The sequence below is a fragment of the Stenotrophomonas sp. YJH_SMC_48-3 genome (genome assembly GCF_059369375.1).
This window is the reverse complement of record NZ_JCAFSQ010000014.1, coordinates 55,100-111,771: the sequence shown is the minus strand read 5'-3', so window position 1 is coordinate 111,771 and position 56,672 is coordinate 55,100. Positions and strand designations below refer to the sequence as shown.

The 56,672-nt window shown below is 65.5% G+C and carries 49 protein-coding genes and 1 pseudogene (1 of these 50 cut by a window edge); 27 read left to right on the top strand and 23 right to left on the bottom strand.

The window, feature by feature from the left end:
• The 6 genes from AC5P65_RS19010 to AC5P65_RS18985 all read left to right on the top strand — a co-directional run.
• The coding region (locus AC5P65_RS19010) for an RHS repeat domain-containing protein (RefSeq protein ID WP_495215794.1) at positions 1-856 on the top strand (856 nt) is incomplete at its 5' end.
• Complete coding sequence (locus AC5P65_RS19005; RefSeq protein ID WP_146256797.1) at positions 853-1,320, top strand: hypothetical protein; 468 nt, start codon at positions 853-855, stop codon at positions 1,318-1,320. The genes AC5P65_RS19010 and AC5P65_RS19005, both read left to right, overlap by 4 nt.
• Positions 1,321-1,805: 485 nt before the next feature.
• Positions 1,806-2,249 carry a hypothetical protein gene (locus tag AC5P65_RS19000; RefSeq protein WP_146256798.1) on the top strand — a complete coding sequence of 148 codons (444 nt, stop codon included), beginning with the start codon at positions 1,806-1,808 and terminating at the stop codon, positions 2,247-2,249.
• 70 nt (positions 2,250-2,319) lie between these two features.
• Positions 2,320-2,514 carry a hypothetical protein gene (locus tag AC5P65_RS18995; RefSeq protein ID WP_049413427.1) on the top strand — a complete coding sequence of 65 codons (195 nt, stop codon included), beginning with the start codon at positions 2,320-2,322 and terminating at the stop codon, positions 2,512-2,514.
• Between the two features lie 1,733 nt (positions 2,515-4,247).
• A complete protein-coding gene (locus AC5P65_RS18990; RefSeq protein ID WP_111098227.1) occupies positions 4,248-4,685 on the top strand; it encodes a hypothetical protein in 438 nt (145 codons plus the stop codon).
• 699 nt (positions 4,686-5,384) lie between these two features.
• Positions 5,385-5,687, top strand: a complete 303-nt coding sequence (locus AC5P65_RS18985) for a hypothetical protein (protein WP_021203140.1) — start codon at positions 5,385-5,387, stop codon at positions 5,685-5,687.
• Between the two features lie 176 nt (positions 5,688-5,863).
• Here the strand turns inward: AC5P65_RS18985 and AC5P65_RS18980 are convergent, their stop codons facing one another.
• The 5 genes from AC5P65_RS18980 to AC5P65_RS18960 all read right to left on the bottom strand — a co-directional run bounded on the left by AC5P65_RS18980 (position 5,864) and on the right by AC5P65_RS18960 (position 11,167).
• A complete protein-coding gene (locus tag AC5P65_RS18980) occupies positions 5,864-7,120 on the bottom strand; it encodes a cysteine desulfurase (RefSeq protein ID WP_010483557.1) in 1,257 nt (418 codons plus the stop codon).
• Positions 7,117-8,379, bottom strand: a complete 1,263-nt coding sequence (gene sufD / locus AC5P65_RS18975) for a Fe-S cluster assembly protein SufD (RefSeq protein WP_057502964.1) — start codon at positions 8,377-8,379, stop codon at positions 7,117-7,119. The genes AC5P65_RS18980 and sufD overlap by 4 nt, the downstream gene beginning before the upstream one ends.
• A complete protein-coding gene (gene sufC, locus AC5P65_RS18970; RefSeq protein WP_111098228.1) occupies positions 8,379-9,143 on the bottom strand; it encodes a Fe-S cluster assembly ATPase SufC in 765 nt (254 codons plus the stop codon). Before sufC ends, sufD begins: the two co-directional genes overlap by 1 nt.
• Positions 9,144-9,217: 74 nt before the next feature.
• The gene (gene sufB, locus AC5P65_RS18965; RefSeq protein WP_019659402.1) at positions 9,218-10,693 is read right to left on the bottom strand and encodes a Fe-S cluster assembly protein SufB; all 1,476 of its coding nucleotides are present in this window, start codon (positions 10,691-10,693) and stop codon (positions 9,218-9,220) included.
• 18 nt (positions 10,694-10,711) lie between these two features.
• On the bottom strand, positions 10,712-11,167 hold the full coding sequence (locus AC5P65_RS18960) for an SUF system Fe-S cluster assembly regulator (RefSeq protein ID WP_005408436.1): 456 nt from the start codon (positions 11,165-11,167) through the stop codon (positions 10,712-10,714).
• Between the two features lie 206 nt (positions 11,168-11,373).
• Between AC5P65_RS18960 and AC5P65_RS18955 the strand changes: the two genes are divergently transcribed.
• Positions 11,374-11,841: an SET domain-containing protein gene (locus AC5P65_RS18955; protein WP_026346957.1), complete on the top strand. Its 468-nt coding sequence runs from the start codon at positions 11,374-11,376 to the stop codon at positions 11,839-11,841.
• A 161-nt stretch (positions 11,842-12,002) separates the two neighbouring features.
• Positions 12,003-12,545, top strand: a complete 543-nt coding sequence (locus AC5P65_RS18950) for a type 1 glutamine amidotransferase domain-containing protein (RefSeq protein ID WP_019659400.1) — start codon at positions 12,003-12,005, stop codon at positions 12,543-12,545.
• Between the two features lie 72 nt (positions 12,546-12,617).
• Here AC5P65_RS18950 and AC5P65_RS18945 read toward each other — a convergent pair whose 3' ends face one another.
• The 4 genes from AC5P65_RS18945 to AC5P65_RS18930 all read right to left on the bottom strand — a co-directional run bounded on the left by AC5P65_RS18945 (position 12,618) and on the right by AC5P65_RS18930 (position 14,889).
• Complete coding sequence (locus AC5P65_RS18945) at positions 12,618-13,214, bottom strand: YceB family lipoprotein (protein WP_019659399.1); 597 nt, start codon at positions 13,212-13,214, stop codon at positions 12,618-12,620.
• Between the two features lie 82 nt (positions 13,215-13,296).
• On the bottom strand, positions 13,297-13,845 hold the full coding sequence (locus tag AC5P65_RS18940) for a hypothetical protein (RefSeq protein ID WP_019659398.1): 549 nt from the start codon (positions 13,843-13,845) through the stop codon (positions 13,297-13,299).
• Positions 13,846-13,900: 55 nt separating this feature from the next.
• Entirely contained in the window at positions 13,901-14,209 is a 309-nt protein-coding gene (locus AC5P65_RS18935; RefSeq protein ID WP_019659397.1) for a DUF3861 family protein, read from the bottom strand.
• A gap of 281 nt (positions 14,210-14,490) precedes the next feature.
• Positions 14,491-14,889, bottom strand: a complete 399-nt coding sequence (locus AC5P65_RS18930; RefSeq protein ID WP_005408442.1) for an HU family DNA-binding protein — start codon at positions 14,887-14,889, stop codon at positions 14,491-14,493.
• Positions 14,890-15,261: 372 nt separating this feature from the next.
• On the opposite strand from AC5P65_RS18930, the gene AC5P65_RS18925 reads away from it, so the two are divergent.
• Entirely contained in the window at positions 15,262-15,693 is a 432-nt protein-coding gene (locus tag AC5P65_RS18925) for an OsmC family protein (RefSeq protein ID WP_111098229.1), read from the top strand.
• A 99-nt stretch (positions 15,694-15,792) separates the two neighbouring features.
• On the opposite strand, the gene AC5P65_RS18920 is transcribed toward AC5P65_RS18925, so the two are convergent.
• Positions 15,793-16,671, bottom strand: coding sequence for a PhzF family phenazine biosynthesis protein (locus AC5P65_RS18920; RefSeq protein ID WP_019659395.1), 879 nt, complete (start codon positions 16,669-16,671; stop codon positions 15,793-15,795).
• A gap of 113 nt (positions 16,672-16,784) precedes the next feature.
• Positions 16,785-17,660, bottom strand: a complete 876-nt coding sequence (locus tag AC5P65_RS18915; protein ID WP_111098230.1) for a PhzF family phenazine biosynthesis protein — start codon at positions 17,658-17,660, stop codon at positions 16,785-16,787.
• Positions 17,661-17,735: 75 nt separating this feature from the next.
• Here AC5P65_RS18915 and AC5P65_RS18910 point away from each other — a divergent pair, with 75 nt between their 5' ends.
• From AC5P65_RS18910 to murD, 3 genes are all read left to right on the top strand, one after another.
• A complete protein-coding gene (locus tag AC5P65_RS18910; RefSeq protein WP_021203041.1) occupies positions 17,736-20,330 on the top strand; it encodes a bifunctional aspartate kinase/diaminopimelate decarboxylase in 2,595 nt (864 codons plus the stop codon).
• A 76-nt stretch (positions 20,331-20,406) separates the two neighbouring features.
• Positions 20,407-21,759, top strand: a complete 1,353-nt coding sequence (murL, locus tag AC5P65_RS18905; protein ID WP_111098231.1) for a UDP-N-acetyl-alpha-D-muramoyl-L-alanyl-L-glutamate epimerase — start codon at positions 20,407-20,409, stop codon at positions 21,757-21,759.
• Positions 21,740-23,149, top strand: a complete 1,410-nt coding sequence (gene murD, locus AC5P65_RS18900) for a UDP-N-acetylmuramoyl-L-alanine--D-glutamate ligase (protein ID WP_111098232.1) — start codon at positions 21,740-21,742, stop codon at positions 23,147-23,149. Before murL ends, murD begins: the two co-directional genes overlap by 20 nt.
• Positions 23,150-23,240: 91 nt before the next feature.
• Here murD and AC5P65_RS18895 read toward each other — a convergent pair.
• Positions 23,241-23,426, bottom strand: a pseudogene (locus tag AC5P65_RS18895) (SMI1/KNR4 family protein); the annotation flags it as partial.
• Positions 23,427-23,559: 133 nt separating this feature from the next.
• On the opposite strand from AC5P65_RS18895, the gene AC5P65_RS18890 reads away from it, so the two are divergent.
• A complete protein-coding gene (locus AC5P65_RS18890; RefSeq protein ID WP_111098233.1) occupies positions 23,560-24,351 on the top strand; it encodes a dienelactone hydrolase family protein in 792 nt (263 codons plus the stop codon).
• Between the two features lie 254 nt (positions 24,352-24,605).
• Here the strand turns inward: AC5P65_RS18890 and AC5P65_RS18885 are convergent, their stop codons facing one another.
• The gene (locus AC5P65_RS18885) at positions 24,606-25,604 is read right to left on the bottom strand and encodes a polyprenyl synthetase family protein (RefSeq protein WP_111098234.1); all 999 of its coding nucleotides are present in this window, start codon (positions 25,602-25,604) and stop codon (positions 24,606-24,608) included.
• A gap of 214 nt (positions 25,605-25,818) precedes the next feature.
• Here AC5P65_RS18885 and AC5P65_RS18880 point away from each other — a divergent pair, with 214 nt between their 5' ends.
• Positions 25,819-27,432: an alpha-glucosidase family protein gene (locus AC5P65_RS18880; protein ID WP_111098235.1), complete on the top strand. Its 1,614-nt coding sequence runs from the start codon at positions 25,819-25,821 to the stop codon at positions 27,430-27,432.
• A gap of 220 nt (positions 27,433-27,652) precedes the next feature.
• On the opposite strand, the gene AC5P65_RS18875 is transcribed toward AC5P65_RS18880, so the two are convergent.
• Both AC5P65_RS18875 and AC5P65_RS18870 read right to left on the bottom strand, forming a co-directional pair.
• Entirely contained in the window at positions 27,653-30,409 is a 2,757-nt protein-coding gene (locus AC5P65_RS18875) for a TonB-dependent receptor (protein WP_031270010.1), read from the bottom strand.
• A gap of 275 nt (positions 30,410-30,684) precedes the next feature.
• Entirely contained in the window at positions 30,685-32,739 is a 2,055-nt protein-coding gene (locus AC5P65_RS18870; protein ID WP_111098271.1) for a glycoside hydrolase family 97 protein, read from the bottom strand.
• A gap of 237 nt (positions 32,740-32,976) precedes the next feature.
• On the opposite strand from AC5P65_RS18870, the gene AC5P65_RS18865 reads away from it, so the two are divergent.
• From AC5P65_RS18865 to AC5P65_RS18840, 6 genes are all read left to right on the top strand, one after another.
• Positions 32,977-35,169 carry an MGH1-like glycoside hydrolase domain-containing protein gene (locus tag AC5P65_RS18865; RefSeq protein ID WP_111098236.1) on the top strand — a complete coding sequence of 731 codons (2,193 nt, stop codon included), beginning with the start codon at positions 32,977-32,979 and terminating at the stop codon, positions 35,167-35,169.
• Positions 35,166-36,653 carry an MFS transporter gene (locus tag AC5P65_RS18860; protein WP_021203052.1) on the top strand — a complete coding sequence of 496 codons (1,488 nt, stop codon included), beginning with the start codon at positions 35,166-35,168 and terminating at the stop codon, positions 36,651-36,653. The genes AC5P65_RS18865 and AC5P65_RS18860 overlap by 4 nt, the downstream gene beginning before the upstream one ends.
• A complete protein-coding gene (locus AC5P65_RS18855; RefSeq protein ID WP_111098237.1) occupies positions 36,653-38,368 on the top strand; it encodes an alpha-amylase family glycosyl hydrolase in 1,716 nt (571 codons plus the stop codon). Before AC5P65_RS18860 ends, AC5P65_RS18855 begins: the two co-directional genes overlap by 1 nt.
• 126 nt (positions 38,369-38,494) lie before the next feature.
• Positions 38,495-38,881 (top strand): SseB family protein, encoded by a 387-nt coding sequence (locus AC5P65_RS18850; protein ID WP_021203054.1) that lies wholly within the window; start codon positions 38,495-38,497, stop codon positions 38,879-38,881.
• Positions 38,882-39,021: 140 nt separating this feature from the next.
• Positions 39,022-39,486 (top strand): GNAT family N-acetyltransferase, encoded by a 465-nt coding sequence (locus AC5P65_RS18845; RefSeq protein WP_021203055.1) that lies wholly within the window; start codon positions 39,022-39,024, stop codon positions 39,484-39,486.
• Complete coding sequence (locus AC5P65_RS18840) at positions 39,483-39,776, top strand: hypothetical protein (protein ID WP_111098238.1); 294 nt, start codon at positions 39,483-39,485, stop codon at positions 39,774-39,776. Before AC5P65_RS18845 ends, AC5P65_RS18840 begins: the two co-directional genes overlap by 4 nt.
• Before the next feature lie 133 nt (positions 39,777-39,909).
• On the opposite strand, the gene AC5P65_RS18835 is transcribed toward AC5P65_RS18840, so the two are convergent.
• The 3 genes from AC5P65_RS18835 to AC5P65_RS18825 form a co-directional block, all read right to left on the bottom strand.
• A complete protein-coding gene (locus AC5P65_RS18835; RefSeq protein ID WP_478434489.1) occupies positions 39,910-43,494 on the bottom strand; it encodes an ABC transporter permease/M1 family aminopeptidase in 3,585 nt (1,194 codons plus the stop codon).
• Positions 43,495-43,506: 12 nt separating this feature from the next.
• Complete coding sequence (locus AC5P65_RS18830) at positions 43,507-44,409, bottom strand: ABC transporter ATP-binding protein (RefSeq protein ID WP_111098240.1); 903 nt, start codon at positions 44,407-44,409, stop codon at positions 43,507-43,509.
• Between the two features lie 131 nt (positions 44,410-44,540).
• Positions 44,541-45,572 (bottom strand): LacI family DNA-binding transcriptional regulator, encoded by a 1,032-nt coding sequence (locus AC5P65_RS18825; RefSeq protein WP_111098241.1) that lies wholly within the window; start codon positions 45,570-45,572, stop codon positions 44,541-44,543.
• A 139-nt stretch (positions 45,573-45,711) separates the two neighbouring features.
• On the opposite strand from AC5P65_RS18825, the gene AC5P65_RS18820 reads away from it, so the two are divergent.
• The 6 genes from AC5P65_RS18820 to AC5P65_RS18795 all read left to right on the top strand — a co-directional run bounded on the left by AC5P65_RS18820 (position 45,712) and on the right by AC5P65_RS18795 (position 50,981).
• Positions 45,712-46,101 (top strand): hypothetical protein, encoded by a 390-nt coding sequence (locus AC5P65_RS18820; RefSeq protein ID WP_021203059.1) that lies wholly within the window; start codon positions 45,712-45,714, stop codon positions 46,099-46,101.
• Positions 46,102-46,272: 171 nt separating this feature from the next.
• Positions 46,273-46,836, top strand: coding sequence for a single-stranded DNA-binding protein (locus AC5P65_RS18815; protein WP_111098242.1), 564 nt, complete (start codon positions 46,273-46,275; stop codon positions 46,834-46,836).
• A 202-nt stretch (positions 46,837-47,038) separates the two neighbouring features.
• Positions 47,039-47,935, top strand: a complete 897-nt coding sequence (locus AC5P65_RS18810; protein ID WP_021203061.1) for a hydroxypyruvate isomerase family protein — start codon at positions 47,039-47,041, stop codon at positions 47,933-47,935.
• Positions 47,936-47,962: 27 nt separating this feature from the next.
• The gene (locus AC5P65_RS18805) at positions 47,963-49,648 is read left to right on the top strand and encodes a GMC oxidoreductase (RefSeq protein WP_021203062.1); all 1,686 of its coding nucleotides are present in this window, start codon (positions 47,963-47,965) and stop codon (positions 49,646-49,648) included.
• Positions 49,648-50,223 (top strand): gluconate 2-dehydrogenase subunit 3 family protein, encoded by a 576-nt coding sequence (locus AC5P65_RS18800; protein ID WP_021203063.1) that lies wholly within the window; start codon positions 49,648-49,650, stop codon positions 50,221-50,223. Before AC5P65_RS18805 ends, AC5P65_RS18800 begins: the two co-directional genes overlap by 1 nt.
• Positions 50,208-50,981: a 3-keto-disaccharide hydrolase gene (locus AC5P65_RS18795; protein WP_021203064.1), complete on the top strand. Its 774-nt coding sequence runs from the start codon at positions 50,208-50,210 to the stop codon at positions 50,979-50,981. The genes AC5P65_RS18800 and AC5P65_RS18795 overlap by 16 nt, the downstream gene beginning before the upstream one ends.
• A gap of 30 nt (positions 50,982-51,011) precedes the next feature.
• On the opposite strand, the gene AC5P65_RS18790 is transcribed toward AC5P65_RS18795, so the two are convergent.
• From AC5P65_RS18790 to AC5P65_RS18770, 5 genes are read right to left on the bottom strand one after another with little or no spacing between them, the layout of a single operon-like run.
• The gene (locus tag AC5P65_RS18790) at positions 51,012-51,308 is read right to left on the bottom strand and encodes a c-type cytochrome (RefSeq protein ID WP_019659367.1); all 297 of its coding nucleotides are present in this window, start codon (positions 51,306-51,308) and stop codon (positions 51,012-51,014) included.
• 18 nt (positions 51,309-51,326) lie between these two features.
• Entirely contained in the window at positions 51,327-52,190 is an 864-nt protein-coding gene (locus AC5P65_RS18785; protein WP_021203065.1) for a sugar phosphate isomerase/epimerase family protein, read from the bottom strand.
• Between the two features lie 19 nt (positions 52,191-52,209).
• Positions 52,210-53,334 (bottom strand): Gfo/Idh/MocA family protein, encoded by a 1,125-nt coding sequence (locus AC5P65_RS18780; RefSeq protein ID WP_111098243.1) that lies wholly within the window; start codon positions 53,332-53,334, stop codon positions 52,210-52,212.
• A 12-nt stretch (positions 53,335-53,346) separates the two neighbouring features.
• Positions 53,347-54,564: a nucleoside permease gene (locus tag AC5P65_RS18775; protein ID WP_111098244.1), complete on the bottom strand. Its 1,218-nt coding sequence runs from the start codon at positions 54,562-54,564 to the stop codon at positions 53,347-53,349.
• 27 nt (positions 54,565-54,591) lie between these two features.
• On the bottom strand, positions 54,592-55,644 hold the full coding sequence (locus tag AC5P65_RS18770) for a sugar phosphate isomerase/epimerase family protein (protein WP_495215793.1): 1,053 nt from the start codon (positions 55,642-55,644) through the stop codon (positions 54,592-54,594).
• Positions 55,645-55,739: 95 nt separating this feature from the next.
• Here AC5P65_RS18770 and AC5P65_RS18765 point away from each other — a divergent pair, with 95 nt between their 5' ends.
• Positions 55,740-56,672: the 5' portion of a LacI family DNA-binding transcriptional regulator gene (locus AC5P65_RS18765; protein WP_058980811.1), read on the top strand. Its footprint extends 75 nt past the window's final position; the window shows 933 of its 1,008 coding nt (coding positions 1-933); it begins with the start codon at positions 55,740-55,742; the stop codon falls past the right edge of the window.

The window sequence follows — 56,672 nt, the reverse complement described above, 5'->3', positions numbered from 1 at the left end:
CACTGATGCACTGGGTTCACCGGTGGCGATCACCGATGCCAGCGGAAACGTCATCGAGCGTACGGTGTATGAGCCGTATGGGGCGGTGGTGAATCGGCCGTTGAAGGATGGGCCGGGATATACGGGGCATGTGACGGACTCCGGGACCGGGCTGAGTTACATGCAGCAGCGGTACTATGACTTCCAAACTGTCGCATTTCTGGGGGCTGATCCAGTTGCAGCTAGTTCGGAAGGGGCTTCATTCAATCGCTATCGCTACGCTTCTGCCAATCCGTATAAGTTCAAGGATCCGGACGGCAGGGCAGACATGAACGTGTTCAGTGAAGCTGATCCGAACGGGCTGAGAGCGGCAGGAGATGCGCTCAACATTCCGGGCAAGTTCACGGTCGCAGGGCACGCCAATAACATGGTCATTCAGGACCAGCGAGGGGGGCGCATGGAAAACTACTCCACAGTCAGCTCATGGGATATGGCTCGGACCCAGTTTGGGCTAAAACAGGGCCAGGAAATATTCATGGCAGGTTGCCACCTTGGGGCGGAAATCGGTCAGGCAAAGGCTTTTGCTCAGGGATGGGCGAACCTGAATAAGTCGTCCGTATATGCTCCCAACGGATTCGTTCGCTATCCAAAAAACTACAAGCCTGGAGATGATATGACGCTCCGTGTCAGTATGGGTGAGAACGGAACCGGAGGTGCAGGTGTATGGCAAAGGTTCTCGCCTGGAGGGACGGGGCCGACGGGTCCCGCCATTCGTTCGATTACGATCAAAGCTGATGGTTCAATATCCTATCAGTTTGCTGAGCCTGAATTGGGGTCCAGAATTCGTAGAATAGAAACGGTGAAGGTGAAGCAATGAAAATTCTTTCGAATTCCGTTGTTTTGTCTTTGCTGCTTGTTGGCTGCGGTAACGGGGAGCCCCAGGAAGAGCGGCTTTCCCGAAATGAGAAACATGATGAAGCGCCAAGTTTGGCCCTTTCCCAGGAAGAATTGGAACATCAGATTTCGATGGCTGAAAACGGGAATGCAGAGGCCCGTCTAAAGCTCGAATGGCACTACTCGACGCGTGGCGACATGGAGCGGTATCGCTACTGGCTTGAGGAGGGGGTCGCACGAATGGACGTTAGTTCAATGCAGCGATTGGCACTGTTCCTCTCCCTTGAGCAAGGCGGGGGGGACTGTAAGCGCGCAATGCAAATCCTCGAGGAAGGCTTGCGTCTTGATCCGCCGGAGACTACGCGCGAACTGATGGAGATGGATCTTCAGAGATTGCGGCATGAACGGGTCGGGGTTCCACCTTGCGGGGTGGGGCTCTCCAATTAGAGGCAGCAGTTGCGCGAATGCCGATAATAATTCGTTCGGATTCGATGATAGGAACGGGTGGTGCGGAGCGCATTCTGGTTTGAACTCGAGGTTATTGGTTGGGCAGGTCTCGATGAAGATCATAATTTCTCTATCTGCTGCCTTACCGATGCTGCTTCTTGCCTCCTGTGTGCAGGACCGCGGTTGTCTTCTTCGGGTGGCCAACCAGGACCACGACAGCTCCTCATCTCAGAAGATCCATGCTGATATGGATGAACTCATACATTCGCGCCCTGTGGATGGGGAGCGGGAAGTGAATGCAGAGTTAGTGGTATCGCAGCTCGAACTCTCTCGGGAGGGGCGGAGAAATAGAAGGATTTTCTATGTATTGACTGATGGTAGCGGGAAACTCTTGACTGCGGGGACTTGTGGTATTGACGAACGCCAGTGTGCCTCGATCATTGTGAAGCGAATGCTCGGGTTCTGTGAAAGGATGTAGATTGCGGGTGCGCCAAGTTTTGGGAGGTATTTCAGTGAGAAATTCCCAAGTGCTTGATCGCTTTGGGTGGCTGGCCGGTATTATTGTGGCGGCGCTTTGTTTTTTAGGAATTGCCGCCTGTGGCGGAAGAGATAAACGTTTGGATGTGGTCATGAATCATGATCCGGGAAACGCAGCGGCTAATCAATACGAATTGGCGATCGAGTCAGTTTTCAATTCTTTCGAAAATGTGCCAGAAGCACAAATATGCAGGGTGCATTTAATTGATGTCAGGAGATCATTTGATCAGGATGGAAGCGAAAGGTTAAGGGTATATTTCGTCTTGGTCGATCGTTATGGTGTCGTCAAGTCGGCTGACACCTGTGGGCTTCCTTTGAATGAGTGTGTGACGATTATTGCCGAGAGGTCGAGGGTGGGCTGTCGGAGGGAAAAAGGGCTGGCTTTCCACTGATTCGGGCGGCACTCGCGGTGTTGGTGCGCATGGCCTGTATATAGTGCTGGGCGCTGCCGATGAAGTGGTCATGTACACTTGCACCGATGCGTTGGCTTCACCGGCGGTGATTACCGCTGTCAATGGAAATGTCATCGAGCGTACGGTGTATGAGCTTTCTGGTGAGGTGGTTCGGATGGTCATGGCTGAAGGGGTGATGGGCGAATGGCTATCCCAAGTAGAATGGGAGCACGTTGTCGTCAAACAGTGGCTGACGCGCTATTGATAGAATCACCACCGCAAACGCGGGTGGACACGCGGCCCACGGTGTTCCTTCCTGGGTTTCTCGACAAGTGGCGGGAGTGCTGTGAAATCTACAAGTTCATCTCGATGCCGACGACCAGCGATGGTTCTTCAAGGGTTTGCGCGCACTTCAGTGCTATGTCTTGTATCTGTCGCTGGTTGTTCGCTACATTAAATAGGAAGCGGTCGGCTGGATGACAACTGTCTTTTGGTGGTGGCCGACTATGTAAAGTCGTCGCGGGGGTGGGGTGGGGATGTCTACGACATTGCTCCTGAGGGGACGGTGGCAGGGCTGCGAGGATATGCAGTAATGCATCGCTCGGACGACGGAAAACTGCCGTCCGGGGAGTTGAAATCATTTCATGTCGATTTGGATCCCGAGTGCAAGGCTATTGTTGATGAGCTTGGCTATCAATGATTCCGCGCACTTTTCGGCTGGCAGGAGGAGCTTGGGTTTATGGGTGTGGAGCGAAGAAGGTGAGCGGTATCCCATGGCGCTGGATGGCGACGCAGAGGTGTGGGCGTGAATGTTGATTTCCGGTTTTTCATGGTTATTTTTTTTATTTTCTACGGGGCTGGTTGCAGGCATCAAGAAGGCGGGGGCGAACCGTCTGGAAAGAGCTGTGGGGTCGAGGGCAGCTCCGCTTGCCGAGTCAGCTTCCGGGAACTAGCTGCTACGCCCCGGCTATTCGATGGAAAGTTGGTGCGGATGGAGGGGTATCTCGGGGTGAGTGGGGGGCTCTTTGTACTGAATTCAAGCAAAGAGTTGTTTGAGGCCGGAGTGACTGAGGAGACTCAAGTTCGAATTAGAGGTCCAGTAGATATGCAGCGAGGCGTATTTGACGAATACGCGTATTCATGGGTTTCGATAATTGGGGTGTACAGGACAAGAGAAGCTGACAATTCGACAGGTGATCTGCTGCTTGGCGAAATTCACGCCCCCCTTGAAGTTCGCTCCCTACGAATCCCTGGTCCCGTGCCACGTGCGAAATTTGGGGACGTGCTCGTCAATCTTGAAGATCTGAAGTGAGTGATAGGTTGTGGAAATGACGTCATGTGCTTTCATTTCTGCCTTCTATGGCAGGAAAGCGGGATGATTCAAAGGCGCGCCTAACATGTGATCACATGTTCCCCGTGTTAGGGGTGAAACTTGCCAGGAAGGGGCCTCGGAACGTTCTCGATCGCTGGTAGAGTCGCAGATGTCACAGTACGCCATGGCACTCCTGGGCAGCTCAGTTCTCCACGTTGCGCGATTGCGTCTGTGTCATTGCGAGCTGATCGATCACGCCGATAGGCTTTGGGGGAATTTCCCCTTGGTTGAATAATATGAGGTTTCGCATTGAGCGCTATCGATGAAAAGAATATCGTTCTAGCCTGTCTGCGGAGGCTGTTGGAATCCGAGCCTGCTTCCGAGGAACAGGTGTCTGGCTGGTACCAGAGGGCGGAATTTATCAAGAACGTGATTCGGTCAAGTTCGTATGAAATAGGGGTTCCTCACGTGATATGGCACTATCTTGATGATGCCGATATCCGTATTCGCGATCCCCGCTATGCCGAAGCACAGGTGTTGGCCGTTAGGCGGAGTATTGATGAGTGGGCTTGAGTGCAGTCAGAAAAGCCATGAGCAATAAATGTTGCTTGCCAGACTGCATTGCGGCATCCCTCTCGGATGCTAACCCTCCGGATCTCCCTCTCCTCCGGGAGGACTGGGCAGGGATGGCGTTTGATCGCAACCTGTATGAGGACTTTGCTCCGAACGATGTTTGGGCGGCGTGGCTGAGCGCACTTTCGGAGCACTTTGCAGATATCGCAATGTGCGCGGTTCGATGTTCAGAGTGCTCCGACAGGGGAAGCCCCGTGGAAATTGAGCGAGGTCTGGATGGCCTGCGCTCCTACTGGCTGGAAGATGGGAACTTCATGCGTGATCATTTCTTGTTTTCGCGTGATGGTCGCTGGGTTGTAAAGCTGGATCAGGACGTGACGTTATTTGCGGGAGATGTCACTTTCCTTGCGGATGTTGTCGCGCGACTTGGTGGTGTAGAGCATGTCGAGAAGATGATGCGACGGGACCTGATTGGTACAGCTGAGGACGTAGTTGGTCTCGGTGGGTACGTCAAGGGGCTTCTTGCGCCATTGAACGCATCGAATCCATAGCTGATTGCTACGTAGAAGATTGGGTGTGCGGGCGCTATGTGATGGAGTAGCTTCAAAGGGCCTGCAACGCCGGTGATTGTTCGGCATGCTCCGCAGGCTTTTCCGTCACCCGCGGCGTATTGAATTGGGACTAAGCCATGAATGGCTCTGTTTGCTGTTGATTCGGGTGGTACTCGCGGTGGGGCCGTGGCTTGTGTGGCTCCGGCAGTCGCACAGGAAGTCGTTTCAATGTTCGGAGGCTGCAAGAAATGGCGAAATGCAAGCTGGGTGCTGAGCACTCAACCGCGTGGAGTGGTCGAATCCAATCATGCCTGGCTGCTGTGGTTCTTTCGCTGGGGTTGCAGGGTTGTGATTGGTTGTCGGATCCGGTGATTGTTGTAAAGAATGTTGGAAGGAGCGTGATTTATGGCGTCAGCTTGGAGGTTGGCGGTGGTGTGGTAGGCGTAGGATCAATTCCTGTCGGTGAAAGCAGGGTTGTGAAGCCTGAGGTCGCTACTGATTCCTCACTTCTTGTAACTTACTACGAGAGCAGTGTCCGCGTGGTTTGCCATGGGGATGTGTATTTTACGAATAATCTCTACGTCAGAGTTGAGGCGGATGTGGGTGGAGGGGTTTGCCGTATTGCAGAAATTGCGGATTGATTTGATCTTCGGCGCCTGTTTGACGAGTTTTTATAGCGCGGTGCCAGGGTGAAGAACGATGAAAAGCCTTGTTGAGAGCTTCCCCATTTGGGCTTCCATCATTCTAGGTGCCATGTGGATAAACGCATTTGCGGCTCACAGGATGTTGCTTAAAATCGAGCGTGAACGGCCGGAAGTACTCGCTGCAGTTGGAATCATCAAGGTTGATTGGTGGCTTAGGTGCTTGCGCGGTATTGCAGTGCTTGCCCTTACTTCCAAAGGGCAGACGCTCCATCAGGGGGAACGGTGGGTGCTGAGGGGCGTCGTGATGATGTACGTCTTCTTGATTGCATCCGGGGTATCCATGCTTGTTGGCATGTAGGAGACGGTGCCTCAAGGCCGTTGATGGTGGATGGATCGGCATTAGGGTGAGATTGCCCGTTCCTGGCATCACTCGGTGCTTCCCGGTCACGCCTCTGCTTGGTTGCGTTCAGTGCGCAATAAAAAACGCCGCAGTTTCCTGCGACGTTCTCATACTTCCTCGATTCTGGCGAATCTTCAGCCCAGCAGCTTTCGCACCTTCGTCAACGCCGTCATGAACCGCTCGATCTCGGCATGCGTGTTGTAGAACGCGAGCGAGGCGCGGCAGGTAGCCGCGACGCCGAAGTACTGCAGCAGCGGGTGTGCGCAGTGCTGACCCGAGCGCACGGCCACGCCTTCCAGATCCAGAAGGGTGGCCAGATCGTGCGCATGCGCGCCATCGATCAGGAACGAGACCACCGCAGCCTTCTCCGGCGCTTCGCCGATGATGCGCAGGCCGTCGACGCGGCGCAGTTCTTCGGTGAAGTGCGCCAGCAGTTCGGCTTCGCGTGCTTCCACGTTCTCCTGGCCAAGCTGCTGCAGGTAGTCGGCAGCCACACCCAGGCCGATGAAACCGGCGATGTTCGGGGTGCCGGCTTCGAATTTGTGCGGGGCATCGTTGAACACGGTGCCGTCGAAGCTGACTTCCTTGATCATCTCGCCGCCACCGAGGAACGGCGGCATCGCGTCCAGGTGCTCGCGGCGCGCCCACAGCGCACCGGTGCCGGTCGGGCCGCACATCTTGTGGCCGGTGATGGCGTAGAAGTCGCAGCCGATCGCGGCCACGTCGACCTTGCGGTGCGGCACGGCCTGCGAGCCATCGACCACGGTGATGATGCCGCGCTTGCGCGCTTCGCGGCAGATCTCGCGCACCGGGTTGACCGTGCCCAGCACGTTGGAGACGTGGGTGACGGCCAGCAGCTTGACCTCCGGGGTCATCGCCGCGCGCAGCGCATCCAGGTCCAGCGCGCCATCGGGGGTGATCTCGGCCACGCGGATGGTGGCACCGGTACGCTGCGCGACCAGCTGCCACGGCACGATGTTGGCGTGGTGCTCCATGCGCGTGATCAGGATCACGTCACCGGCCTTCAGCCGCGGCAGCGCCCACGAGTAGGCCACCAGGTTGATGGCGAAGGTGGTGCCGCTGCACAGCACCAGGTCGCTGGGGCGCACGTTGAGGAAGCGTGCCAGCGTGTTGCGTGCGCCTTCGTAGGCGTCGGTGGCTTCGCTGCCCAGTGCATGCACCGCGCGGCTGACGTTGGCGTTGTAGCGGCGGTAGAACTCGTCCACCGCGCCGATCACCTGCACCGGCTTCTGGCCGGTGTTGGCATTGTCGAAATAGACCAGCGGCTTGCCATGCACTTCACGCATCAGCAGCGGGAAGTCGAGGCGGACGCGGTCCCAGTCGGGGGCGCCGGTGCGTTCTTCGATCGGTCGCGGCGTGGACAGGTTCATGCCACACCCGCCTCGGCGAGGGCCTTGTCCAGGCGGCGTGCCAGCTGCGCACGCAGTGCGTCCGGCAGAATCTTCAACGGCTCGTGGCAGAACGCGGCGCTCAGCAGTGCCTGCGCCTGTGCCTGCGGCAGGCCGCGCGAGCGCAGGTAGAACAGCGCATTGGCGTCGAGCTGGCCGACGGTCGCGCCATGCGCGGCCTTCACTTCATCGGCGTCGATCACCAGCGTTGGCTGGGTGTCGATCTCGGCATCGGCCGACAGCAGCAGGTTCTTGTTGGACAGGTTCGCGTCGGTGCCATCGGCGCCTTCGCGGATCTGGATGCCACCATGGAACACCACGCGGCTGCGGTTGGCGGCGACGCCGCGCCACAGCAGCTCGCAGGCGGTATCGCGTGCAATGTGGTCGATACCCAGGCGGGTTTCGACGTGGCGGCGGCCATTGCCAAGCAGCACGCCGTTGGCGGTCAGCTGGGCGTTGTCACCTTCCAGGCGCACGTTCAGTTCATGGCGGCTGAGTGCGGCGCCCAGTTCCAGGTCCACGCGGTGGTACTGCGCGTCGCGGGCCAGCACGGCGTCGGTGCGCAGGAAGCTGGTCTGGCGCGCGCTGCCGGCCTGCACGCGGGCGTGCTTGAGCACGGCATCGCGAGCGACGTGGGCATGCAGCACGGTGTTGTCCAGGTGGGCGGAGTCACCCACGCTGAAGCGGTGCTCGACCACGCCCAGGCTGGCGCCGGCACGCAGTTCGATCAGGTGGCGGTGATGCCAGGCCAGGTCGGTGTCGCCGGCGACGCTGGCGAATACCAGCTGCAGCGGCGTTTCGACCTGCACGCCTTCATCCACGCGCAGCACCACGCCTTCATCGGCCAGCGCGGCATTCAGGCGGGCGAAGATCTCCTCGCTGCGCTCGTAGCGGCGGCCGAGGAAACGCACGGCATCTTCGCCAGCGGCCAGTGCGACCGACAGCGGCTGCAGCTGCACGCCGGCCGGCAAGGCCTGCACGTCGCTCAGCGCGGCATCCAGACGGCCGTTGACGAACACCAGGCGCGGTGCCGGAATGTCCTCCAGCAGGGCGGCGTCCAGCGCCGGGCCCTGCAGCGGTGCCGCAGCGAACGCACGGCGTTCCAGCTGCCGCAGCGAGGTGTACTTCCAAGCCTCGTTGCGGGCGGCCGGCAGGCCGTCACGCAGGGCCGCATCCAGCACTTCGCGGCGCGCATCGCTGCCGCAGAAGGCCTGGGCCATCGAATCAAGCAAGGCGCTCATCAGACCGCCGCCTCGGGCACGACCCGGTCCTTCAGGAAATCATAGCCGTGCGCTTCCAGTTCCAGGGCCAGTTCCGGGCCACCGGTCTTGACGATGCGGCCATCGGCCAGCACGTGCACCACGTCCGGCTTGATGTAGTCCAGCAGGCGCTGGTAGTGGGTGATGACCAGGAACGAGCGGTCGGCGGCGCGCAGTGCGTTGACGCCATCGGCCACGCTCTTCAGCGCATCGATGTCCAGGCCCGAGTCGGTTTCGTCCAGGATCGCCAGCTTCGGTTCCAGCACGGCCAGCTGGAAGATCTCGTTGCGCTTCTTCTCGCCACCGGAGAAGCCTTCGTTGACGCCACGGTGCAGCAGTTCGTCCTTCAGGTGCAGCACGGCCAGCTTCTGGCGCACCAGCTTGAGGAACTGCATGGAATCGAGTTCTTCCTCGCCGCGTGCCTTGCGCTGGGCGTTCAGTGCCGCGCGCAGGAAGTAGGTGTTGTTCACGCCCGGGATTTCCACCGGGTACTGGAACGCCAGGAACAGGCCGGCGGCGGCGCGCGCTTCCGGGTCCTGGTCGAGCAGGTCGACGCCGTCGAACTGCACGCTGCCTTCGGTCACTTCGTAGCCGTCGCGGCCGGCCAGGACATTGCCCAGGGTGGACTTGCCGGCGCCGTTCGGGCCCATGATGGCGTGCACCTGGCCCGGCTGGACGTCCAGCGACAGGCCCTTGAGGATTTCCTTGTCGCCGATGCGGGCGTGGAGGTTTTCGATCTTCAGCATGGTGGGGATTTCCGTGGGGCGGGCCGCGGCCCGCCGGTAAAGAGAATGCGTTTGCGAGGGGCAGGGGCGGGCGGTCAGCCCACCGAACCTTCCAGCGAGACTTCCAGCAGCTTCTTGGCTTCCACCGCGAACTCCATCGGCAGTTCGCGGAACACCTGCTTGCAGAAGCCGTCGACGATCATCGACACCGCGTCTTCCTGGCTGATGCCACGGGCGCGGCAGTAGAACAGCTGGTCGTCGGAGATCTTGGAGGTGGTGGCCTCGTGCTCGACGGTGGCGCCCGGGTTCTTCACCTCGATGTAGGGGAAGGTGTGCGCGCCGCACTGCTTGCCGATCAGCAGCGAATCGCACTGGGTGTAGTTGCGCGCGCCATCGGCGTTGCGGTCCACCCGCACCAGGCCGCGGTAGGTGTTCTGGCCGCGGCCGGCGCTGATGCCCTTGCTGACGATCTTGCTCTTGGTGCGCTTGCCGACGTGGATCATCTTGGTGCCGGTGTCGGCCTGCTGGCGGTGATGGGTCAGCGCCACGGAGTGGAACTCACCCACCGAGTCGTCGCCCAGCAGCACGCAGGACGGGTACTTCCAGGTGATCGCCGAGCCGGTCTCGACCTGGGTCCAGGTGACCTTGCTGCGCGCGCCACGGCATTCGGCACGCTTGGTGACGAAGTTGTAGATGCCGCCGACGCCGTTCTCGTCGCCCGGGTACCAGTTCTGCACGGTGGAGTACTTGATCTCCGCGTCTTCCAGCGCGACCAGCTCGACCACGGCGGCGTGCAGCTGGTTCTCGTCGCGCATCGGCGCGGTGCAGCCTTCCAGGTAGGACACGTAGGCCTTGTCCTCACACACGATCAGGGTGCGCTCGAACTGGCCGGTGTGGCCGGCGTTGATGCGGAAGTAGGTGCTCAGTTCCATCGGGCAGCGTACGCCCTTGGGGATGAACACGAAGCTGCCATCGGAGAACACCGCCGAGTTGAGCGCGGCGAAGTAGTTGTCGCCGACCGGCACCACGGTGCCCAGGTACTGGCGCACCAGCTCCGGGTGCTCCTTGATGGCCTCGGACATCGAGCAGAAGATGATGCCCTTCTCGGCGAGTTCCTTGCGGAAGGTGGTACCGACCGACACCGAGTCGAACACCGCATCCACCGCCACGCCGGCCAGCTTGGCGCGCTCGTGCAGCGGCACGCCCAGCTTGTCGTAGGTGTCCAGAAGCTCCTTGGGCACGTCATCCAGCGAGGCGTACTTCGGGCCCTTGGGCGCGGAGTAGTAGCTGAGCGCCTGCAGGTCGATCGGGGCGATCTCCAGCTTGGCCCAGTCCGGCATCGGCAGGGTCAGGAAGTGGCGGTAGGCGTCCAGGCGCCACTGCGTCATCCACTCCGGCTCGTCCTTCTTGGCCGACAGGGCACGGATGGTGTCCTCGTCCAGGCCCGGCGGCAGGGAGTCCGACTCGATCTCGGTGATGAAGCCGGCCGAATACTTGCGGCCGAGCTGCTCGTGGATCTCGCGGTTGGGGGTGTCGTCGTGGGCGACGTTTTCGATGGTTTCGGTGGCCATGGGGGGGCTGCCTGTGGATCAGGAGACGACGTCGACAGCGATGGTGCGGCGCTGTTCGTCATCGGCAAGGGGAAGAGGGGGCAGGATCTGGGCGAGGGTGACATCGCGCAGGGCCTCGGAGACCACGTCGTTGATCAGCCGCCAACTGCTGCGCGCGCCGCACTTGGGCGCCATGCCGCACTGGTGGTGGTCGTGGCTGCATTCGGTCAGGGCCAGCGGCCCTTCCATCGCTTCGACCACTTCGAACAGCGAGATCTCGATGGCCGGGCGGGTCAGGCGGTAGCCGCCACGGACACCGCGCAGGCCTTCGACCAGGCCGGCCTGGGCCAGTGGCTTGAGCACCTTGCTGACGGTGGGCGGCTCCAGGCCGGTGAATTCGGCCAGCTCGGTGGCACTGAGCACCTCGCCCGGACGGGCGGCAAGCACGGTCAGTACCACGGTGGCGTAATCGGTGAGCTTGGTGACACGCAACATGGGGATGCGAGTGGTTCTTAAAGCGGACTGAAATTGTACGCTTTTATTCGCCGCCATCCAACCCGGGCATTCAGCCGGCGCTGGGCCGGGCGGGAGGACGCGCCGGGCCGTTGCCGGGGCGCCATGCTGCGCTACCGGGGTGATTTTCGCAATCACCCGGAATGGGCGAGAATCCAGGTTCCATCCGCTGCAAACAGCCCGTGCCGATGCCGAAGAAGATCCAAGCCCGCAAGTCCGCCATCCATGGCAACGGCGTGTTCGCCGTGGCCCCGATCAAGCAGGGCGAGCGCGTGATCCAGTACAAGGGCCTGCTGCGCAGCCACGGCGATGTTGATGCCGATGACAGCGGCGACGTCGAAAGCGGCCACACCTTCCTGTTCACCCTCAACGACGACTGGGTGATCGATGCCAACTACAAAGGCAATGACGCGCGCTGGATCAACCACAGCTGCGAGCCGAACTGCGAGGCCGTGATCGAGGAAGACGAGGACGGCGACAGCCGCGGTGACAAGGTGTTCATCGAGGCGCTGCGTGACATCACGCCCGGCGAGGAACTGACCTACAACTACGGCATCACTCTGGCCGAGCGTCACACTGCCAAGCTGAAGAAGATCTGGGAGTGCCGCTGCGGCTCGCCCAAGTGCACCGGCACCATGCTGCAGCCCAAGCGCTGACCGGTACCGGGTAGGGCCGGCCGCTGGCCGGCATGGCGCGATGCAGGTGCCGGCCAGCGGCCGGCACCACCTGGAGCTCTCCACCTGCCGTGCACGGCAGGGTCACTGCCCTGCAAGGGCCGTTCTTCCATTCTGTCGGCACCCCCAACCGGAGTGCACCCATGGCAGAACGATTGAAGGGCAAGCAGATTGCCATCCTTGCCACCCACGGCTTTGAACAGTCCGAACTGACCGAACCCAAGCGGCTGCTGGAAGCCGAAGGCGCGCGCGTCAGCGTCGTGTCGCCTGCAAAGGAGGCGACGATCAAGGGCTGGAAAGAGAAGAACTGGGGCGACGCCGTTGCAGTGGATATTCCGCTGGATGAGGCCGATCCGGCCAGCTTCGATGCCCTGGTGCTGCCGGGAGGGGTCATCAATCCGGACACGCTGCGTACCGACGAGGCTGTACTCGGCTTTGTCCGCGCAGTAGACGAAGCAGGCAAGCCTGTGGCGGCGATCTGCCATGGCCCGTGGCTGCTGATCAACAGTGGCCTCGCCGATGGCCGCGCGCTGACGTCCTGGCCGTCCCTGCAGCAGGATCTGACCAATGCGGGGGCGAACTGGCGCGATGCCGAGGTGGTGGTCGACGGTAACGTGATCACCAGCCGCAAGCCGGATGACATTCCGGCCTTCAGCGAGGCGGTGGTAAAAGCACTTGCCGCGTGATGCCTTGCCGGTAGTGCCGGCCCCTGGCCGGCACGCAAGTGAGACGCGTGCCGGCCAGCGGCCGGCACTACCTTATTTGCCCAGCAGGCCCGCTGGCACCAGGTTGCCCAGGTTCTGGTTGAAGGTGACCACCAGCTTGCCGTTCTTCACCTGTGCCGACTGCACCTGCAGGGCGCCGAGCATGCCGGCCACGGCCGGGTCCAGCTTGTAGATCGGCTCCCGCTGGGCGTAGTCGCTCAGCCAGGCGTTGAGCAGGCCGCGGGTACGGGAGTCGAGACGACCGCCCTGGTTGGCCGGGGTGAAGTCATCCACGCTCGGCTGCTGCAGGTGGAACCCCTGGGTCTGCGCGTCGTAGCGCAGGCCGCTGCTCAGCTTCACCGTACCAAGTTTGGCCGGGCTACCACCGGCGGTGGCCAGCGCCACATCCATGCCCAGGTTCAAGCGCTCGCCGGCCGGAAGGCTCAGCTGCGGGTGGCTCATCGTCAGGGCGATCAGGCCGCCGAGCGCGTCCTGCGTGCGCGGGAAGCTGCCATCAAGGTACTGCTGTACGTCGCTGGCACCGACCGACAGTTCCCGGCCGGAAATGGAAGGCGCAGCCTGGGCGCCGATTGCAGCGGCGATCAGCACGGTGGAGGCCGCGAGGCGGGTCATCAGGGAACGCAGGCGCATGGCAGAGACCGATGGATGCGGAATGGATGGTTCAAAGAGTAGCCTTGCCGGCTGAATCGCGCGTGCATGCCGCCGCAACGGTTCAGTCCAGCGATGGCCGCAGTTGTGCCGACTGGATCTGCCAGGCGCTGCCGTCGGCGCTGGGTTGCACCCGGTACCAGCCGCCGAAGCGGAAGGTGCCTTCAGGAGTCACCGCGCGGATCCGCACCGGAACCTCCAGCAGCTGAGGCGGCTGGTGGCCGTCGCGCGCGATCGGCAGCTCGCTGGTCAGGCGCAGGCTGCGTACGTCCGTCAGCTGGCGCAATGCGGCATCGTCAGCGCGCCGGGCATCGCTGGGCGGGAAAGTCCACGCGGCGTCGGCGGCCTTGCGATCGCGATTGAGCAGGGCCATGACATACGCGTTGAGCATGGCCGCGGGCAGCTCGGCGTCGGCCGCGACGGCGGCAAACAGGGGATCGACATCGATGGCCCGCGCAGCCGCTGCATCGCTTGCTGCGGCGGTCTGTGGCTTCGTGCTGGCAGTCGTCCTGGCCGCTACCGGCGGTGCGGCATCCGCTGCGTCGGATTGCGATGGCGGCCTGGAGCAGGCCAGCAGCACCAGTGGTGCGATCAGTATCAGGAACCTGCGCATGCCAGCCTCCTCCCCGAGGCGAACGGAAGGAGGCAGTGTATCGGCTGTGCGGCGATCAGCGGGAGGAGGGCAGCTGTTCCAGTGCATCCAGCGCCGGCAGCACCTGCGCGGCGATGGCGGCCAGGGCATGGCCTTCTGTTTCGGCGTGGCGCTGCACGATGTCGCGCAGCAGCTGGGTGGCGATCACCAGGGTCGCGCGCTCGTCGCCGCTGACGCCAGCGGTGCGCGGCGCCGCTTCCAGCAGGCGCATGAGGTCTCGGCTGGCGCGATGTTCCAGTTCGATGGTGCAGCGCCCGGTGCACTGCAACCCGTCCTTTTCGATGGGGGTCACCGAGATCCGGTAGCGGGTGGAGGGGCTGGCCATGGGGGTGCTCGCCGTAGCTGTGGAGGATGTGCCCACCATAGGCAAGGCCACGGCCGGCGGCGACGGCCACCGCTGCACGCAGTGTTCCACCCGGTACGTGCCAGCGCCTGCCGGGCGGCGCCCGGCCAGTGACGGCGGGCCTGAGCGGTCGTTTCCCGATATGCGGCAACGCTGTGTTGCGGATGGCCCCGGGGCGGCGCATCCACGCATGGCGCGGGAAGCGCGCAAAAAAAACGGGACGGCCAGAGCCGTCCCGTTGCAATCCGCGTTGGGGCGCGCGCTTACAGCGCGGCGTCCTTCAGCTTCTTCAGCGGACGCACCTTCAGCTTGGTGGTGGCCGGCTTGGCAGCGAACCACTGCTCTTCCTTGGTGAACGGGTTGATGCCCTTGCGCTTCGGCTTGGCCGGCACATTGACGGTGGTGATCTTCAGCAGGCCCGGCAGGGTGAACGAGCCAGCGCCCTTCTTGTGCACCGAGGAGGCGACGGCGCTTTCCAGCGAGGCCAGCACAGCGCGGACGTCCTTGGCGACGACGCCGGAGGCTTCAGCGATGTGTGCAACCAGGCCGGACTTGGTCAGCACTTCCTTGATCGGCTTCGGAGCGGCCGGCTTGGCGGCTGCCTTCGTCGCGACTTTCTTCACTGCCTTCTTCGGGGCAGCCTTCTTAGCGGTCTTTGCCATGGTTTCCTGTTCCGTGAACGGTTGGTTGTTTGGTCGGCGCCGAACCCCGTCGGCAAGCGCAATGTAGGGCAACTCTTGGGCGCCGCCAATAGCCCGAAGCGCGGAAAGTGCATGTTTTTTCATATCCAGGCCGATTCAGTACATGGCCGGCGGTGGGGGCTGGGGGCGTGTCAGCGTGCTCGAAGCCCGCCGCCTGCCCATTGGTGCACTGCGCGAAACCACTGAAAACAAGAGGAAAATGCGTTGCGCGCTGGCGAGGAAGTGTCCATCTTCCGGGGTCGGGGGCGACGTGGGGCGTGCGGCGGAGCGACGCAGGGCTAACGCGTGGCATGCGAGGGTGGCCGTTCATCACCGCCACGCAGGAGCAGCACAATGGGAATCTCGCGACACGCCACCGCGCACTGGGAAGGCGATCTGAAGTCGGGCAAGGGGCAGCTGAGCACGCCGCAGAGTGGACTGCTGGACAGGACCCGCTACGGCTTCAACAGCCGCTTCGGCGACGAAAAGGGCACCAATCCGGAAGAGCTGATTGCCGCCGCACATGCCGGCTGTTTCACCATGGCGCTGTCGGCCAAGCTCGGCGAGGCTGGCTTTACCCCGACCTCGCTGGACACCGAAGCCAAGGTCGACCTGTCGATGGAAGGCGGCCCGCAGCTGTCGCAGATCCGGCTGAAGGTAAAGGCGGTGGTGCCTGGCATCGACGCGACGCAGTTCCGCGCCATTGCCGATGACGCCAAGCAGAACTGCCCGGTGTCCAAGGCGCTCAGTGCGGTGCCGATCAGCCTGGAAGCCGAACTGGGCTGAGCCGACGCATCTGTAGAGCCGAGCCCATGCTCGGCTTCTGCAGCTCCCGTGATCTGGCCGGAGAGCAGCCGAGCGCGGGCTCGGCTCTACAGTGTCCCTTTACCAATCGATGGTGCCGGTGATGACGGTCTGCACCTGGCCGCCTGACCATACCTCGCCATCCTCATCGACCAGCAGGGTCAGGCGCGCGTCATGGCCGACTTCGCGGCCTTGGCTGACTTCGAACGGCGTCCGCCCACGCGGCAGCGCGTCGCGCAGGTCCAGCCATGCGGCAAGCACCGCATTGGCCGCACCCGAGGCGGCGTCCTCGAAGCGGCGACCGTTGCCGACGAAGGCACGCACGGCCAGATCGAATCCCTCACCGCCATCGCTGAAGGCATAGGCGAACACGCCCATGCTGTCGGTGGACTCGGCCAGTGCGGCCACCGCATCCCAGTCGGGCTGCAGGGCGCGCAACGCGGCTTCATCGGCCACCTGCACCACCCACCAGCTACGCCCGCCCTGCATGCGCGCCGGCGGCAACGAACCCAGCGGCCAGCCCCTCAGTGCAGCCTGCAGGCGTGGATCGCAGGCCTCGGCAGTTTCGGCCAGCTGCGCGCGCGGGGTGCGGATGGCGATGCGCTGTTGCGTACCCTCACCGCTGACGCGCAGCGGCAGCGCGCCGGCAATGCCGTCCTGCACCAGCACACCGTCAACCGCTCCGGCCAGGCCCACCTGCAGCACCGCATGCGCGGTGCCGACGCTGGGGTGGCCGGCGAACGGCACTTCCTTCTGCGGGCTGAACATGCGCAGCCGGTAGCTGGCACCGGCTGCCTGGGGCGGGAACACGAAGGTGGTCTCGGGCAGACGCGTCCAGCGCGCGATCGCCTGCATGCTGGCGTCGTCCAGGCCCTCGGCATCGAGCACCACGGCCAGCGGATTGCCAGCGCCGGCGCGCGGGGAGAACACATCCAGCTGCAGGAAACGGCGGGTGGTCATCGGGGCGAAACTCCAGGATCGGTTGGCGCGCAGCTTAACGCGCGGTTGTAGAGCCGAGCCCATGCTCGGCTGTGTCGGGGTGTGAGAAGAAGCAGCCGAGCGTGGGCTCGGCTCTACAGCCAACGGATCTGGCCGTCGATGACCGGCTGCACCTGGCCGCCGATCCACACCGTGCCCTGCGCGTCGACCTGCACCTGCACGCGGCCATCGCGGCCCACTTCGCGGCCCTGGCTGGCCACGTAGCGGCCCTCGCGGCCGGGCAGAGCATTCCGCTGCCGCAGCCAGGCGCCTATCAGCGCATTGGCACTGCCGGTCACTGGATCCTCGGGCACGGCGGGCGCATCAGCGGGGCAGAAGGCACGCACCACGCGGGTGTGGTCGGAGCTGGCCTCGTCGGCGAAGACGGCCAAGCCTGTAGCGTCGGTGGCGAGACTCCAGGCGGCCAGCGCGGCCATGTCCGGTGCCAGCCCGCGTACGGCGGCGGCGTCGCGTAGCGGCAACAGCCACCAGCACGCGCCGTTGTCCCAGAGTTCGGGCACGTGCCCGTTGGCGGCGAGGGCCAGCAGTGTTTCGGGTGCTCCGTCCGCGGCCGTGTCCAGTTGCCGTGCCGGCGGGCTGGCCAGCTGGATCTGCAGTGCCTCGACCGGGCCGCTCACCCGTACCGGCAGCAACCCTGCCACGCACTGCTGCAGCAGGGCGCCGTCGCGAGGCTGGGCCAGGCCGCAGGTCACCGCCGCCCAGGCGGCGCCGACGCTGGGGTGGCCGGCAAACGCCAGCTCGCGGGTCGGGGTGAAGATGCGGATGTGGTAATCGGCGCCGGGCGCGGTGGGGCGCAGGAAGAACACCGTCTCGGAGAGGTTCAGCCAGGTAGCCAGGGCCTGCATCTGGCGGCTGGAGAGCCCGTCGGCGTCCAGGATGGCGCCCAGCGGGTTGCCGGTGCCGGGGCGGGCGGCGAAGACATCGAGCTGCAGGTAACGGAGGACGGCCATCTACGGGGATATTGCGCTTAGAATCAAAGGTTCCGCCCCCGAGGGCGGCTTCCCCACATTCTACATAGCCAATCCATGTCAGCTTCCCCCCTTGTCGATCGTTGGATCGTACTGAAGTTCGGCGGCACTTCGGTGTCGCGTCGTCACCGCTGGGACACGATCGGGAAGCTGGCGAAAAAACGCGCGGAAGAGACCGGCTCGCGCGTGCTGGTGGTGGTATCGGCGCTGTCCGGGGTCACCAACGAACTGACCGCGATTGCCGACGGCGCGCCCGATAGCCGGGACCGCGTGGCAGCGCTGGTCGAACGCCATGAAGGCTTCCTGGCCGAACTCGGCCTGGGTCGCGAGGTGCTGGCCGAACGGCTGGCCGCGCTGCAGGGCCTGCTCGACGATGCGCGTGCAGCCACCCGTCCGCTCGACTGGCAGGCCGAAGTGCTGGGCCAGGGCGAGCTGCTGTCCTCCACCCTGGGCGCGGCCTACCTGCGCGCCTCGGGCCTGGACATGGGCTGGATGGATGCCCGCCAGTGGCTGGACGCGATGCCGCCGCAGCCGAACCAGAGCGACTGGTCGCAGCGCCTGTCGGTGAACTGCCAGTGGCGCGCAGACGCGGAGTGGGTGCAGCGCTTCCGCGCGCAGCCGACCCGCCTGCTGATCACCCAGGGCTTCATTTCGCGGCATGCCGATGGCGGTACCGCCATCCTCGGCCGTGGTGGCTCGGATACCTCGGCGGCGTATTTCGGTGCGCTGCTCGGCGCCAGCCGGGTGGAGATCTGGACCGATGTGCCGGGCATGTTCAGCGCCAATCCCAAGGACGTGCCGGACGCGCGCCTGCTGACCCGCCTGGACTATTACGAAGCGCAGGAAATCGCCACCACCGGCGCCAAAGTGCTTCACCCGCGCTCGATCAAGCCGTGCCGCGATGCCGGCGTGCCGATGGCCATCCTCGATACCGAGCGCCCGGAACTGCCGGGCACCAGCATCGATGGCAGCGCCGCACCGGTGCCGGGGGTGAAGGCGATCAGCCGCCGCAACGGCATCGTGCTGGTGTCGATGGAAGGCATCGGCATGTGGCAGCAGGTCGGCTTCCTGGCCGATGTGTTCAACCTGTTCAAGAAGCACGGCCTGTCGGTGGACCTGATCGGTTCGGCCGAGACCAACGTCACCGTGTCGCTGGACCCGTCCGAGAACCTGGTCAACACCGATGTGCTGGCCGCGCTGTCGGCCGACCTGTCGCAGATCTGCAAGGTGAAGGTGATCGTGCCGTGCGCGGCGATCACCCTGGTGGGCCGCGGCATGCGCTCGCTGCTGCACAAGCTGTCGGACGTGTGGGCCACCTTCGGCCGCGAGCGCGTGCACATGATCTCGCAGTCGTCCAACGACCTGAACCTGACCTTCGTCATCGACGAGGCCGATGCCGATGGCCTGCTGCCGATCCTGCACGCCGAGCTGATCGACAGCGGCGCGATGCCGGTGGAGGAGACCGAAGTGTTCGGCCCGCGCTGGCGCGAGATTGCCGGCACCGTGCGCCCGCGCGGCACGCCGTGGTGGCGCGGCCAGCGTGCGCACCTGCTGCAGCTGGCCGATGCCGGTACGCCGCGCTACGTCTATCACCTGCCGACGGTGCGCGCCCGCGCCCGTGCACTGGCCGCAATCAAGCCGATCGACCAGCGCTACTACGCGATCAAGGCCAACAGCCACCCGGCCATCCTGCAGCTGCTGGAAGCCGAAGGCTTCGGCCTGGAGTGCGTGTCGCACGGCGAGCTGAAGCATGTGTTCCAGCACCTGCCGGAACTGTCGCCCAGGCGCGTGCTGTTCACCCCCAGCTTCTGTCCGCGCAGCGAGTACGAGGCGGCGTTCGCGCTGGGCGTGACCGTGACCGTCGACAACGTGGAAGCGCTGCAGCGCTGGCCGGACCTGTTCCGCAACCGCGAGCTGTGGCTGCGCGTCGATCTGGGCCGGGGTGAGGGCCACCACGCCAAGGTCCGTACCGGTGGCAAGGAGTCCAAGTTCGGCCTGCCGATCGCCCGCGTCGACGAGTTCGTGCGCGCGGCCACCGAACTGGGCAGCCGCGTGGTGGGCCTGCATGCGCACCTGGGCAGCGGCGTGGAAACCGCGCAGCACTGGCGCCTGATGTGCGATGAGCTGGCCGGTTTCGCCCGCCGCATCGGCAGCGTGCAGACCATCGATATCGGTGGCGGCCTGCCGATTCCGTACAGCGACGAAGACGAACCCTTCGACCTGGACGCCTGGGCCGAGGGCCTGGCCGAGGTCAAGGCGCTGCACCCGGCATTCCGCCTGGCGATCGAGCCGGGCCGCTACCTGGTGGCCGAATCGGGCGTGCTGCTCACCCATGCCACCCAGGTGGTGGAGAAGGACGGCGTGCGCCGTGTCGGCCTGGACGCCGGCATGAACGCACTGATGCGCCCGGCGCTGTACGACGCCTGGCATGACATCGAGAACCTCAGCCGCCAGGGCGGTTATGCCGAAGCGGCGTTCGATGTGGTCGGCCCGATCTGCGAATCCAGCGATGTGTTCGGCAAGCGCCGCAAGCTGCCGGTGTCCACCGCGCCGGACGACGTGATGCTGATCGCAGATGCCGGTGCCTACGGCTATGTGATGGCCAACACCTACAACCAGCGGATGTTGCCGCGCGAAGACGTGATCGAATGATCACCATGCGCGCCCTGCACCCGCCCACCGACACGCCCCGCGCCCTCGCGCGGGCCCGTGCCTGACCGGATACACCATGACTGCTTTCGACAAACACCAGGTTTCCCGCTTCCGCTTCGTCCGTTGCGACTTCGCAGCGGATACCGGCGTGGCCCGGCTGGTCTACGCCTTCGACGACGGCCCGGAGATGGTGGAAACCATCACCGTGCCCGGTGCCCCGTTCGCGCTGGACGAGGCGCGCGCCGCCGCCGTGCAGCGTGCGCTGCAGCTGCTGCACCTGATTGCCGGCGTCAGCTACTACAAGGCCGGCGTACCGGATACGGTCAGCATCGACAGTTACAGCATCGATGCCGATACCGCCGCACTGGTGGAGACCATTTACCTCAATGGCCTGGGCGAATTCGCCTACCGCAACGGCCTGAACCTGCGCGGCCGCTTCCGGTTGCCGGTGCAGGGCGAGGCCGTGCAGGCGCCGGCGCTGGGTCTGCGGTCGCACGCGCTGGTGGCCATCGGCGGCGGCAAGGATTCGCTGGTGAGCATCGAAGCGCTGCGCCGTGCCGGCGTGGACGAGACCGTGACCTGGATCGGTGGCTCGCAGCTGATCCGTGCGTGCGCCGAGCGCACCGGCCTGCCGACATTGAACCTGGGCCGCACGCTGGCGCCGGAACTGTTCGAGTTGAACCGCCAAGGCGCCTGGAACGGCCATATCCCGGTGACGGTGGTGAACTCGGCAATCATGGTGCTGGCCGCGTTGCTGCACGGCGTGGACCAGGTCGTGTTCTCCAACGAGCGTTCGGCCAGCTACGGCAGCCAGATTCCGGGCACCGGCGAAGTGAATCACCAGTGGTCCAAGGGCTGGGCCTGCGAGCAGGCGTTCGGCAGCCATGTGCGGAAGTACGTGGCGGCGGACCTGCAGTACTACTCGCTGCTGCGCCCGATGTCCGAGCTGGCGGTGGCCCGCCAGTTCGCCAAGACCGATTTCTACGACGCGCACTTCTCCAGCTGCAACCGCAATTTCCACATCCTCGGCGAGCGCCCGGTGAACCGCTGGTGCGGCGTCTGCCCGAAGTGCCATTTCGTCTTCCTGGCGCTGGCCCCGTTCATGCCCAAGACGCGCCTGGTGCGCATCTTTGGCCGCAACCTGCTGGACGATGCCGAACAGGCCGGTGGCTTCGACGCGCTGCTGGAATTCCAGGACCACAAGCCGTTCGAGTGCGTGGGCGAAGGCCGCGAATCGCGTGCGGCGATGGCGACCTTGGCGCAGCGCCCGGAATGGAAGGAAGACCTGTTGGTGAAGCGCTTCTGCAACGAGATCCAGCCGCAGCTGGATGCCGCCGAACTGGAACTGGTACCTCTGCTGCAGTTGCAGGGCGAGCACCGCGTTCCGGCTGCGCTGTGGGAACGGGTGCGTGAAGATTTCGAAGCTTGAAGGAAAGCGCGTCGCGCTGTGGGGCTGGGGCCGTGAGGGCCGCGCCGCGTTTGCGGTGCTGCGTGAGCGCCTGCCAACGCTTGGCCTGAGCCTGTTCTGCCCGGCCGCTGAAGCCGAAGCCGCGCGTGCGGAAACGCAGGGCGCGCTGCAGGTACTTGGCGAACCCTCGGCCGAAGCGCTGGCCGCGTTCGATGTGGTGATCAAGTCGCCCGGCATCAGCCCTTACCAGCCGATCGCGCTGGCGGCGGCAGAGCAGGGCACCACCTTCATCGGCGGCACCGCGCTGTGGTTTGCGGAGCACGCGGCTGACGATGGCATCGTGCACGACACCGTGTGCGTGACCGGCACCAAGGGCAAGAGCACCACCACCGCGCTGGTCGCGCACCTGCTGCGGGCCGCCGGGCATCGCACCGGACTGGTCGGCAACATCGGCCTGCCGCTGCTTGAAGTGCTGGATCCGCAGCCCGCGCCCGAGTACTGGGCGGTGGAACTGTCCAGTTACCAGACCGGTGAAGTGGCGCGCAGTGGCGCTCATCCGCAGGTGGCGGTGGTACTGAACCTGTTCCCGGAACACCTGGACTGGCACGGCAGCGAACAGCGTTACATCGAGGACAAGCTGCGGCTGGTGACTGAAGCTGCGCCGCGCATCGCCGTGCTCAATGCCGCAGATCCGCACCTGGCGGCACTGTCGCTGCCCGAGAGTGAGGTGGTCTGGTTCAACCAGCCGCAGGGCTGGCACATGCGGGGCGACATCGTGCATCGCGGTGAGCAGGCCGTGTTCGATACCCGTATCACGCCGCTGCCGGGCCGTCACAATCGCGGCAACCTGTGCGCGGTGCTGGCCGCGCTGGAAGCACTGGGCCTGGACGCGGTGGCGCTGGCACCGGCGGTGCAGGATTTCCGCCCGCTGCCGAACCGCCTGCAGCGCATCGGCGTGGCCGATGGCCTGACCTACGTCAACGATTCGATCAGCACCACGCCGCACGCCAGCCTGGCCGCGCTGGAGTGCTTCGCCGGGCAGCGCATCGCGCTGCTGGTGGGCGGGCACGACCGTGGCCTGGACTGGACCGATTTCATGCAGCACATGGCCCACGACGTGCCACCGGTGGAGATCGTGACCATGGGCAGCAACGGCCCGCGCATCCATGCCATGCTGCAGCCGCTGGCCGATGCCGGCCGCTTCGGTCTGCACGCGGCGTCGGATCTGCCCGAGGCGATGGCCTTGGCGCGCGCCGCGCTGGGGGCGCAGGGCGGTGTGGTTCTGCTGTCGCCGGGCGCGCCAAGCTTTGGTGCCTACCGCGATTACGTGGCGCGTGGCCGCCATTTCGCCGAGCTGGCCGGGTTCGATCCGGACAGCATCAGCGCGATTCCGGGGTTGGGCATCGCCTGATCCGCCGGATCGGGGTCGGATCCCTTTCCTCAGGAAAGGGCTCTGACCCCGGCGAGTTACCATGGGCGTATCCCCGGACGGACCCGGATAGCCGCATGTGCACGTTCATTACCCTGCTCCTGCCCGCATCCTTCAGGCTGCCCGGCACCTGCGGCCACTGCACACGCAGGCGCTGCAGGTCCTCGGCGCTGGCGCCCTGGACATGTGCCCATTGCGGGGCATCCTCGGCAGGCAAACGCGGGATCAGGCCAGACAGAAAGCGATCAACAAGATTCATGCGAAAAAAGGGGACGGAGGGGATTAAGTCGTATCCAACCACACCTGCGTCACGCCGCCAATGCAGAATGCGACGCGGGAGGGGCGAATACGGCTTAATCCCCTCCGTCCCCTTTTTCTTGCGGAGCAGGCGCATGAATCGTTGGCGATGCGGTGTGGCGATGATCCTGGGGCTGGCGACGATGCCGGCGTGGGCGGCGATGAAGACGCAGCCGGTGGAGTGGAAGCACCAGGGCACGACCTTCAGTGGCGTGCTGGTCTATGACGATGGTGGGCACGACAAGCGCCCGGGCCTGGTGATGGTGCCGAACTGGAAGGGTGTGAACGAGTCGGCCATCGAGAAGGCCAAGCAGCTGGCCGGTGATGACTACGTGGTGCTGGTGGCCGATGTCTATGGCAAGGACGTGCGGCCGAAGAGTGATGCGGAGGCGGGGCCGGTGGCCAGCAAGCTGCGCAATGACCGGCCGCTGCTTCGTGCGCGTGCACTGCAAGCGGTGAACGTGCTCAAGGCGCAGGCCGGCAAGGTGCCGCTGGATGCCAGCCGGATCGGTGCGGTCGGTTTCTGTTTCGGTGGCACCACGGTGCTGGAGCTGGCCCGCGCCGGTGCGCCGCTGGCCGCTGTGGTCAGCCTGCACGGTGGGTTGGGTTCGCCCTTGCCGGCGCAGGCCGGTGGCACCCATCCGTCCGTGCTGGTGCTCAATGGGGCCGATGACAAGAGCGTGACCGCCGAGGACATCGCCGCTTTCCAGAAGGAAATGGACGCGGCCAAGGTCGATTGGGAGTTCACCAACTACAGCGGTGCCGTGCACTGCTTCGCCGAGCGCGACGCCAACAGCCCGCCGGGGTGCCAGTACAACGAGCGGGCGGCCAAGCGCGCGTGGAAGGCGCTGGATGAGTTCTTCGAGGAGCGCTTCGAGAAACGTTGATTCGTGCAGCGGTAGTGCCGGCCGCTGGCCGGCAACCTCATGATGCTGCGGATGTCATCGGGAATGCCGACCAACGGTCGGCACCTACCGATGCTTCAATGCCGGCCAGCGGCCGGCACCTACCGAGGCTTCAATGCCGGCCAGCGGCCGGCACTACCAGATGCGGTCAATGCGACCGTTTCAGTGGCGACCAACGGTCGGCACCCACCGGAATGCCGGTTTGGTAGGTGCCGACCGTTGGTCGGCACTACCGGTCAATGCGAGCGCTGCACCGCGTAGCGGGCCAGGCCGCGCAGGGCGGCGACCGCGTCGTTGTCGCCCAAGCCATCGAGCGCGCGCTCGGCGGCTTCGGCGTATTCCTCCGCACGCGCGCGGCTGTACTCCAGGCCGCCGGTGACGCGGATCGCGGCCAGCACTTCCGGCATCGCCGAGGCGTCGCCGTCCTGCACGATGGTGCGCAGGCGTTCGCGGGTAGCGTCGTCGGAGTGGGCCATCGCGTGGATCAGCGGCAGCGTGGCCTTGCCCTCGGCGAGGTCGTCGCCCAGGTTCTTGCCCAGCTCCTCGGCGTTGGCCGAGTAGTCCAGCACGTCGTCGGCAATCTGGAACGCGTAGCCCAGGTGCATGCCGTAGTCGAACAGGGCCTGTTGCTTGGCTTCGTCTACGCCACTGGCCAGCGCGCCCAGGCGGGTGCCGGCGGCGAACAGCACCGCGGTCTTGCGCTCGATCACGCGCAGGTACGCGGCTTCGTCAGTATCGGGGTTGTGCACGTGCAGCAGCTGCAACACCTCACCCTCAGCGATGCGGTTGGTGGCATCGGCCAGGATCTGCATCACCGACATGCGCTCCAGTTCGACCATCAGCTGGAAGCTGCGCGAGTACAGGAAGTCGCCCACCAGCACGCTGGGCGCGTTGCCCCACAGCGCGTTGGCGGTGCTGCGGCCACGGCGCAGGCTGGATTCGTCCACCACGTCGTCGTGCAGCAGGGTGGAGGTGTGGATGAACTCGATGATCGCCGCCAGCTGGTGGTGCTCCGGGCCGGCCTGGCCGACCGCATGGCCGGCCAGCATCACCAGCATCGGGCGCAGGCGTTTGCCGCCGGCGGAAATGATGTGGTCGGCGATCTGGTTGATCAGCACGACGTCCGAAGACAGCCGGCGCCGGATCAGGGCGTCGACGGCGGCCATGTCGGCCGCGGCAAGCGACTGGATCTGGGGCAGGCCCAGGGCGGGACGGGTGTCTTCGGTGATGGTCATGCGATCAGGCTTTCAGGCTCACCACTGATTATAGGCGCTGGCCGTGAATTCGGGCGCAAACCGGTCCGCGCGGCAATTCCAGCCCGGCCTGCGCGGCCCTCCGCGTGAATACGTATGCAGGTTGCGCCATGCCCGGGAGGCCACCGCTAAGCTTGCCGGATCAGGATTTCGGCCCGCTGCCGGCGGGTCCCGCATGCCCGGAGGGGGGCTGTCGATGTCGCACTATCCATGGTGGCGCGGAGCCGTCATCTATCAGATCTACCCGCGCAGTTACCTCGATGCCAACGGCGATGGCGTGGGCGATCTGCCCGGCATCATCCAGCGCCTGGACCACATTGCCGCGCTGGGCGTGGATGCAATCTGGATCTCGCCGTTCTTCAAGTCGCCGATGGCCGACTTCGGCTACGACATCGCCGATTACCGCGACGTTGATCCGCTGTTCGGCAGCCTGGACGACTTCGACCGCCTGTTGGCCAAGGCCCACGGCCTGGGCCTGAAGGTGATGATCGACCAGGTGCTGAGCCACACGTCGATCGAGCATGCCTGGTTCCGCGAGAGCCGCCAGGACCGCAGCAACCCGAAGGCCGACTGGTACGTCTGGGCCGACCCGCGCGAGGATGGCACCCCGCCCAACAACTGGCTGTCGCTGTTCGGCGGCTGCGCCTGGCAGTGGGAGCCGCGCCGTGAGCAGTACTACCTGCACAACTTCCTGGTCGACCAGCCGGACCTGAACTTCCATCACCCGGACGTGCAGCAGGCCACACTGGACAATGTGCGCTTCTGGCTGGACCGCGGCGTGGATGGCTTCCGCCTGGATGCGATCAACTTCTGCTTCCACGATGCGCAGCTGCGTGACAACCCGCCCAAGCCGGCGGAGAAGCGGGTGGGGCGCGGCTTCAGCCCGGACAACCCGTACGCCTACCAGTACCACTACTACAACAACACCCAGCCTGAGAACCTGCCGTTCCTGGAGCGCCTGCGCGCGCTGCTGGATCAGTACCCGGGCGCGGTCAGCCTGGGCGAGATATCCTCGGAGGACTCGCTGGCGACCACCGCCGAGTACACCCGCGAAGGCCGCCTGCACATGGGCTACAGCTTCGAGCTGCTGGTGGACGACTACAGCGCGGCCTACATCCGCGATACGGTCTCGCGGCTGGAAGCGGCGATGACCGAAGGCTGGCCGTGCTGGGCGGTGTCCAATCACGACGTGGAGCGTGCGGTCAGCCGCTGGGGCGGTCACCCGGCCGATCCGCGCCTGGCGCGGATGCTGGTGGCGATGCTGTGCTCGCTGCGCGGTTCGGTCTGCCTGTACCAGGGCGAGGAGCTGGGCCTGGCCGAGGCCGAGGTGCCGTTCGAGGCCCTGCAGGACCCGTATGGCATCACCTTCTGGCCGAATTTCAAGGGCCGCGACGGCTGCCGTACCCCGCTGCCATGGACCGATGCGCCATTAGCCGGTTTCACCACCGGGCAGCCCTGGCTGCCGATCCCGGCCGAGCACCGCGCGGCGGCGGTGGCCGTGCAGGAGCGCGACCCGCATTCGGTGCTGGCGGCGTTCCGCGCGTTCCTGGCCTGGCGGCATACCCAGCCGGCCCTCCTGCACGGCAGCATCAGATTCCTTGAAAGTGCCGAGCCTGTGCTGCTGTTCGAGCGTATGCTTGCAGATGAAACCCTCCTGCTGGCCTTCAACCTGTCGGCCGAGGCGGTGACCCATCCGCTGCCGCCGGGGAACTGGCAGCAGGTGGCGGTACCGGGCCCGGATGCGGGCACGATGCAGGGCAACGAACTCCAGCTGCCGCCGCGCGCGGTGTATTGCGCCCGACGCAGCTGACCGTTTTCTCCGGTGGCGGTACTTGCGGGGACGGGGCCGAAGCGCCCCGTCCCTTTTTTGTGGGTGGGCCTTGCCGACCAACGGCCGGCATCCGCGCAAAGGAAAACCCGCTGCCTGCGCAGCGGGTTTCCGGTCCTGCTCCTGGCTTCCGTCGCCGGGCATGGCCCGGCGCTACCGATGGGGTGGTTGCCGGCCAGCGGCCGGCACTACCCGGCTGTGGTCAGAACTTGTAGTTCACGCCCAGCATGTAGGTGCGGCCCCATTCGATGTACTCCAGCGGGCGGTCCTTGCTGCCGGCGTAGGTGCGGTACGGCTCGTTGGTCAGGTTGCTGCCCTGCAGCAGCAGGGTCAGGCCACGCAGGGCGCTGCTGTCGCTGAAGGTGTAGCTGACCTGCGCATCGGTCACGTTTTCGCCGACGACATAGCGCAGGCTGCGGTTGCCGTTGAAGTTGCCGATCTCACCGATGAAGTCCGATCGGCGGCGCTGGCTGACGCGTGCTTCAAAACCGCTGCGCTCGTAATAGGCAGTGAAGTTGTACACGCGCTTGGACAGGCCCGGCAGGCTGATCGGGTCACTGCCCACGCTGGAGGCGCTCTCCGGATCCAGGATGGTGATGTCGCTCTTGTTGAAGGTCGCGCTGGCCTGCACGCCGAAGCCACGCAGGCTGTCGGTCAGCATCTCCAGCGGGAACGATGCGGTCAGCTCCAGGCCCTTCAGCGTGCCGCCCTTGCCGTTCTGCGGCGCGGAGAAGGTGCCGGTGGTCAGCACCGGTGCGGTCATGCCCGGCGGCGGCACGTAGCTGCCCAGCAGCGCGGTGAAGTCGTAGTTATCGACCGACTGGGTGTAGACGTAGCTCTTCAGGTCCTTGTAGAAGATCGCGGCGGCCACGTAGGCCTTCTCGCCGAAGTACTTCTCATAGGACAGGTCCAGCGCGGTGGCACGCCATGGGTCCAGCAGCGGATTGCCGCCGCTGCCGCCGGGGCGGCCGGTGCCGGTGTCCACGCCGAACTCCAGGCCGGCGCGCATCTGGTCCACACGTGGGCGTGCGACCTGCTTGGCGACGGCGAAGCGCAGCGTCTGCTGGTGCGGGAACAGGAAGGCCAGGTTCAGGCTCGGCAGCCAATCGTTGTAGGTGCGGCCGTTCGAGTACGGCTGCACGTTGTTGCCGGCCGACTGCGAGCTGTCCCAGTAGCGCGAATCCGAGCTCTGGTCGGTGTGCTGCATCTGCACGCCGATGTTGCCGCGCACGCCGACGTCGCCGATGTCGGCGTTGATGTTCAGGCGCGCCCAGGCGGTGGTGATCTTCTCCTGCACCGTCCACGACTTGGGAATCAGGTAGTCCAGGTTGTCGACCGGGTTGAAGGTCATGTAGCGGCCGACCGCGGCCGGGACGTTCCAGGCCGGGATGGTGCCGAGGCCGGCGAAGCCGAGGTTGACCGGGCGATACTGCAGGTCCGAGGCGATGTTGGCATCGCCCTGCGCACCCAGCAGGATGTTGCCTTCGGACTGGGTCTTCACCTTGCGGCGGTCGGCGTAGTTCACGCCGATGTCGATGTCCGGCGCCCACGACGCGATGGCATCGGGCAGCGCGATGGTGGCGGCCAGCTTGCCACCCTTCAGGCGGTCTTCCACCTGCGGCACCTTGCCGTAGCCGGAGCCGTAGATGGTGTTGGTCAGGAACAGCGCATCGGGATTGGAGTAGTTCAGGCCCGGGCTGATCTGCGAGAAGCCGTTCTGGCGGATCGACACGCCGACCGTATCCAGCTGTGGCATCGGGGTCAGCTGCAGGTTGTTTTCCAGGTTCAGCTCATCGCGCGTGGCCTTGGAGTAGTTCAGGTCGGCGACCAGCTTGACGCCGCTGAAGTTGAACTCGTTGTTCCAGCCGAACGCATCGATCTTGTCCTTGCGCTTGTTGTACATGCCGCGCACCAGCGGGTACACGCCGCTGGCGGTGCCGCCGGTGAACGAACCATTGGCGTTGACCTGCGGGTTGCTGACCAGCAGGCCCGGGGTGTAGTTGCCGTTGTAGTTGCTGAGGTTCAGCTCGAACTGGTTGGCGGTGTCGATCTGCTCGGCTTCGGTGTGGAATGCATCGAAGGTGCTGGTCCAGCTGTTGTTCGGCCGGAACTGGATCGTCGCCATCACGCCGTCGCGCTTGTTGTTGCCGGTGCGGCGCAGCGCCTTGATGCCATCGGAGAAGTAGGTGCCGACGCCCACGCCCGGACGGTCGCCCTTGTCGGTGTGCTCGGTGGTCCACGGCTCGTACAGGCCGACCTGGTTCTCCTGGATCGGCATGTCGCTGTGCGCGTAGCCGATGGCGATGCCCAGGGTCTTGTCCAGGAACTGGTCGATGTAGCTGGCGCTGAAGCGGTTGCCGTATGGATCGACGTTGGCGGCGCGGCCCAGCGAACTCTTCTGGTAGCGGCCACTGACCGCGATCACGCGCTCGCCGAAGCTGAGCGGGCGCGCGGTCTGCATGTCGATGGTGCCCGACAGGCCCTGGCCGACCAGCGCCGCGTCCGGGGTCTTGTACACCGTCACGCCGTTGACCAGCTCGGACGGGTACTGGTCGAACTCGACGCCGCGGTTGTCGCCGGTGCTGACCACTTCGCGGCCGTTGAGCAGGGTGGTGGCGAAGTCCGGCGACAGGCCGCGCACGCTGATCACTTGCGCACGGCCCGCCACGCGCTGCGCGGCCAGGCCGGGCAGGCGCGAGATGGACTCGGCGATGCTGACGTCGGGCAGCTTGCCGATGTCTTCGGCGGAGATCGCTTCGACCACCGAGGTAGCGTCCTGCTTGACCGCGATCGCGCTCTCGATGCCGCGGCGGATGCCGGTGACCTGCACCGTATCGAGGTTGGTGGCGGCGGTGCCGGCCGGCGTGGTGGTGCTCTGCGTGGACTGTGCCGACGCCAGCGTCGGCGCCAGGACAACGGCCAGCGCGATGCTGAGCGCGCTGCGCTTGTGGTTCAACATTTTCCCCTCCCAGGCAATGTTGCAGATCGATTTGTGAGCGTTCCGGCGGGGCCGTGAACGTGCGACGCGGTGGCCGCTGTCGTCGCCGCTATGGTAGGCAGCGCGTTCTTCGCGGGAATCACCCTGCATACGTATTCAATGGCGTTTGCAGGGATGTAATCGCTTTCAAGTGTCTCGTTCTGTAGAGCCGAGCCCATGCTCGGCTGCATTTCGGTGCTACGCACCGCCGCCCGAGCGTGGGCTCGGGCGCTACGGGGGCGCAGGCAGGAAAACGTTCAGCGGATCGGCGTGAAGCGAATGGCCTGCCCACCGCCCGGTGCCAGCACCAGCGTCAGTGCATCGGCGCTGGTCACTTCGCGGGTTTCGCTTGCGAACGCGAATGGATTGCTGCGGAAATCCGCGCCCTCGCCATCGCGGTAGATCTCGGCGCGATAACGCACGCCCGGCTCCAGGAAGCCCAGCGATACCGGCAGCACGCGGCCGTGCTCATCGGTGATGCTGCCGAGGAACCAGTCGCGGCTGTTGCGGTCGCGGCGCACGATCGTCACGTAGTCGCCCACTTCGCCATCGAGCACGCGGCTCTGCTCCCAGTCCACCGCCACGTCCTCGATGAAACGGAACGCCTCGCGATGCTGCAGGTAGTGTTCGGGCAGGTCGGCGGCCATTTGGATCGGGCTGTACAGCACCACGTACAGGGCCAGTTGGCGCGCCAACGTACTGGGGATGGCCTGGCCGTGGCGGCCCTTCAGGCTGAGGATGCCGGGGGTGTAATCCATCGGCCCGGCCAGCATGCGGGTGAACACCAGGTTGACCTCGTGCTCCGGCGGGTTCGGCGGCTGGCCCCAGGCGTTGTACTCCATGCCGCGTGCGCCTTCGCGCGAGATCCAGTTGGGGTAGGTGCGGCGCAGGCCGGTGTCCTTGATCGGCTCATGCGGGTTCACCGACAGGTGCCGGCGCGCGGCTTCCTGCACCACCTTCAGATGGTGGCGGGCCATGAACTGCCCGTCGTGCCACTCGCGCCACAGCGGTCCCCCTGCCGGATTGCGACGATCGACCTGGCCGTCGTCGCACACGTAGCCGGTCTTGAACTGGTCCACGCCCAGCCTTACATACAGGTCCAGCGCGGCACCCAACTGGTCCTCGTAGTGCTCGATGGCGCAGCCGGTTTCATGGTGGCCGATCAGGTGTACGCCCTTCTTCAGGCCATATGCCGACAGCGCTTCAATGTCGAAATCGGGCGTGGCCCGGGTGAAATCGAAGTCATAACCATTGCCCACCCACATGCCGTCCCAGCCCGGGTTCCAACCCTCCACCAGCACGCCACGGAAGCCGTGCGCAGCGGCAAAGTCGATCACCTTCTTCGTCTTGGCGGTGGTGGCCGCATGCTTCGGCCCGGTCGCCCAGCTCTCGTTGTCCAGGTGCATCGACCACCACACCCCGAGGTACTTGGCGGGCTTCACCCAGCTCACATCGCCCAGCGCGTTGGGTTCGTTGAGGTTGAGGATCAGGTCTGATTCGACCAGGCCACCGGCACGGTCGGCGATCTGCAGCGTGCGCCACGGTGTGGCGAAGGGCAGGGCGCGGCGTACCTTCCAGCCTTCGGCCGAGGGCGAGAGCTGCGCGCGCAGGCGCTGCCCCTCGGTGCGCCGCAGCCACATGCCGGCATAGTCCACCAGCGCCGCCTCGTGGATCGCCAGATGCAGGCCATCGCGGCTGCGCAGGGTCATCGGCGTATGCACCAGCGGTACTTCGCGTAGCGGCGTGCGCTGGTAGAGGTATTCGTAGTGGATCGGTTCGCCGGCGGGGATCCACCAGGCGGTGGATTCAGGCGCGATGGCAAACTCGGTCAGCTCGTCATCGATGATCGCTTCGCGCAGGTTCGGCTGTTCGGGGAACACATAGCGGAAGCCCAGGCCATCGTCGTAGGCGCGGAACACCACATCCAGCCGACGCTTGCTGCCGGTGGTTTCGGCCAGCTGCACGGTCAGCTCGTTGAAGTGGTTGCGGGTGAGCCGGCGCTCGCCCCACGGCTGCTCCCAAGTGTCATCGACGCTGCGCCGCTGCTGGCCAAGCAGGGCGAAATCGCGGTCCAGGCGGCCGTCGCGCAGGGCGAAGCCGAGCTTCGAATCCTCCACCACGGGCTCGCCGAAACGCTCGACACGGTAGCGTGCGGTGCCGCCGTCCAGCACCAGGGTGACCTTCAGCACCTTGCCGGGTGATTCGATGCTGGCGACCTGTGGCGCGGCCTGTGCCAGCGTGGCCCAGGCCAGCAGGGCCAGGCCGAGCAGGTGCGCGATTGCCGCGCGTACAGCAGTGGGTGACATCGGCAGTTCCCCTCCCAAGGCGCCGTTGGCAGACCCGGACCATAAGCCAGCGCGGCAGGCGCGCTACCGCGTGACGCCATGAATACGTATGCAGCTGGACGCAGCCGACAGCCCCGCGTCTACCATGGGGCCAAGGCACCTTGAGGGAGGGGCCGTGCCCGCCCGCCGGCAACGACGGTGCGGACCTACAACGCGTGCAGAGAGGGAGGGAGGCCGACGGGCGCAAGCCGGTCCGCCGCTTCGATGCTGAAGATCATTTGCCTGACCGCTGCCCTCGGGGCAGCGCTGGGATCGACCGCGCAGGCGGCCGACCTGCAATTCGACGGCCGCCAAGCGCGCGCCGAAGCCGCTGCCAACGGCAGCTTCGTGCTGCATGCGCCGAAAGGTGAGGTGCGTATCGCACCCATGCCGATGCGCAGCCAGACCGGTAGCGTGATGTTCGACGCGTTGTTTGCGCTGGCCCAGCAGGAGATGGGCCAGGACCGTGTGGACGCGATTCGCGACCCCGCGTTCGACGAGGGCCGGCCGGTGCCGTGCGAGTGCTTCCAGACCGGCGCGCGCTGGCCCTATGTGTGGACCCGCGATGTCAGCTTCGCCGCCGATCTGGCGCTGGCGCGGCTGGACCCGCAACGCACCCGGCAGTCGCTGCAGTTCAAGCTGTCGGCGGCGCGCGACGGGCACACGCCCGGCCTGTTCGTGGCGCAGGACACCGGTTCCGGCGGCAGCTGGCCGATCAGCAGCGACCGCGTGGTGTGGTTCCTGGCGGCACGCCACCTGCTGGAGGACCGAGCGTTTGCCGATCAGGTCTGGCAGGCGCTGCAGGGCACGCTGGCGCAGGACCGCGCGATGGTGTTCGACGCGCAGATGGGCCTGTACCGCGGCGAGACCTCGTTCCTGGACTGGCGCGAGCAGACCTATCCGGACTGGACCCGCGAGGACGTGCGCTTCATCGGTGATTCCTACGCACTGTCCACCAACGTGCTGCACTACCAGGCACTGCGCCTGGCCGAACGCCTGGCCGGGCAGCACGGCGATGCCCGCGCGGCCGAGTACAAGGCGTGGGCCGATGCGTTGGCGCAGCAGATCGATACGCGCTTCTGGCGCGAAGACATCGGCCAGTACATGAGTTACATCGGTGAAGCCGCGCACCCGGTGCCGTACGCCAAGGTGGATCTGCTCGGCCTTTCGCTGGGCATCCTGGCCGGGGTGCTGCCGCCGGAGCGCGCGCGGCGTGCGCTGGCGGCGTATCCGATGGGCCCGGCCGGCAGCCCGGTGGTGTGGCCGCAGGAGGCGCAGCAGCCGATCTACCACAATCGCGCGATCTGGCCGTTCGTCAGTGCGTACTCGCTGCGCGCGGCGCGGCAGCTGGATGATGCGCCGCGCATCGCCGCCGAAATCCGCTCGTTGATGCAGGGCGCCGCGCTGGCCGGCTCCAACATGGAAAACTACGAGCTGGTCAGCCAGGCCGTGCATGTCGAGGAAGGCGCAATGAGCGGCCCGGTGGTCAATTCCGAACGCCAGCTGTGGTCGGTGGCCGGCTATCTGTCGATGGTGGTCGAAGGCGTATTCGGCGTGCAGGACGATGGCCGCGTGCAGCCCAAGCTGCCGGCCGTGCTGGTGCCCGAACTGTTCGGCAAGCAACGCCGCATCTCCCTGGAGGCCAACGGCAAGCGTTATGTGCTGGAGCGGCCGAAGCAGCTGGCCGATGGATTGCTGGTAGCGGGCAAGGTGAAGATGCGTGGTGCCACCACCACCGTGCAGCTGGTCCCCGCAGCAGCGGCGCCGCGCAGCGTAGCAATGACGGCCGACGCCAATGCGCGCGCACCGGCCACGCCGGCCGCACCGCAGGCGCGGCGCAAGGGCAGGGGCTGGAACGTCGAGGTCGCTGCCGGCCAGGTGCTGTGGCAGGACGGTCGCGCGCTCACCGCCAGCAACGGCCAGGCGCACATCAGTGACGATGGCCTGCAGCATTGCCTCAGCCTGACCCGGCGCGACAACGCATTGGAATCGCTGCACAGCCCGACGGTCTGCGTCGGTCCGCAGCAGGTGCTGAAGGGCGAGGATCGCTGGCAGTTCACCTCGGCCAAGGCCGGGCAGGTGCGTCTTCGCCTGCAGTACCGCAATCCGAACGGGCCGATCAACACCGGCGTCACCGCTGCGGTGAAGCAGCTGGTGCTGCAGTGCCCGGGCCAGCCGTTGCAGCGGCACACGGTTACGCTGCCGCACAGCGTGGCGGTGCAGGACTCGACTTCGGCAACGTTCGTTGTGGCCAAGGGGCAGTGCACCGTCGCGCTCGAAGAAGGCTTCAACATGAGCGCGCTTGAACATTTCGCGCACTACACCGGGGGCAAGGGTGGCCGCGAAGGCGTGCTCAACCAGGCCCAGGTGCAGGCGCTGACGGTGGCGCCGGTGGCGATGGAAGAGGGTGCACGATGAATCGCACGGCAAAACCGCAGCTGTCGTTCTGGCAGATCTGGAACATGTGTTTCGGCTTCCTCGGCATCCAGTTCGGATTCGCCCTGCAGAACGCCAATGCCAGCCGCATCTTCGAGACGCTGGGCGCGGATATCGACGCGGTGCCAGGGCTGTGGATTGCCGCGCCGCTGACCGGCCTGCTGGTGCAGCCGGTAATCGGCTACCTGTCCGACCGCACCTGGACGCGCTGGGGGCGCCGTCGTCCGTACTTCATGATCGGTGCGGTGTTGACCACGCTGGCGCTGCTGGTGATGCCGAACTCGCCGACGCTGTGGATTGCAGCCGGCACGCTGTGGGTACTGGATGCCTCGATCAACGTATCGATGGAGCCGTTCCGTGCCTTCGTCGGTGACCAGCTGGCGCCACGCCAGCGTCCGGCCGGCTATGCCATGCAGAGCTTCTTCATCGGCGTGGGTGCCATCGTCGCCAGCTTTCTGCCGTTCATCCTGGCCCACTTCGGCGTTGCCAACACCGCGTCCGCCGGGGAAGTGCCCGACACTGTGCGCTATGCGTTCTACTTCGGCGCGGTGGTGCTGCTGGCGGCGATCACCTGGACGGTGGTCAGCACCCGCGAATATTCACCGGCGGAGCTGGCCGGGTTCGATGATGCCGAGCCACCGGAACATCACGCGGCGGCCGCGATCAACGGCCCGGCTCCATGGACGCGGGTGACCCTGTGGCTTGGGCTGGGTGTGCTGTTGGCGCTGCTGATCGCCTGGCGGCAAGGCGACCGGATGCTGTACGTGCTGGCCGGCCTGTGCGCCGGCTACGGCCTGCTGCTGGCGGCCGCGCGCGCGCTGCCGGCCACGCATATGCTGGCCGCCATCGTCGGCGACCTGCGCGCGATGCCGGTCACCATGCGCCGCCTGGCGTGGGTGCAGTTCTTCTCGTGGTTCGCGCTGTTCGCCATGTGGATCTACACCACCGCTGCGGTGGCCGGTACCCACTTCGGTTCGACCGATCCACAGTCTGCCGCCTACAACGAAGGTGCCAACTGGGTGGGCGTGCTGTTTGGCGCCTACAACGGCTTCGCTGCGCTGGCGGCGGTGCTGATTCCGCCGATGGTGCGTGCGATCGGCCTGCGCTGGAGCCACCTGGTCAACCTGTGGCTGGGCGGCGCCGGCTTGGTCTCGCTGATGTTCATCCGCGACCCGCACTGGCTGCTGCTGTCGATGGTCGGCGTCGGCTTTGCCTGGGCCTCGATCCTGTCGTTGCCGTATGCACTGCTGTCCGACAGCGTGCCGGCGTCGAAGATGGGCGTGTACATGGGCATCTTCAATTTCTTCATCGTGATCCCGCAGCTGGTGGCGGCCAGTGCGCTCGGCTTTGCCCTGCGCGCATGGCTGGGTGGCCAGCCGATGCATGTGCTGGTGCTGGGCGGCTGCAGCCTGTTCCTGGCCGGCCTGTGCGTGCTGCGGGTTCCGTCCCGTCCGGAGGTAGTGTGATGCGTGCTGCGTTGGCTGTTGCTGTTTCCCTTGCCCTGTTCGCCGGCCAGGCCGTGGCCACGCCGCGCCCGGACTACGTCGGCACCACCGAGCCGTTCGCCAGCGATGCGGTGTACTTCGTGGTCACCGACCGCTTCGTCAACGGTGACCCGGCCAATGACCATCGTGACCAGGGTGGCGCGCACCGCACCTTCGACATCCCAGTGCCGTGCCCGGACAAGGTGGACGGCAACATCGGCTACCTCGGTGGTGATTTCCGCGGTGTGCTCGACAACGCGCAGTACATCCGCAACCTCGGTTTCGGCGCGGTATGGATCACGCCGATCGTCGACAACCCGGACGAGGCGTTCACCGGCAGCAGGCCGATCAGCTGCACCAGCACGCTGACCGACCGCGGCAAGACCGGCTACCACGGGTACTGGGGCATCAACTTCTACAAGCTCGATGAGCACCTGCCCAGCAAGAACCTGGATTTCGCCGGGCTGACCAAGGGCCTGCACGGTGCTGGCTTGAAGGTGGTGCTGGATATCGTGGGCAACCACGGCTCGCCGGCCTGGACCATGCCGACGCGACAGCCGCAGTTCGGCCAGATCTTCGACAAGGACGGAAAACTGATCGCCGACCACCAGAATCTGCCGCCGCAGAAACTGGATCCGAAGCACAACCCGCTGCACGCGTTCTACAACAACATTGGACCGGTCGACAGCAAGGATGGCTCGATCTTCGATGGCAACCTGGCTGAGCTGTCCGACTTCAACCAGGACAATCCGGCGGTGATGGACTACCTGGTCGGCGCCTACCTGCAATGGACCGCGCAGGGCGTGGACGCGTTGCGCATCGACACCATCGGCTGGCTGCCGCACCCGTGGTGGCATGCCTTCGTCAAGCGCATCCGTGCCGAGCACCCGGGCATGTTCATGTTTGGCGAAGCCTTCGACTACAACGCGGCGACCATTGCCGAGCACACCTGGCCATCCAATGCCAACGTGAGCGTGCTCGATTTCCCGTTGCGCGGCGCACTGGAGCAGACCTTCGGCACCGCCAACAAGGGCTTCGAGACCCTGGCTGAGCCACTGCACCTGAGCGGTGGCCCGTATGCCAATCCGTACGAGCTGATGAGCTTCTACGACAACCACGACATGCCGCGCCTTCAGGCCAGCGACACCGGCTTCATCGACGCGCACAACTGGCTGTTCACCGCGCGCGGCATTCCGGTGGTTTATTACGGTTCGGAAACCGGCTTCATGCGCGGCCGCGCCGAGCATGCAGGCAACCGTGCCTACTTCGGCCAGCCGCGCGTGGACGCTGCACCGCAGAGCCCGATCTTCGCGCCGCTGCAGCGCATTGCCAAGCTGCGCGAGGTCACCCCGGCCCTGCAGCGCGGCCTGCAGGTGAACGAACGCCTGCAGGGCGATGAGGCGGTGTTCTTCCGCGTGCTGCAGCACGGTGACGTGGCGCAGACCGCGCTGGTGCTGCTGAACAAGGGCGACCAGGCCAGGACGCTCACCGTGGCGCGTTACGTCCAGTCCGGCCGCTGGCGCGATGCACTGGACGGCGGTTCGTTGCAGGTGGATGCCTCCCTGGAGGCCGAAGTGCCCGCACACGGCGTGAAGGTGTATGTGCTGGATGCCGCCGTGCAGCAGCCAGCGCTGCAGGCCGAGCTGGACAAGGCGATGACCGACCAGAAGGCTCGGGACCAGCGTCTGGGACGGTGAGGGCGCCGCCGGGCATGGCCCGGCGCTACCGCTCTGGTGGGTGCCAACCTCGGTTGGCACGCTCTTCGAGCAGTCGAGCAGGCTCGACCCTACAATAGGCCCCCCCTCACGCCCCGCCGTACCGCCATGACCGACCTCGCCCCGCAGACCCCGATCGAAACCCTGCTGAAGGCGGCGATGGACGGGGCGGTGCCGATCCGCGCCTTCATGGAGGCCTTCGTCGCTTCCGAGGTGGTACTGCTGACCGGCAGCCTGGTGACCCCCGATGGCAGCGGCTTCGACCCGCTGCTGTTCGACAAGCAGGGCACCCTGCACGTGGCCGTGTTCACCGATCCGTCGCGGGTGGGCATCTACAGCCAGCAGGCCGAACACCAGATCCGCTGGCGGATGCTGGACGTGCTGCGCCGCGTGCCGGGTGGCTACGGCGTGGTGATCAACCCGGGCACTTCGCTGGGCTTCGAGATCTCGCCCAGCGGCGTCGGCGAGATCCTGAAGGACTTCGCCCAGGGTTGATTGTCATGTAGAGCCGAGCCCATGCTCGGCTGCCGTTCGCGCAATGCCGGATCAGTCGAGCACGGCGCGACTCTACAGAAGGCTTCCCTTCGAGCGCCGTCCGTGATCCTCTTGGGCAATATCGGGATCAAGGCATTGCCATGGAATTCAGGGTATTACCCGCTGGCGCACCGGAACGGCAGCAACTGGCCGAGTGGTACCACGCACAATGGGGCCAAGACGCGGGCCTGTCGCTGGAACAGGAACTGCAGCGGCTCAATCCGCCGCAGGACGCCGGAGGTTTCCCGCACCTGATCGCCGCCTTCGATGGAGACCAGTTGGTTGGTGCCGTGCAGCTCAAGCGCAGGGAGATGCAGGCATTCCCGCAGTATGAACACTGGCTGGGCAGCGTGTTCGTGGCCGACAGCCATCGGGGCCGCAGGCTGGCCAGTGGGCTGGTCCAGCAGGCAGCGGCGCAGGCGGTTCGGATGGGCGTTTCCGAGTTGTATCTACAGACCGAAGCGCTGGATGGCGGCCTGTACGCTCGGCTGGGCTGGAAGCCGCTGCAGGAAGCCGACAACCGCAGCTATCGCGTGCTGGTGATGGTGCGCAGGTTGGCCGCATGAACGCATCCAAATCGCGTCATTCCCGCTCTGCGCTGATCTTCCTGATCGCGGCGATCGTTGCCGCGCTGGTGTCCATGCCCCTGCTGCGCGCGGTGGGCATGGTGCTGTGGCCGGTGTTCGTGGTTGCCTGGCTGATCAACCTGGGCGCGGCCTGGCATCTGGCCCAGTGGGCACGCCAGCAGGGCCGTTCGGCGTGGGCGTTCGGGTTACCGGCGGTGCTCGGCACCGTCGCCTCGGTCGTGGTCTTCGTGCTGCTGGCGTTGCTGGGGCCGAAGGCCGCGGTGCACTGAATTTTCGCGGCTGCCGTAGACAATGTGCCGAGCATGGCTCGGCACTACAGGAGGGCCAAGCCAAACAGCAAAGCCGAGCCAAGCCCGCACGTGCTGCGTGGAACGCTGGCGCACAGGCCGGCGCCCCGTTGCCTCACATCGTTACCTTGCGCCGATTGTCATCGCTCACCCGGTCGATCAGCTTGTTGTAGGGATCGAAGCCTGCTTCGTCGGGCTTTTCATCCACCGTCACCGTGATCTTCGGCGCGGCGCTGGTGATGTGGTGGCGCTGCAGGTACAGCACCTTCTGGTCGCGCTCCTTGCCCGACGGCCCATTGGCGAACACGCCGATCTCCACCCAGTCATCCATCTTGCCGGCGGTCTCCTTGCCCTTGCCATCGGCATACTGCTTGCTGGCATGCAGGTCCAGGGTCACGTCGTAGCGACCGTCATCGCGCTTGCGGGCGCTGGCGGCCATCACGCGGTTGTCGTAGAAGCTGATCTTCTCGAACAGGTCAGTGACCAGCTGCTGGCGGTCGGCCGGGGTCTCGGCACGGATGTATCTCAGCAGTTCGCGTGAGGTGGTGTACGGCGGCTGCTGGTAGCCCTTGTCCTGCAGGAAGCGCTTCAACGCGCGGTTCAGGGCCACTTCGCCGATCTCTTCACGCAGCCGGTAGAACACCAGCGAACCCTTCTGGTAGTGGATGTACTGCTGGTTCTCCACGCGCTCCAGCGGCTGTTCCTCGATGGCCTCGCCGCCGCGGCCGGACAGGTAACCGTCCAGTTCGCGCTTGAGGAACTGACGCATGTGCTGGCGGCCGTACTCCTGCTCCATCACCATCAGTGCCGAATACTGCGACAACGATTCGGACAGCACCGTGGCGCCCTGCACGTTGGCACCGATCACCTGGTGCGCCCACCACTGGTGTGCGATTTCGTGCGCGGTCACGTAGAACACGTAGTCCACCTTGTCCGGGTCACGCAGGTCGGCGATGAAACCGATGGCTTCGGAGTAGGGGATGGTGTTGGCGAACGACTGCGCGAAGCGGGCATAACCCGGGAACTCGATGATGCGCACCTGGCGATGCTGGTACGGGGTGAAGTTCGCCTCGTAGTAGGCCAGCGATTTCTGCACCGCTTCGATCATCCGCTCCACGTTGTAGCCGTGCGCCGGGTCGAAGTAGACCTCGATCGGTATGTCCTTGTACTTTGCCTTGCGCACCTCCCAGCGCGCCGACAGATAGGCGTAGAAGTTCAGCATCGGTCGATCCATGGCATAGCTGAAGCAGCGCCGGCCATTGACCGTGCTCTCATGCTGCAGATAGCCCGGGGCCAGCGCCACCTGGTCCGGTGCCGTGCAGATCGTGGTGCGGAAGTCGAGCCAGTCGGCATCGTTGGCTATGTACGTGTTGGCACGCGCGGCTTCGTCTTCCAGCTTGGGCATGCGCCGCGGCTCACCCAGGTCGCGCTTGCGCCGCTCGTTGCGGTCGGTGATCTCCGCGCCCTCGTTGTAGCCGAACGACGGCAACACGCGGCTGTTGAAGAACGTGCCGTTGTCCACGATGTTGCTCGGCGCCTGGCCGGCGGTGATGCCATTGGGCTTCTGCACCACCCGGAAATGGACACGGCGGCTTTCGCCCGGTTGCAGAGGCTTGTCCAGCCGATAGATGCGATACCCCAGGTCCTTGGCATGGAAGGCCATCGTCTGTCCGCCAAGATCGGCGGCTACCAGCTGTTTGTCATCGCCCATCGAGACATGCAGTTCCGGGATCGGCTGCGCGTGGAGATTGCGGATCGTCCAGTTCGCATCGATCACCATCGACTGCGATTCGGGGGACAGGTCCACGCGGTTGTCCACCGCCACGATGCGGGGCTGCGGCAGGTTGCGGTACTTCGACAGCTCGCGCTCGTAGCGGGCCTGCAGATCCAGCTGCTGGTCCGGAGAAAGGAACTCGTTGCGGATGTTGGTGCTCCAGTACAGCCAGCCCCCCACGCCGACGAACGCCACTGCTGCCAGCGCTGCAAAGGCGCCGGTCGGGCCGCGCAGGCGGCGGCCGGCCAGAGCCAGGCGCTGGCGCAGGCCCTGGCTGACACCCCGTACCCAGAAGGCCGACGCCAAGCACATCAGCGTCAGCAGGAACAACGCCCAGTAGCCCTGGAACGCCAGTTGCCCGGTCAGGAAGTGGCCGTAGCCGTTCATGTCCGAATAGGGCGCGTTGGGCCAGCTGCCGAAGTTGTACAGGTTCTGCGTGTAGTCGAGCAGGCCGAGCACGCCCTGGCCGATCATCACCACGATCAGCAATGCGTATCCGACGAACTTGTTGTTGGTGAGCACCTGCAGCACCAGCGCCAGGCCCCCCATCAGGATGTAGACCACCGAATCCAGCGCGAGGCTGCGCAGGTACAGCAGCGGCTCCAGATGCGTGTAGCCCTTGGCCAGCTGCACGCCCATCGCGGCCAGCGCGCCGGCGGCCTGGAAGCAGATGATCACGGCCAGCAGTGCGGTGAACTTGGCCAGCAGAGGCACCCAGTTCGGCACCGGCATGGCATCGGTCACTTCATTGATGCGCGCACTGCGTTCCTTCCAGACCAGCTCACCGGCGAAGAACAGCACGATGATCACCAGCAGCCAGCTGAAGGCCCCCTGCAGGCCCATGATCATCTGCGAGGTGACCGGCCAGATCGAGGTGCCGTACAGGGTCTGCCGGAATAGCGCGCTGGGCAGGAAGTTGGCCAGGCCCAGTACCAGCAGCACGATGAACGGCACGCTGCGCAGGACACCGCGTGTATCGAAGCGGACTTGGCGCAGGAACTGCTGCCACGCCGTGCTGGCAGTGAACGCCGGTATCACGCGCGGCAGTGTCGCGCGGGTGGGACGGACCACGCTGGCTTCGGAAGCCGGTTGCGCCTGCCTGCGGCTCCAGCGCCGACGGCCACTGCCGCTGCGTTCGGTGCGGAACAGCGCGAAGGTGGCGGCAAACAGCGCGGCAGCCACGCCCAACCACAGGGCGCGATTGGCCAGCAGGTAGCCGGCCAGCTCGGGGACCCCGCTGTTGCGTTCGGCGGTGGACCAGTAGCGGATGGTACGGCCGAGTGCGCGCATGCCCAGCGGTTCGCTCAGCACCGCGATCCACGTATTGTCGATGTCGCGCAGCAGGGCCGCGCTGGCGCCGTACAAGACCAGGTAGGCCACCAGGCCGATGTAGACCCAGAGGATCGAGCGGGTCAGCGCTGCCAGCAGCGACAGCAGCGCGGTGGTGAACAACAGGTTCGGAATGACGACGACCGCGAACGTCCAGGCATAGCCCTGCCAGCTGATCGGGCCCATGCGCTCGGGATCGACCCACGGCATGAACGGCGCCAGCCACAGGCCGAATGCGATCAGGATGTAGACCAGCAGCCCGGCCGCCAGGGCGGCAGCGATGCGCCCGGCCAGGTAATCGCGGCGCTTCACCGGGCTGGCGAAGATCAGTTCGGCAGTGCCGAGTTCGAAGTCACGCAACAGCGCGTTGCTGACGAACAGGGCGGTGACCAGCATGCCGAGCAGGGTGAAGATGCCCAGCATCTGTGCGATCACGGTGGGCGCGTTGCTGTGCACGTTGCCGGTGCCGCCACCGATCTGCACGGCGTCGCTGGACGCGGCGGCAAAGGCAAGCAGGGCGAACAGCCCGGCCAGCAGCCACAGCAGCGGGGATCGCAGCTGCTCGCGCAGCTCGAAGCGGAAGAAGTTGAGGATCATGGCGTGCTCCGCTCAGGCTGCGACGCGGCTACGGGCCTGAAGGCGCAGGCGCTGGAAGTACACGTCCTCGAGGTCGGGAGCCACGGCCGCGAAGCCGTCGCCAGGGTCGTTGGCGCTGTGCACGTGGATCACCGGGCGGCCACCGACCAGGCGGGTGGACAGCACCACGTAGCGTGCCTCGTGGTCGGCCAGTTCCGAAGGATCAACCTGCTTGCGCCAGACCTGCTGCTGCAGGGCGTCGATGGCATCGGCCGGGCGCCCGGTCAGCAGCACCTGGCCTTTGTTCATGATCGCCATCGTCGGGCACAGATCGGTCACGTCCTCGACGATGTGGGTGGAGAGGATCACCGCCACGTTCTCGCCGATCGCCGCCAACAGGTTGAGGAAGCGGTTGCGTTCTTCCGGGTCGAGGCCGGCGGTGGGTTCATCGACGATCACCAACCGCGGGTCACCCAGCAGCGCCTGGGCAATGCCGAAGCGCTGGCGCATGCCGCCGGAGTAGGTGCCCAGCTTGCGCTTGCGCGCGTCCCACAGGTTCACCTGCTGCAGCAGCCCATCGACCACCTCGCGGCGCTGCGCGCGCTGCGTCAGGCCCTTGAGCACCGCGAAATGCTCCAGCAGGTCCAGCGCGCTGACTTTCGGGTACACGCCGAAATCCTGCGGCAGGTAACCCAGTCGGCGGCGCACCGCATCCTTGTCGCGCAGCACGTCGATCGGCGCCTCGCCTGGAATGCTGAGCGTCGCCGTGCCGCTGTTGGCTTCCTGCAGGGTGGACAGCGTGCGCATCAGCGAGGACTTGCCGGCGCCGTTGGGGCCGAGCAGGCCGAACATGCCCCGCGGGATGTCCAGGTTGACGTTGTTGAGGGCATGCACGCCGTTGGCGTACGTCTTGGACAGCGAATCGATCTTCAGCATGCGACGTACACCTTTCCATGGGCGATATCTGCGCGTTATCCGCGCATCAGCCTCCGTGCGCATCCGCCGTTGGTCATGGGGGAAGAATTCCGCCGTCGCACGTTGAGGCGTGGCGTAAGGCCTGGTGGCGCTTACCGGCGCAGCGACGATTCCCGCACCGCCAGCTTCACCGGGATGCTCTGGCTCTGCACCGGCTGTCGGCCGATCAACGCCAGCAGGCGCTCCACCAGCAGCTGGCCGGCCTGCTTGGTGTCCTGCTGGACCGTGGTCAGCGCCGGGGACACCGAGGCCGCCAGCGGGATGTCGTCGAAGCCGGTCACCGCCACGTCCTGCGGCACCCGTAGCCCGGCCTCGCGCAGGGCGCGCATCGCACCGATTGCGATCAGGTCGCTGGCGGCGCAGATCGCATCGATCGGCTCGCCACGCGCCAGCAGCGCCTGGCAGGCCTCCTGGCCGGAAGCCTCGGTGGTGATCGCATCGTGCTGCAGCGCCGGTTCGGCGGCCAGGCCGTGGTCCTGCAGGGCCGCGACGTGGCCGCGGTAGCGTTCCTGGAATTCGGGGTAATGGCTGGAGGCATGGCCGAGGAAGGCGATGCGGCGGCAGCCCTGCTGCAGCAGGTGGGTGGTGATGTCATGCCCGCCCTGGAAGTTGTCGCTGCCGATCGACACGCCCGGCTGGCCGGGCAGGGCGGCGCCCCAGCGCACGAAGTGCGTGCCCTGTTCGACCAGCCGCTGCAGGCGGTCGCGCGATTCGTGGTAGTCGCCGTAGCCGAGCAGGATGATGCCGTCGGCCTTGTTGCTGTCCTCGTAATCGGCCTGCCAGTCGGTGGACAGCTGCTGGAACGAGACCAGCAGGTCCTGCCCGTGCAGCGCGCAGGCGCGGGTGATCGAGCCCAGCATCGAATGGAAGAACGGATTGATCAGCGAATCGTCGTTGGTCGGGTCTTCGAAGAACAGCAGGGCCAGCGTGCCGGCGTTGCGCAGGCGCAGGCTGGAGGCGTTCTTGTCGACCTTGTAGTTCAGCTCGCGGGCGATGCGCAGGATGCGCTCGCGGGTCTCGGCGTTGACCATCGGGCTGCCGCGCAGGGCCCGCGACACGGTTGGCTGGGAGACCCCGGCCAGATGGGCGATGTCCAGGGAGGTGGCTTTGCCTTTGATTGTCATGAGAACGCGGGAGGGGACGGGGGGAAGGGTGCACGGGCATGATGCCATGGGGTGGCTGCCGGCCGTCCTGGCCGTCACTGCTTGTGGCCACGGTCGCGGTCGTGCGACGGTCAACACCATAGCCTGATGGAGCCAAGCGGTGACCTTTCGCCTGTACCCGGGTGTCCCCGACGATTTCGAGGCGCGGATCCGCATCCTTGCGCCAGAGGAGGGTGGGCGTCGCAGCCCGGCCCGGAACGGTATCCGCTGGGACTTTGCCTACGCCGATGACGCCGGGGCGCCAGAGCTGTTCATGATCTGGCCCGACTTCCGTCACGCCGAGGGCGACAGCTGTGCGACCGAGCTGCCGGTGGGCGAGCCCCTGTTGGCCGGCCTGACCGTGGTCAATGAGGTGCTCAGGGCGGGGCTGCACCGGGAGCGTATCCGGCCCGGCGTGCGCTTCCACTGCCATGAAGGGCCCAGGGTGGTGGCGGTGGGGGAGCTCACACGGGTCACCGGCTTGCTGCTGGATCGCACCCTGCTTCGTTGAGGTCGGTTCCGACCCGGATCGGCCGGATTCCCGACGGGCCGGGGGCGAAGGGAATGGTAAGATGCCTCGTTCCGATATCCCCCCATTCGCAACCGCGGGAGGTCCAGCGTATCGGCACCCCGTCGGGTGTGCTATCACTGGTCCAGCCCCGGACAACGGAAGAATCCATCTATGGCGCGCGGCATCAACAAAGTCATCCTGGTCGGCAATCTCGGCAACGACCCGGACGTGAAGTACACCCAGAGCGGCATGGCGATCACCCGCATCAGCCTGGCCACCACCAGCGTCCGCAAGGACAAGGATGGCAACCAGCAGGAGCGCACCGAATGGCACCGCGTGGTGTTCTTCGGCAAGCTCGGCGAGATCGCCGGCGAGTACCTGCGCAAGGGCAGCTCGGTCTACGTCGAAGGCAGCCTGCGCTACGACAAGTACACCGGCCAGGACGGCGTGGAGAAGTACTCCACGGACATCATCGCCGATGAAATGCAGATGCTGGGCGGCCGCGGTGAAGGTGGCGGTGGTGGCAACTACGGCGGCGATCGTCCGCAGCGCCAGCAGGCGCCGCGCCAGGAGTACGGCGGCGGCGGTGGCCAGCGTGGCGGCCAGGGCGGTGGCTATGGCAACCAGGGCGGCAACCAGGGCGGCGGTTACGGCAACCAGGGCGGCAACCAGCGCCCGCAGCCGCAGCAGGCGCCGCCGATGGACGACTTCGCTGACGACGATATCCCGTTCTGATCGGACGCTCGCCTGCAGCAGAAAAGAAAGCCCCGCTCATGCGGGGCTTTTCTTTGTCCGCGATTGCTACGGAGTTGTGCCCCGCAGCATTGAATTTTCGTGCACCGCAACTTGCAAGCATCCAATTTCCTCCCCTATGGTGCAATCGATTGCATTGCTGTGAATCGTTGCGTTTGATACCGGTTGGGAGGCCGGAAGGTGGATGTCCATCCATTCGATCAGACCGGCTCCTTCGAGGGGGCTCACGCGGCGCGATGCGCTGCGCATGGCGGTTGCTGGAGGCGTAGCTCTGGGTACTGCGGGAGCGTTGCCTGCATTCGCCACCACTGCACCGCTGAAGGGCAACCTGAAGCAGGCCGTGGCCCGCTGGACCTTCCCGCAGCTGTCAGTTGCCCAGCTCTGCGCGACGGTGAAGGACATCGGCTTTGCCGCGATCGACCTGGTCGGCCCCGAAGACTGGCCCACGCTGAAGGCCCATGGCGTCTACAGCTCGATGTGCAACGGCGCGGAGCTGGGCCTTACCAAGGGCTTTGCCGGCCGTGAGTTCCACGACCAGCTGGTAGAGCGCTACACGCGGCACATCGATCTGGTGGCCGATGCCGGTTACCGGAATCTCATCTGCTTCTCCGGCAACCGCAACGGTATGGACCCGCATGACGGCATGGCCAATGCCGAGGCTGGCCTCAAGCGCATCCTCGGGCATGCCGAGAAGCGCGGTGTGGTGCTGGTGATGGAGCTGCTCAACTCCAAGGTCGATCACCGCGACTACCTGTGCGACCACTCGGCCTGGGGCGTGGAGCTGTGCCAGCGGCTCGGCTCGGACAACTTCGGCCTGCTGTACGACATCTACCACATGCAGATCATGGAGGGCGACATCATCGCCACCATCGGCAAGCATCACGCCTGCTTCAAGCACTACCACACCGCAGGCGTGCCTGGCCGGCATGAGATCGGAGACCAGCAGGAGCTGAACTATGCAGCGATCTGCCGCGCGATCCGCGACACCGGTTTCAAGGGGTATCTGGCGCAGGAGTTCACGCCTGCCGCGCCCGATCCCGTTGCCTCATTGCGCGAGGCGATCCGCCTCTGCGACGTCTGAAACGATATCCACCCAGGTGAGAGACCCATGGCAGATAATCACTACGACGCCATTGTTGTTGGCTCGGGAATCAGTGGCGGCTGGGCAGCGAAGGAGCTGACCGAGAAGGGCCTGAAGGTCCTGATGCTGGAACGCGGGCGCAACATCGAGCACGTCAAGGACTACGTCAACGCGATGAAGGAGGCGTGGGATTTCCCGCACCGCAACCGGCCAACGCAGGCAATGAAGGCCGCGTTCCCGGTGCTGATGCGCGACTACGGGCTGGCTGAGAACCTGGAAGGGATGTGGGCCAACGAGCAGGACTCGCCCTACATCGAGACCAAGCGCTTCGACTGGTTCCGTGGCTACCACGTCGGTGGTCGTTCCTTGATGTGGGGGCGGCAGAGCTATCGCTTCTCCGATCTGGATTTCGAGGCCAACCTCAAGGACGGCATCGCCACCGATTGGCCAATCCGCTATGCCGACATCGCGCCGTGGTACGACCATGTAGAGAGGTTCGCCGGCATTGCCGGCACGCGCGAAGGACTGGACGTGTTGCCGGACGGCGAATTCCTGCCGCCGATTCCCTTGAACATCGTCGAGAAGGATGTGGCCGCGCGGATCAAGAAGGCCTTCGGCGGAACACGGCATATGATCCACTCGCGCACTGCCAACATCACCCAGCCGATGCCCGAGCAGGGCCGCGTGAACTGCCAGTACCGCAACAAGTGCATCCTGGGCTGTCCCTTCGGTGCCTATTTCTCGACCCAGTCGGCGACGCTGCCGGCGGCGATGAAGACCGGCAACCTGACCTTGCGGCCGTTCTCGATCGTCAAGGAAGTGCTCTACGACAAGGACCGCAAGCGTGCGCGCGGCGTGGAGGTCATCGACGCCGAAACAGGCCAGACCTACCAGTACACGGCCAAGGTCATCTTCCTCAATGCATCGTCGTTCAACTCGACCTGGCTGCTGATGAATTCGGCGACCGACGTCTGGGACGGGGGGCTGGGCTCTTCGTCGGGTGAGCTCGGGCACAACGTGATGGACCATCATTTCGGTGCGGGCGCCTCGGGCCGGGTCGAGGGCTACGAAGACAAGTACTACTTCGGTCGTCGTCCCTGCGGTTTCTACATTCCGCGGTTCCGCAACGTGGCCGCCGACAAGCGCGGCTACCTGCGCGGGTTCGGTTACCAGGGCGGTGCCAGCCGCACCGGCTGGTCGCGCGAGATCGCCGAGCTGAACATCGGTGCCGACCTGAAGGAGGCGCTGACCGTGCCGGGCGACTGGCGCATCGGCATGACCGGGTTCGGTGAAATGCTGCCGCACCACGACAATGCGATCCGCCTGGACCGCAACCGCAAGGACAAGTGGGGGCTGCCGGTGCTGGCGATGGATGTGTCCATGCGTGCCAACGAACTGGCGATGCGCAAGGACATGGCCGCCGATGCCGCTGAGATGCTGGAGGCGGCCGGGGTCAAGGACGTGAAGATGCACGACAACGACTATGCCCCGGGCAAGGGCATCCATGAGATGGGGACCGCCCGCATGGGACGTGATCGGAAGAGCTCGGTGTTGAACGCACACAATCAGGTCTGGGATGCGCCCAATGTCTATGTGACCGACGGTGCCTGCATGACTTCCAGCGCCTGCGTGAATCCCTCGCTGACGTACATGGCGTTGACGGCGCGTGCCGCCGACCATGCGGTGCGCGAACTGAAAGCGGGGAACCTCTGATGGATCGTCGCGAACTGCTGAAGATGATCGTCGCCGCCACCGGTGCGGCCATGGTTGGCCTGCCGGCGCTGGTGCAAGGGCAGGCGCCGGCCGCGGGGGCGATGCCCGCGTTCACCGATGCCGATATCGGCACGCTGGACGAGATCGCCGAGACCATCCTGCCGCGGACCCGGACACCCGGGGCGAAGGACGCGGGCGCCGGTGCGTTCATGGCCACGTTCGTCAGCGACTGCTACACCGCTCGCCAGCAGGCGGTGTTCCGTGCCGGCTTGGCCGACATCGACAAGCGTGCCGGTGGCCGCTTCCTGTCGCTCACGCCGGAGGCACGCACCGGGTTGCTGCGTACCCTGGATGCCGAAGCCAAGGCGCGCAATGCCGATGTGACCGAGACCGGTACGCCAGAAGAAGGCGAGGCGATGCCGCATTACTTCACGATGATCAAGCAACTGGCCATCTTTGGCTTCTTCACCTCCAAGGTCGGTGCGACCGGGGTGCTGCAATACGTCGCCGTGCCGGGACGTTACGACGGCGACCTTGCCTACGTTCCCGGTACGCCTGCATGGGGGACCAGCTGATGGACGACACCTGGATGATCCGCGCTCTGCTGGGCACCGCCGGCCTGCTTGCCGCTGCGACGGCATTCGCACAGGACGGTGCCGATGCTGCGCGTGACCCGAAGAAGACCGAGGTGTGGACGCCGGTGCCTGCGGTGGTGGCCACGCCACCGGGCAAGGCACCGTCGGACGCCATCGTGCTGTTTGATGGCAAGGATGTCTCGGCCTGGGAGGCGGAGCAGGGAGGGCGTGTACCCTGGAAGGTTGCCGATGGCGCCATGACCGTCGTTCCGGGCAGCAAGGGCATCCGCACCAGGCAACGCTTCTGCGATATCCAGCTGCATGTCGAATGGCGTACCCCCACCGAGACGAAAGGCTTCGACGGCCAGAACCGGGGCAACAGCGGCATCTTCCTGCAGGAACTGTATGAGTTGCAGGTGCTCGACAGCTACCACAACCCGACGTATGCCAACGGCCAGGCGGGGTCGATCTACAAGCAGGCGATGCCGTTGGTGAACGCCTCGCGCGCACCGGGGCAGTGGCAGGCCTACGACATCATCTGGAAGGGACCGCGCTTCTCTCCGGGCGGTGGGCTGCTCTCGCCGGCGCGCATCACGGTGCTGCACAACGGTGTTCTGGTGCAGGACGATACCGCTGTGGCGGGCAGGACCGAGTACATCGGTCCTCCCTCCTACTCACCGCACGGATGTGCGCCGCTCTATCTGCAGGAGCATGACTCCAGGGTCAGCTACCGCAACATCTGGGTGCGCGAACTGTAGCGGCACGCGGCCGGCGTGGTCGCCGGCCGCCTACTTCGCCAGATAGCTGGCGAGGTCGTCGATCTCCTGCTGCGACAGCTGGGCAAAGGGCGGCATCAATCCTCCGCCCTTCCTGATCTTGTCCTTGACCTGGGCGGGCTGAAGCCGCTTGCCGACGTCGGTAAGCGCCGGGAAGGTCGGCGGTACGCCGGCGCGTTCAGCACCGTGGCAGGCAGTGCAGTGCTGGGCGTAGAGCTTCGCGCCGGCGGCCGGGTCGTCCTTGGCCCACGTTGCCGTCGCAACGCTCATGCCGCCCAGGGCGACGGCCACTGCCAGGATCATTTTCATGTGGGGCTCCTTCACGCGTCAGTGCTGTGCACGGGCGGGCACGTTGGCCGGCAGGTGTTCACGCAGGTAGTCCGCGCCGGTCTGGATCACCTTGGCCGGATCGCGTGGCTGGTCGTGTTCGACGATGTACCACTGCACGCCAGCGGTGGCGGCGGCCGGTAGGATCGCGTTCCAGTCCAGCACGCCCTGGCCGACCGCAGCGAAACCACCTTCGTCTTCGGCCTGGCCCTTGGGTGCATTGTCCTTGGCGTGTACCGCAAAAACGTGACCGCGGAACTTGCCAAGCATCACCGCCGGGTCCAGTCCCGCTCGCGCGACCCAGGCCAGGTCCAGTTCGGTCTTCAGATCGGGTCCGGCCGCTGCGAACAGCAGCTCCAGCCCGGTCTGACCGTCGAAGTCGGCCAGCTCGAAATCGTGGTTGTGATAGGCCAGCTGCATGCCCTTGCCGCGCACCTGTCTGGCGATCCGGCCCAGCTCCTGGCCCAATGCGGTCCAGCCGGCGGCATCGCGCGGACGGTCCTTCTGGTCCAGGTAGGGCACCACCAGTGTGGTGTTGCCTATCGAGCGGTTGAAGGCCACCACGCCATCGAGGTTGTCGCGCAGCTCGGCCAGCTGCACGTGCGACGAAACCGCCCTGATCGAGTACCGGTCCAGCAGTCGCTTCAGTTCCGCAGCGCGGACGTTCTGCGTTCCGACGGTCTCCACCGCGCGCACGCCCGCGTCGTGGACGATCTTCAGCTGCTGGTCGAGCGAGCCTGCATTGCGCAGGGTGTACATCTGCACCGCGATCGGCTTCTGCGTGGTGGCCGCTTCGTCTGCGAAGGCGGGCAGGGCAGCGAGCAGCAGGATGAGACCTGCACTTCTACGGAAAAGAGCTTTCATCAACAGATCCTCCCGGGATTCAACCGATGGCGGTCCAGGCGCGTGACCTGGCCGATGCAATGACGCGATCGACGATCCGCGCCGAGCGCAGGCCGTCTTCGAAGGTGGGCAGGCCTTCGAAGCGCTCGCCGTCAACGGCACGATAGGTGTCGGCGACGAACGCTTCGAAGCAGTGGCCGTAGCCCTGGGCATGCCCCGCTGGCAGCGGCGACAACCGGCGTTGTTCGGCACTGCCGGCACCCGGGCCGCGCACGAAGATTTCCTCGCGCTGCTCGGGCCGGCCGATCCACAACCGCTCGGCATCCTCCTGGTTGAACGCCACGCTCGCATTGGCGCCATCGATCTCGAACCAGAGCCGGTTGTGGCGTCCGGCCGAGACCTGGCTGACCGTCAATGACGCCAGCGTGCCGGCGCCGGTCCTGAACATCGCTGCGGCCACGTCCTCGCTCTCGACCGCCTGCCTTGCGCCGCCTGTCGCCGGCGTGCTGAAGCTCTGGCCAGTGGTGGCGCTGCGCTCGGCGATGACCGTGGCGAACGCCGCGCTCGCTTCAGTGAAGCGTTCGCCACTGACCCATTCCACCAGGTCACACCAGTGCGAGCCGATGTCGGCGAACACGCGCGACGCGCCGCCCAGCGCCGGGTCAACCCGCCAGTTGTTGCTGGCCGGGTCCAGCAGCCAGTCCTGCAGGTAGCTGCCATGGATCAGGTGCAACGGCCCAAGTTCACCCTGCGCGATGCGTGCACGCGCCTCGCGGACCACCGGGTGGTAGCGGTAGACGAAGGGGACGGTGGCAACCAATCCGGTCGAGGCAGCCAGCGCCGCGAGCGCCCGTGCATCGTCCAGCGTCGTCGCCAGAGGTTTCTCGCAGATCACGTGCTTGCCGGCTTCCAGCGCGGCCTGCGCCATCGCGCGGTGCAGGTGGTTGGGCGTGCAGATGTGCACGACCTGTACCTGGGGGTCAGCGACGACGTCATTGATATCGCAATAGGCGTGCGGGACATTCCACGCGTGTGCCACCTCGCTCGCGCGCTGCGGCGACGAGGCCAGTACGCCGCGTACCGCGGCGCCCGCCAGCAGTGCCGCGCGGCGATGCACCGCGCCGATCATGCCGGTACCAACGATGGCGATTCCAAGGTGGGGCATCGGCCGGTCTCCTCAGGGTGTGTACGGCGCTGCAGCAGCTGCCGGGCGGTCGCGGAACAGCAGCAGGAAGGCGATCAGCACCACCAGTGCAACACCGGCCGGGAACAACCAGATCCGTTGCCAGTCCGGGCCTGCTGCGGTGGTGAAGTGCTCCACAACGGCACCGGACAGGAAGGTGCCGATCAGCATGCCCACGCCGTAGGTGGCCAGGGTGATGAAGCCCTGTGCGCTGCTGCGCGCGGCGGGGCCGGCATGGGCGTCGGTGTAGATCTGGCCGGTGACGAAGAAGAAGTCATAGCAGATGCCGTGCAGCACGATGCCGATCACCAGCAGCGGGAAACCGCCACCGGCATCGCCGAAGGCGAACAGGGCGTAGCGCACCACCCAGGCGGCCATGCCGACCGCCAGCATGGTCTTCACCCCCAGCCGCACGAACAGGAAGGGCATGGCCAGCATCAGCAGCACTTCGGACACCTGGCCCAGCGACTGCAGGCCGGCGGCGCCCTGCACGCCCAGATCGTTGAGATACGGATTGGTGAAGTTGTAGTAGAACGACAGCGGAATGCAGATGGCGATGGAAGCCAGGAAGAACACCAGGTAGGCACGCGATTTCAGCAGCCGCAACGAATCCAGCCCCAGGATCTGTCCCAGCCCGGCCTCGCGCTGCTGCGCCAGTGGTGGCGTGTGCGGCAGGGTGAACGCATACAGGCCCAGCACCAGCGATGCTGCAGCCGCCATCCGGAACGTCAGTTCAAGCCGATGCGCCTGTTCCCAGCCCAGCCAGCCGATCAGCACGCCTGCGACGATCCAGCCGACGCTGCCGGCCACGCGTACCAGCGGGAACTGCTTCTCCGGCGATTGCATGTGCCGCATCGCCACGCTGTTGGCCAGGGCCAGCGTCGGCATGAACAGCAGCATGTAGCCCATGACGCACGCGGAAAACACGCTGAAACTGGTGGCGGTGGAAGCCAGCCACATCAGCACCGCGCCAGCCAGGTGCAGTACTGCCAGGATGCGCTGCGCCGCGAAATAGCGGTCCGCGATCAGGCCGACCAGGAAGGGTGCCACGATGGCGCCGATGGACTGGCTGAGGAACGCGGTTGCCACTTGGCTCGCGCTGGCCTGCAAGGGGCCCTGCACAAGGTACGTCCCCAGGGTGACGAACCACGCCCCCCAGATGAAGAACTGCAGAAACATCATCGCGCCCAGGCGCGACATCGCGTGCGTCATGGCTTGCCCTCCCGGGGCGGAAATGGTTCAGATTCCCAGCATGCGGTGAAGTGATTCCAGATCCGTGCCGCTCCCGGCAAAATCGTCGAAGGCGCGTTCGGTTACATGGATGATGTGATCGCGGATGAAGGCGGCGCCCTCGCGTGCACCGTCTTCCGGGTGCTTCAGGCAGCACTCCCATTCCAGTACCGCCCAGCCCGGGAAGTCGTACTGCGCGAATCTGGAGAAGATCGCCTTGAAGTCGATCTGGCCATCACCGAGTGAACGGAACCGGCCCGGGCGATCGATCCAGTCCTGGTAGCCGCCATACATGCCGCTGCGCGCGCTGGGCCGGTACTCCGCGTCCTTCACGTGGAAGACGCCGATGCGCGCGTGGTAGCGATCGATGAAACCGAGGTAGTCCATCTGCTGCAGCAGCAGGTGGCTGGGGTCGTACAGGATCTTCGCGCGCGGGTGGTGATCGACCACGTCAAGGAAGCGCTCGAAGGTTGCGCCATCGTGCAGGTCCTCGCCCGGGTGGAGCTCGAAGCACAGGTCCACGCCACAGGTGTCGAAGACATCCAGGATCGGTCGCCAGCGGCGGCCGAGTTCGGCGAAGGCTTCTTCCACCAGGCCCGGCGGGCGCTGCGGCCACGGATAGAAATAGGGCCAGGCCAGTGCGCCGGAGAAGGTGGCATGCGCGGCCAGCCCCAGGCGCTGGCTGGCCTGAGCCGCCAGCCGCAGCTGCTCCACCGCCCACGCCTGGCGCGCCGGCGGGTTGCCGCGCACGTTCGCCGGGGCGAATCCGTCGAACAGGCTGTCGTAGGCAGGATGGACCGCGACCAGCTGCCCCTGTAGATGGGTAGACAATTCGGTGATCTGAAGGCCGTAACCGGCCAGCATGCCGGCAATATCGTCGCAGTACGCCTGGCTGCGTGCCGCCTCCGCCAGATCGAACAGGCGGGGCGCGGAGGTGGGAACTTGTACGCCAGAATAGCCCAGACCCGCGGCCCATCCGGCCAGCGTGTCCAGCCGATCAAAAGGAGCTGTGTCGCCGATGAACTGCGCCAGGAACAGCGCTGGACCCTTGAGCGTCTTCAACGTGATTCGCCCTCGATGCAATCGATTGCATTATCCTAGCAGGGGCGCACGCAGGACCTGTTGTGCACTGCACAGCGGACGGGAGAACTAACGCCATGGCCACCATCTACGACATCGCAAAGCACGTCGGCGTCTCCGCCGGCACGGTGTCGCGGGCACTGTCCCGGCCGGACAAGGTCCTGCCGGCCACCCGTGCGCGCATCGAGCAGGCGGCCGCCGCGCTGGGCTATGTGCCCAACACGGTGGCCCGCACGCTCAAGACCCACCGCAGCGGCAAGATCCTGGTCACCGTCCCGGACATTGCCAATCCGTTCTTCGCCCAGATCCTGCAGGGCGCGGAGGACGCAGCGCAGGCGGTCGGCTACGCGGTCCTGCTGGGGGATACCCAGCATCAACCGGACCGCGAGGAGCGCTACGCGCAGATGCTCCGGCGCAACGAGGCCGACGGCATGATCGTGCTGGGGCATCGCCTGCCACCTACGGCGCGTGACATCGTTGAGCAACGCGGTTCCGCCGCACCGGTGGTCAACGGCTGTGAATTCGATCCCGCACTGGGGATTCCCAGCGTCCACATCGACAATGCCGCCGCCGCGCGCACGGTGATGGAACACCTGTATGGACTGGGACACGAACGGATCGCGGTGGTGGGAGGCCCCCCCGACAATCCGCTGCACCAGCAACGGATGGAAGGGGTCCGGGCGGCGGGCAAGGCGCGTGGGCGCCTGCGCCAGCTGAACATCATGCCGGGTGACTTTTCGGTGGAGTCCGGCCATGCAGCTGCGATGTCGATGTTGGCCGTCGCGCCGGTGCCGACTGCGGTCTTCTGTTTCAGCGACCAGATGGCGCTGGGCACTCTCGCTGCCTGCCGGGAGCTGGGCATCCGCGTGCCGGAGGACCTGTCCATCGTCGGCTTTGACGACCTGGCCTCCTCGCGCTACCTCACGCCGCCGCTGACGACGATCAGGCAGCCGATGCGGCAGATTGGCGAGCGCGCGGTCAACCTGCTGCTCGCCATCATCGAACAGGTC

What these genes read in the sequence shown, in the direction of transcription:
- AC5P65_RS19005 (WP_146256797.1), top strand. Translation starts at nt 853, where the DNA reads ATGAAAATTCTTTCGAATTCCGTTGTTTTGTCTTTGCTGCTTGTTGGC.
- AC5P65_RS18995 (WP_049413427.1), top strand. Translation starts at nt 2,320, where the DNA reads ATGTACACTTGCACCGATGCGTTGGCTTCACCGGCGGTGATTACCGCT.
- AC5P65_RS18990 (WP_111098227.1), top strand. Translation starts at nt 4,248, where the DNA reads ATGGCGTTTGATCGCAACCTGTATGAGGACTTTGCTCCGAACGATGTT.
- AC5P65_RS18985 (WP_021203140.1), top strand. Translation starts at nt 5,385, where the DNA reads ATGAAAAGCCTTGTTGAGAGCTTCCCCATTTGGGCTTCCATCATTCTA.
- AC5P65_RS18980 (WP_010483557.1), bottom strand. Translation starts at nt 7,120, where the DNA reads ATGAACCTGTCCACGCCGCGACCGATCGAAGAACGCACCGGCGCCCCC.
- sufD (WP_057502964.1), bottom strand. Translation starts at nt 8,379, where the DNA reads ATGAGCGCCTTGCTTGATTCGATGGCCCAGGCCTTCTGCGGCAGCGAT.
- sufC (WP_111098228.1), bottom strand. Translation starts at nt 9,143, where the DNA reads ATGCTGAAGATCGAAAACCTCCACGCCCGCATCGGCGACAAGGAAATC.
- sufB (WP_019659402.1), bottom strand. Translation starts at nt 10,693, where the DNA reads ATGGCCACCGAAACCATCGAAAACGTCGCCCACGACGACACCCCCAAC.
- AC5P65_RS18960 (WP_005408436.1), bottom strand. Translation starts at nt 11,167, where the DNA reads ATGTTGCGTGTCACCAAGCTCACCGATTACGCCACCGTGGTACTGACC.
- AC5P65_RS18955 (WP_026346957.1), top strand. Translation starts at nt 11,374, where the DNA reads ATGCCGAAGAAGATCCAAGCCCGCAAGTCCGCCATCCATGGCAACGGC.
- AC5P65_RS18950 (WP_019659400.1), top strand. Translation starts at nt 12,003, where the DNA reads ATGGCAGAACGATTGAAGGGCAAGCAGATTGCCATCCTTGCCACCCAC.
- AC5P65_RS18945 (WP_019659399.1), bottom strand. Translation starts at nt 13,214, where the DNA reads ATGCGCCTGCGTTCCCTGATGACCCGCCTCGCGGCCTCCACCGTGCTG.
- AC5P65_RS18940 (WP_019659398.1), bottom strand. Translation starts at nt 13,845, where the DNA reads ATGCGCAGGTTCCTGATACTGATCGCACCACTGGTGCTGCTGGCCTGC.
- AC5P65_RS18935 (WP_019659397.1), bottom strand. Translation starts at nt 14,209, where the DNA reads ATGGCCAGCCCCTCCACCCGCTACCGGATCTCGGTGACCCCCATCGAA.
- AC5P65_RS18930 (WP_005408442.1), bottom strand. Translation starts at nt 14,889, where the DNA reads ATGGCAAAGACCGCTAAGAAGGCTGCCCCGAAGAAGGCAGTGAAGAAA.
- AC5P65_RS18925 (WP_111098229.1), top strand. Translation starts at nt 15,262, where the DNA reads ATGGGAATCTCGCGACACGCCACCGCGCACTGGGAAGGCGATCTGAAG.
- AC5P65_RS18920 (WP_019659395.1), bottom strand. Translation starts at nt 16,671, where the DNA reads ATGACCACCCGCCGTTTCCTGCAGCTGGATGTGTTCTCCCCGCGCGCC.
- AC5P65_RS18915 (WP_111098230.1), bottom strand. Translation starts at nt 17,660, where the DNA reads ATGGCCGTCCTCCGTTACCTGCAGCTCGATGTCTTCGCCGCCCGCCCC.
- AC5P65_RS18910 (WP_021203041.1), top strand. Translation starts at nt 17,736, where the DNA reads ATGTCAGCTTCCCCCCTTGTCGATCGTTGGATCGTACTGAAGTTCGGC.
- murL (WP_111098231.1), top strand. Translation starts at nt 20,407, where the DNA reads ATGACTGCTTTCGACAAACACCAGGTTTCCCGCTTCCGCTTCGTCCGT.
- AC5P65_RS18890 (WP_111098233.1), top strand. Translation starts at nt 23,560, where the DNA reads ATGAATCGTTGGCGATGCGGTGTGGCGATGATCCTGGGGCTGGCGACG.
- AC5P65_RS18885 (WP_111098234.1), bottom strand. Translation starts at nt 25,604, where the DNA reads ATGACCATCACCGAAGACACCCGTCCCGCCCTGGGCCTGCCCCAGATC.
- AC5P65_RS18880 (WP_111098235.1), top strand. Translation starts at nt 25,819, where the DNA reads ATGTCGCACTATCCATGGTGGCGCGGAGCCGTCATCTATCAGATCTAC.
- AC5P65_RS18875 (WP_031270010.1), bottom strand. Translation starts at nt 30,409, where the DNA reads ATGTTGAACCACAAGCGCAGCGCGCTCAGCATCGCGCTGGCCGTTGTC.
- AC5P65_RS18865 (WP_111098236.1), top strand. Translation starts at nt 32,977, where the DNA reads ATGCTGAAGATCATTTGCCTGACCGCTGCCCTCGGGGCAGCGCTGGGA.
- AC5P65_RS18860 (WP_021203052.1), top strand. Translation starts at nt 35,166, where the DNA reads ATGAATCGCACGGCAAAACCGCAGCTGTCGTTCTGGCAGATCTGGAAC.
- AC5P65_RS18855 (WP_111098237.1), top strand. Translation starts at nt 36,653, where the DNA reads ATGCGTGCTGCGTTGGCTGTTGCTGTTTCCCTTGCCCTGTTCGCCGGC.
- AC5P65_RS18850 (WP_021203054.1), top strand. Translation starts at nt 38,495, where the DNA reads ATGACCGACCTCGCCCCGCAGACCCCGATCGAAACCCTGCTGAAGGCG.
- AC5P65_RS18845 (WP_021203055.1), top strand. Translation starts at nt 39,022, where the DNA reads ATGGAATTCAGGGTATTACCCGCTGGCGCACCGGAACGGCAGCAACTG.
- AC5P65_RS18840 (WP_111098238.1), top strand. Translation starts at nt 39,483, where the DNA reads ATGAACGCATCCAAATCGCGTCATTCCCGCTCTGCGCTGATCTTCCTG.
- AC5P65_RS18835 (WP_478434489.1), bottom strand. Translation starts at nt 43,494, where the DNA reads ATGATCCTCAACTTCTTCCGCTTCGAGCTGCGCGAGCAGCTGCGATCC.
- AC5P65_RS18830 (WP_111098240.1), bottom strand. Translation starts at nt 44,409, where the DNA reads ATGCTGAAGATCGATTCGCTGTCCAAGACGTACGCCAACGGCGTGCAT.
- AC5P65_RS18825 (WP_111098241.1), bottom strand. Translation starts at nt 45,572, where the DNA reads ATGACAATCAAAGGCAAAGCCACCTCCCTGGACATCGCCCATCTGGCC.
- AC5P65_RS18815 (WP_111098242.1), top strand. Translation starts at nt 46,273, where the DNA reads ATGGCGCGCGGCATCAACAAAGTCATCCTGGTCGGCAATCTCGGCAAC.
- AC5P65_RS18810 (WP_021203061.1), top strand. Translation starts at nt 47,039, where the DNA reads ATGTCCATCCATTCGATCAGACCGGCTCCTTCGAGGGGGCTCACGCGG.
- AC5P65_RS18805 (WP_021203062.1), top strand. Translation starts at nt 47,963, where the DNA reads ATGGCAGATAATCACTACGACGCCATTGTTGTTGGCTCGGGAATCAGT.
- AC5P65_RS18800 (WP_021203063.1), top strand. Translation starts at nt 49,648, where the DNA reads ATGGATCGTCGCGAACTGCTGAAGATGATCGTCGCCGCCACCGGTGCG.
- AC5P65_RS18795 (WP_021203064.1), top strand. Translation starts at nt 50,208, where the DNA reads ATGGGGGACCAGCTGATGGACGACACCTGGATGATCCGCGCTCTGCTG.
- AC5P65_RS18790 (WP_019659367.1), bottom strand. Translation starts at nt 51,308, where the DNA reads ATGAAAATGATCCTGGCAGTGGCCGTCGCCCTGGGCGGCATGAGCGTT.
- AC5P65_RS18785 (WP_021203065.1), bottom strand. Translation starts at nt 52,190, where the DNA reads ATGAAAGCTCTTTTCCGTAGAAGTGCAGGTCTCATCCTGCTGCTCGCT.
- AC5P65_RS18780 (WP_111098243.1), bottom strand. Translation starts at nt 53,334, where the DNA reads ATGCCCCACCTTGGAATCGCCATCGTTGGTACCGGCATGATCGGCGCG.
- AC5P65_RS18775 (WP_111098244.1), bottom strand. Translation starts at nt 54,564, where the DNA reads ATGACGCACGCGATGTCGCGCCTGGGCGCGATGATGTTTCTGCAGTTC.